This window comes from Leisingera caerulea DSM 24564 (assembly GCF_000473325.1).
In the GTDB taxonomy this organism is placed as follows: domain Bacteria; phylum Pseudomonadota; class Alphaproteobacteria; order Rhodobacterales; family Rhodobacteraceae; genus Leisingera; species Leisingera caerulea.
Window position 1 is genome coordinate 3,444,774 of the sequence record NZ_KI421513.1, and the last position, 53,592, is coordinate 3,498,365.

At 64.3% G+C, this 53,592-nt stretch carries 61 protein-coding genes (1 of these 61 cut by a window edge); 19 read left to right on the forward strand and 42 right to left on the reverse strand.

What is annotated here, in order from left to right:
* Window positions 1-884: the 5' portion of an acyl-CoA dehydrogenase family protein gene (locus tag CAER_RS0123980; protein WP_027237757.1), read on the reverse strand. It extends 751 nt beyond the left edge of the window; 884 of the gene's 1,635 nt are visible here — the first part of the coding sequence; it begins with the start codon at window positions 882-884; its stop codon lies beyond the left edge, outside the window.
* Between the two features lie 232 nt (window positions 885-1,116).
* Between CAER_RS0123980 and CAER_RS0123985 the strand changes: the two genes are divergently transcribed.
* From CAER_RS0123985 to CAER_RS0124005, 5 genes are all read left to right on the forward strand, one after another.
* Window positions 1,117-1,416 carry an FtsB family cell division protein gene (locus tag CAER_RS0123985; protein WP_027237758.1) on the forward strand — a complete coding sequence of 100 codons (300 nt, stop codon included), beginning with the start codon at window positions 1,117-1,119 and terminating at the stop codon, window positions 1,414-1,416.
* A 350-nt stretch (window positions 1,417-1,766) separates the two neighbouring features.
* Window positions 1,767-2,780, forward strand: a complete 1,014-nt coding sequence (gene pdhA, locus CAER_RS0123990) for a pyruvate dehydrogenase (acetyl-transferring) E1 component subunit alpha (RefSeq protein ID WP_027237759.1) — start codon at window positions 1,767-1,769, stop codon at window positions 2,778-2,780.
* Between the two features lie 16 nt (window positions 2,781-2,796).
* Window positions 2,797-4,185, forward strand: coding sequence for a pyruvate dehydrogenase complex E1 component subunit beta (locus CAER_RS0123995; protein WP_027237760.1), 1,389 nt, complete (start codon window positions 2,797-2,799; stop codon window positions 4,183-4,185).
* 8 nt (window positions 4,186-4,193) lie between these two features.
* On the forward strand, window positions 4,194-4,454 hold the full coding sequence (locus tag CAER_RS0124000; protein WP_027237761.1) for a hypothetical protein: 261 nt from the start codon (window positions 4,194-4,196) through the stop codon (window positions 4,452-4,454).
* Between the two features lies 1 nt (window position 4,455).
* Window positions 4,456-5,781: a pyruvate dehydrogenase complex dihydrolipoamide acetyltransferase gene (locus tag CAER_RS0124005; RefSeq protein WP_027237762.1), complete on the forward strand. Its 1,326-nt coding sequence runs from the start codon at window positions 4,456-4,458 to the stop codon at window positions 5,779-5,781.
* A 911-nt stretch (window positions 5,782-6,692) separates the two neighbouring features.
* Here the strand turns inward: CAER_RS0124005 and CAER_RS28415 are convergent.
* The 6 genes from CAER_RS28415 to CAER_RS29895 all read right to left on the reverse strand — a co-directional run bounded on the left by CAER_RS28415 (window position 6,693) and on the right by CAER_RS29895 (window position 11,702).
* A complete protein-coding gene (locus tag CAER_RS28415; protein ID WP_051357846.1) occupies window positions 6,693-7,250 on the reverse strand; it encodes a hypothetical protein in 558 nt (185 codons plus the stop codon).
* A 396-nt stretch (window positions 7,251-7,646) separates the two neighbouring features.
* A complete protein-coding gene (locus CAER_RS0124015) occupies window positions 7,647-8,753 on the reverse strand; it encodes an alanine/ornithine racemase family PLP-dependent enzyme (RefSeq protein ID WP_245597402.1) in 1,107 nt (368 codons plus the stop codon).
* Between the two features lie 11 nt (window positions 8,754-8,764).
* Entirely contained in the window at window positions 8,765-9,964 is a 1,200-nt protein-coding gene (locus CAER_RS0124020) for a DUF1611 domain-containing protein (protein WP_027237764.1), read from the reverse strand.
* Window positions 9,965-10,055: 91 nt separating this feature from the next.
* Entirely contained in the window at window positions 10,056-10,928 is an 873-nt protein-coding gene (locus CAER_RS29400; RefSeq protein WP_245597403.1) for a hypothetical protein, read from the reverse strand.
* On the reverse strand, window positions 10,900-11,253 hold the full coding sequence (locus CAER_RS29405; RefSeq protein WP_084299629.1) for a hypothetical protein: 354 nt from the start codon (window positions 11,251-11,253) through the stop codon (window positions 10,900-10,902). The genes CAER_RS29400 and CAER_RS29405 overlap by 29 nt, the downstream gene beginning before the upstream one ends.
* A 197-nt stretch (window positions 11,254-11,450) precedes the next feature.
* Complete coding sequence (locus tag CAER_RS29895) at window positions 11,451-11,702, reverse strand: hypothetical protein (protein WP_154667828.1); 252 nt, start codon at window positions 11,700-11,702, stop codon at window positions 11,451-11,453.
* Window positions 11,703-12,094: 392 nt separating this feature from the next.
* On the opposite strand from CAER_RS29895, the gene CAER_RS29410 reads away from it, so the two are divergent.
* Complete coding sequence (locus CAER_RS29410; RefSeq protein ID WP_084299630.1) at window positions 12,095-12,283, forward strand: hypothetical protein; 189 nt, start codon at window positions 12,095-12,097, stop codon at window positions 12,281-12,283.
* Window positions 12,284-12,340: 57 nt separating this feature from the next.
* On the opposite strand, the gene CAER_RS0124035 is transcribed toward CAER_RS29410, so the two are convergent.
* Entirely contained in the window at window positions 12,341-13,075 is a 735-nt protein-coding gene (locus CAER_RS0124035) for a Crp/Fnr family transcriptional regulator (protein WP_027237766.1), read from the reverse strand.
* A gap of 153 nt (window positions 13,076-13,228) precedes the next feature.
* On the opposite strand from CAER_RS0124035, the gene CAER_RS29415 reads away from it, so the two are divergent.
* Window positions 13,229-13,465 carry a hypothetical protein gene (locus tag CAER_RS29415; protein WP_084299631.1) on the forward strand — a complete coding sequence of 79 codons (237 nt, stop codon included), beginning with the start codon at window positions 13,229-13,231 and terminating at the stop codon, window positions 13,463-13,465.
* Window positions 13,466-13,930: 465 nt separating this feature from the next.
* On the opposite strand, the gene cysK is transcribed toward CAER_RS29415, so the two are convergent.
* Together cysK and cysE are read right to left on the reverse strand one after the other, a co-directional pair.
* A complete protein-coding gene (gene cysK / locus CAER_RS0124045) occupies window positions 13,931-14,995 on the reverse strand; it encodes a cysteine synthase A (RefSeq protein WP_027237767.1) in 1,065 nt (354 codons plus the stop codon).
* Window positions 14,996-15,284: 289 nt separating this feature from the next.
* Window positions 15,285-16,103, reverse strand: coding sequence for a serine O-acetyltransferase (cysE, locus tag CAER_RS0124050; protein ID WP_027237768.1), 819 nt, complete (start codon window positions 16,101-16,103; stop codon window positions 15,285-15,287).
* Between the two features lie 66 nt (window positions 16,104-16,169).
* Between cysE and CAER_RS0124055 the strand changes: the two genes are divergently transcribed.
* Entirely contained in the window at window positions 16,170-16,526 is a 357-nt protein-coding gene (locus tag CAER_RS0124055) for a TraR/DksA family transcriptional regulator (protein ID WP_167332332.1), read from the forward strand.
* 351 nt (window positions 16,527-16,877) lie between these two features.
* On the opposite strand, the gene CAER_RS0124060 is transcribed toward CAER_RS0124055, so the two are convergent.
* From CAER_RS0124060 to CAER_RS0124170, 23 genes are all read right to left on the reverse strand, one after another.
* Window positions 16,878-17,186, reverse strand: coding sequence for a DUF7742 family protein (locus CAER_RS0124060; RefSeq protein ID WP_027237770.1), 309 nt, complete (start codon window positions 17,184-17,186; stop codon window positions 16,878-16,880).
* The gene (locus CAER_RS0124065; protein WP_027237771.1) at window positions 17,183-21,097 is read right to left on the reverse strand and encodes a baseplate multidomain protein megatron; all 3,915 of its coding nucleotides are present in this window, start codon (window positions 21,095-21,097) and stop codon (window positions 17,183-17,185) included. Before CAER_RS0124065 ends, CAER_RS0124060 begins: the two co-directional genes overlap by 4 nt.
* Window positions 21,097-21,609 carry a C40 family peptidase gene (locus CAER_RS0124070; protein ID WP_027237772.1) on the reverse strand — a complete coding sequence of 171 codons (513 nt, stop codon included), beginning with the start codon at window positions 21,607-21,609 and terminating at the stop codon, window positions 21,097-21,099. The genes CAER_RS0124065 and CAER_RS0124070 overlap by 1 nt, the downstream gene beginning before the upstream one ends.
* Window positions 21,606-22,493, reverse strand: a complete 888-nt coding sequence (locus CAER_RS0124075) for a DUF2163 domain-containing protein (protein ID WP_027237773.1) — start codon at window positions 22,491-22,493, stop codon at window positions 21,606-21,608. The genes CAER_RS0124070 and CAER_RS0124075 overlap by 4 nt, the downstream gene beginning before the upstream one ends.
* A complete protein-coding gene (locus CAER_RS0124080) occupies window positions 22,490-23,122 on the reverse strand; it encodes a DUF2460 domain-containing protein (RefSeq protein ID WP_027237774.1) in 633 nt (210 codons plus the stop codon). The genes CAER_RS0124075 and CAER_RS0124080 overlap by 4 nt, the downstream gene beginning before the upstream one ends.
* 17 nt (window positions 23,123-23,139) lie before the next feature.
* Window positions 23,140-23,799 (reverse strand): phage tail tape measure protein, encoded by a 660-nt coding sequence (locus CAER_RS0124085; protein WP_027237775.1) that lies wholly within the window; start codon window positions 23,797-23,799, stop codon window positions 23,140-23,142.
* Window positions 23,792-24,007 carry a rcc01693 family protein gene (locus CAER_RS0124090; RefSeq protein WP_027237776.1) on the reverse strand — a complete coding sequence of 72 codons (216 nt, stop codon included), beginning with the start codon at window positions 24,005-24,007 and terminating at the stop codon, window positions 23,792-23,794. Before CAER_RS0124090 ends, CAER_RS0124085 begins: the two co-directional genes overlap by 8 nt.
* Window positions 24,004-24,324 carry a gene transfer agent family protein gene (locus tag CAER_RS0124095; protein WP_027237777.1) on the reverse strand — a complete coding sequence of 107 codons (321 nt, stop codon included), beginning with the start codon at window positions 24,322-24,324 and terminating at the stop codon, window positions 24,004-24,006. The genes CAER_RS0124090 and CAER_RS0124095 overlap by 4 nt, the downstream gene beginning before the upstream one ends.
* Before the next feature lie 3 nt (window positions 24,325-24,327).
* Window positions 24,328-24,741: a phage major tail protein, TP901-1 family gene (locus CAER_RS0124100; protein ID WP_027237778.1), complete on the reverse strand. Its 414-nt coding sequence runs from the start codon at window positions 24,739-24,741 to the stop codon at window positions 24,328-24,330.
* A gap of 121 nt (window positions 24,742-24,862) precedes the next feature.
* The gene (locus CAER_RS0124105; protein ID WP_027237779.1) at window positions 24,863-25,270 is read right to left on the reverse strand and encodes a DUF3168 domain-containing protein; all 408 of its coding nucleotides are present in this window, start codon (window positions 25,268-25,270) and stop codon (window positions 24,863-24,865) included.
* Window positions 25,267-25,599: a head-tail adaptor protein gene (locus tag CAER_RS0124110; RefSeq protein WP_027237780.1), complete on the reverse strand. Its 333-nt coding sequence runs from the start codon at window positions 25,597-25,599 to the stop codon at window positions 25,267-25,269. Before CAER_RS0124110 ends, CAER_RS0124105 begins: the two co-directional genes overlap by 4 nt.
* A complete protein-coding gene (locus CAER_RS0124115) occupies window positions 25,596-26,195 on the reverse strand; it encodes a head-tail connector protein (RefSeq protein ID WP_027237781.1) in 600 nt (199 codons plus the stop codon). The genes CAER_RS0124110 and CAER_RS0124115 overlap by 4 nt, the downstream gene beginning before the upstream one ends.
* Window positions 26,196-26,373: 178 nt before the next feature.
* Window positions 26,374-27,555 (reverse strand): phage major capsid protein, encoded by a 1,182-nt coding sequence (locus CAER_RS0124120; protein ID WP_027237782.1) that lies wholly within the window; start codon window positions 27,553-27,555, stop codon window positions 26,374-26,376.
* On the reverse strand, window positions 27,552-28,118 hold the full coding sequence (locus CAER_RS0124125) for an HK97 family phage prohead protease (protein ID WP_027237783.1): 567 nt from the start codon (window positions 28,116-28,118) through the stop codon (window positions 27,552-27,554). Before CAER_RS0124125 ends, CAER_RS0124120 begins: the two co-directional genes overlap by 4 nt.
* 26 nt (window positions 28,119-28,144) lie before the next feature.
* Window positions 28,145-28,369 carry a GTA head formation protein, RCAP_rcc01685 family gene (locus tag CAER_RS0124130; RefSeq protein ID WP_027237784.1) on the reverse strand — a complete coding sequence of 75 codons (225 nt, stop codon included), beginning with the start codon at window positions 28,367-28,369 and terminating at the stop codon, window positions 28,145-28,147.
* Window positions 28,362-29,606, reverse strand: coding sequence for a phage portal protein (locus CAER_RS0124135; protein WP_027237785.1), 1,245 nt, complete (start codon window positions 29,604-29,606; stop codon window positions 28,362-28,364). The genes CAER_RS0124130 and CAER_RS0124135 overlap by 8 nt, the downstream gene beginning before the upstream one ends.
* Before the next feature lie 298 nt (window positions 29,607-29,904).
* The gene (locus CAER_RS0124140) at window positions 29,905-31,191 is read right to left on the reverse strand and encodes a DNA-packaging protein (protein ID WP_027237786.1); all 1,287 of its coding nucleotides are present in this window, start codon (window positions 31,189-31,191) and stop codon (window positions 29,905-29,907) included.
* Window positions 31,184-31,552 (reverse strand): hypothetical protein, encoded by a 369-nt coding sequence (locus CAER_RS0124145; protein ID WP_051357847.1) that lies wholly within the window; start codon window positions 31,550-31,552, stop codon window positions 31,184-31,186. The genes CAER_RS0124140 and CAER_RS0124145 overlap by 8 nt, the downstream gene beginning before the upstream one ends.
* Before the next feature lie 183 nt (window positions 31,553-31,735).
* Window positions 31,736-32,512, reverse strand: a complete 777-nt coding sequence (locus CAER_RS0124150) for a VOC family protein (RefSeq protein WP_027237788.1) — start codon at window positions 32,510-32,512, stop codon at window positions 31,736-31,738.
* 4 nt (window positions 32,513-32,516) lie between these two features.
* The gene (gene rsgA, locus CAER_RS0124155) at window positions 32,517-33,599 is read right to left on the reverse strand and encodes a ribosome small subunit-dependent GTPase A (RefSeq protein ID WP_027237789.1); all 1,083 of its coding nucleotides are present in this window, start codon (window positions 33,597-33,599) and stop codon (window positions 32,517-32,519) included.
* Window positions 33,600-33,926: 327 nt separating this feature from the next.
* A complete protein-coding gene (gene mltG, locus CAER_RS0124160; protein WP_027237790.1) occupies window positions 33,927-35,084 on the reverse strand; it encodes an endolytic transglycosylase MltG in 1,158 nt (385 codons plus the stop codon).
* Window positions 35,084-36,349 (reverse strand): beta-ketoacyl-ACP synthase II, encoded by a 1,266-nt coding sequence (gene fabF / locus CAER_RS0124165; protein WP_027237791.1) that lies wholly within the window; start codon window positions 36,347-36,349, stop codon window positions 35,084-35,086. Before fabF ends, mltG begins: the two co-directional genes overlap by 1 nt.
* 139 nt (window positions 36,350-36,488) lie before the next feature.
* On the reverse strand, window positions 36,489-36,839 hold the full coding sequence (locus CAER_RS0124170) for a hypothetical protein (RefSeq protein ID WP_027237792.1): 351 nt from the start codon (window positions 36,837-36,839) through the stop codon (window positions 36,489-36,491).
* Between CAER_RS0124170 and CAER_RS0124175 the strand changes: the two genes are divergently transcribed.
* A complete protein-coding gene (locus CAER_RS0124175; protein WP_027237793.1) occupies window positions 36,838-37,725 on the forward strand; it encodes a PilZ domain-containing protein in 888 nt (295 codons plus the stop codon). The genes CAER_RS0124170 and CAER_RS0124175 overlap by 2 nt on opposite strands.
* A 239-nt stretch (window positions 37,726-37,964) precedes the next feature.
* Window positions 37,965-38,873, forward strand: a complete 909-nt coding sequence (locus tag CAER_RS0124180) for a PilZ domain-containing protein (RefSeq protein ID WP_027237794.1) — start codon at window positions 37,965-37,967, stop codon at window positions 38,871-38,873.
* 66 nt (window positions 38,874-38,939) lie between these two features.
* On the opposite strand, the gene CAER_RS0124185 is transcribed toward CAER_RS0124180, so the two are convergent.
* From CAER_RS0124185 to fabD, 4 genes are all read right to left on the reverse strand, one after another.
* Window positions 38,940-39,683 carry a 1-(5-phosphoribosyl)-5-[(5-phosphoribosylamino)methylideneamino]imidazole-4-carboxamide isomerase gene (locus tag CAER_RS0124185; protein WP_027237795.1) on the reverse strand — a complete coding sequence of 248 codons (744 nt, stop codon included), beginning with the start codon at window positions 39,681-39,683 and terminating at the stop codon, window positions 38,940-38,942.
* A gap of 255 nt (window positions 39,684-39,938) precedes the next feature.
* Window positions 39,939-40,172 carry an acyl carrier protein gene (locus CAER_RS0124190; RefSeq protein ID WP_005982462.1) on the reverse strand — a complete coding sequence of 78 codons (234 nt, stop codon included), beginning with the start codon at window positions 40,170-40,172 and terminating at the stop codon, window positions 39,939-39,941.
* A 417-nt stretch (window positions 40,173-40,589) separates the two neighbouring features.
* Window positions 40,590-41,327 carry a 3-oxoacyl-ACP reductase FabG gene (gene fabG / locus CAER_RS0124195; protein ID WP_027237796.1) on the reverse strand — a complete coding sequence of 246 codons (738 nt, stop codon included), beginning with the start codon at window positions 41,325-41,327 and terminating at the stop codon, window positions 40,590-40,592.
* Window positions 41,328-41,383: 56 nt separating this feature from the next.
* On the reverse strand, window positions 41,384-42,316 hold the full coding sequence (fabD, locus tag CAER_RS0124200) for an ACP S-malonyltransferase (protein WP_027237797.1): 933 nt from the start codon (window positions 42,314-42,316) through the stop codon (window positions 41,384-41,386).
* A 179-nt stretch (window positions 42,317-42,495) separates the two neighbouring features.
* Here fabD and CAER_RS0124205 point away from each other — a divergent pair, with 179 nt between their 5' ends.
* The gene (locus CAER_RS0124205) at window positions 42,496-43,737 is read left to right on the forward strand and encodes a cytochrome b/b6 domain-containing protein (RefSeq protein WP_027237798.1); all 1,242 of its coding nucleotides are present in this window, start codon (window positions 42,496-42,498) and stop codon (window positions 43,735-43,737) included.
* A gap of 198 nt (window positions 43,738-43,935) precedes the next feature.
* On the opposite strand, the gene CAER_RS0124210 is transcribed toward CAER_RS0124205, so the two are convergent.
* The 3 genes from CAER_RS0124210 to CAER_RS0124220 form a co-directional block, all read right to left on the reverse strand.
* Window positions 43,936-44,256 carry a hypothetical protein gene (locus tag CAER_RS0124210; RefSeq protein WP_027237799.1) on the reverse strand — a complete coding sequence of 107 codons (321 nt, stop codon included), beginning with the start codon at window positions 44,254-44,256 and terminating at the stop codon, window positions 43,936-43,938.
* Between the two features lie 172 nt (window positions 44,257-44,428).
* The gene (locus CAER_RS0124215; protein WP_027237800.1) at window positions 44,429-45,007 is read right to left on the reverse strand and encodes a YceI family protein; all 579 of its coding nucleotides are present in this window, start codon (window positions 45,005-45,007) and stop codon (window positions 44,429-44,431) included.
* A 154-nt stretch (window positions 45,008-45,161) separates the two neighbouring features.
* Window positions 45,162-45,689 carry a hypothetical protein gene (locus CAER_RS0124220; protein WP_245597405.1) on the reverse strand — a complete coding sequence of 176 codons (528 nt, stop codon included), beginning with the start codon at window positions 45,687-45,689 and terminating at the stop codon, window positions 45,162-45,164.
* Window positions 45,690-46,004: 315 nt separating this feature from the next.
* On the opposite strand from CAER_RS0124220, the gene rpsF reads away from it, so the two are divergent.
* From rpsF to CAER_RS28430, 7 genes are all read left to right on the forward strand, one after another.
* The gene (gene rpsF, locus CAER_RS0124225; RefSeq protein ID WP_027237802.1) at window positions 46,005-46,358 is read left to right on the forward strand and encodes a 30S ribosomal protein S6; all 354 of its coding nucleotides are present in this window, start codon (window positions 46,005-46,007) and stop codon (window positions 46,356-46,358) included.
* A gap of 28 nt (window positions 46,359-46,386) precedes the next feature.
* Window positions 46,387-46,614, forward strand: a complete 228-nt coding sequence (rpsR, locus tag CAER_RS0124230) for a 30S ribosomal protein S18 (protein WP_005982441.1) — start codon at window positions 46,387-46,389, stop codon at window positions 46,612-46,614.
* A gap of 12 nt (window positions 46,615-46,626) precedes the next feature.
* Window positions 46,627-47,241 (forward strand): 50S ribosomal protein L9, encoded by a 615-nt coding sequence (rplI, locus tag CAER_RS0124235; protein ID WP_027237803.1) that lies wholly within the window; start codon window positions 46,627-46,629, stop codon window positions 47,239-47,241.
* Window positions 47,242-47,415: 174 nt separating this feature from the next.
* Window positions 47,416-47,607 (forward strand): hypothetical protein, encoded by a 192-nt coding sequence (locus CAER_RS0124240; RefSeq protein ID WP_027237804.1) that lies wholly within the window; start codon window positions 47,416-47,418, stop codon window positions 47,605-47,607.
* Between the two features lie 418 nt (window positions 47,608-48,025).
* On the forward strand, window positions 48,026-48,496 hold the full coding sequence (locus CAER_RS0124245; protein ID WP_027237805.1) for a lytic transglycosylase domain-containing protein: 471 nt from the start codon (window positions 48,026-48,028) through the stop codon (window positions 48,494-48,496).
* A gap of 162 nt (window positions 48,497-48,658) precedes the next feature.
* Complete coding sequence (locus tag CAER_RS28425; RefSeq protein ID WP_051357848.1) at window positions 48,659-49,132, forward strand: hypothetical protein; 474 nt, start codon at window positions 48,659-48,661, stop codon at window positions 49,130-49,132.
* Entirely contained in the window at window positions 49,129-49,812 is a 684-nt protein-coding gene (locus CAER_RS28430; protein ID WP_036797572.1) for an HTTM domain-containing protein, read from the forward strand. The genes CAER_RS28425 and CAER_RS28430 overlap by 4 nt, the downstream gene beginning before the upstream one ends.
* 66 nt (window positions 49,813-49,878) lie before the next feature.
* Here CAER_RS28430 and tig read toward each other — a convergent pair whose 3' ends face one another.
* Window positions 49,879-51,210 (reverse strand): trigger factor, encoded by a 1,332-nt coding sequence (tig, locus tag CAER_RS0124270; RefSeq protein ID WP_027237807.1) that lies wholly within the window; start codon window positions 51,208-51,210, stop codon window positions 49,879-49,881.
* Between the two features lie 197 nt (window positions 51,211-51,407).
* Window positions 51,408-52,526 carry a porin gene (locus CAER_RS0124275; RefSeq protein ID WP_027237808.1) on the reverse strand — a complete coding sequence of 373 codons (1,119 nt, stop codon included), beginning with the start codon at window positions 52,524-52,526 and terminating at the stop codon, window positions 51,408-51,410.
* A gap of 640 nt (window positions 52,527-53,166) precedes the next feature.
* Here CAER_RS0124275 and CAER_RS0124280 point away from each other — a divergent pair.
* A complete protein-coding gene (locus tag CAER_RS0124280) occupies window positions 53,167-53,412 on the forward strand; it encodes a hypothetical protein (protein ID WP_027237809.1) in 246 nt (81 codons plus the stop codon).
* The last annotated feature ends 180 nt before the right edge of the window (window positions 53,413-53,592 follow it).

Consider the following 53,592-nt stretch of genomic DNA (forward strand, 5'->3'; position numbering starts at 1 on the left):
ATGATGGTGCGCACGCCCGCGCCCTCCTCGCCCACCCGGTGCGCCAGCGCATCTGCGTATTCGATCTCGGAACTGGCATTGGCGCGGTTTCCCAGCTTGTCCTTCAGCCGCTGCAGCCGGATGCCGTTGCGCCCCTCCTCCAGCCAGCGCGGCACCAGAAAACAGGTCAGCCCGCCGTCGGCATAGGCCAGCGTCAGAAACCCGTCCGACATCGGCGCCGAGCAGAACCACTTATGCCCGGTCAGCCGGTAGTGCGCGCCGTCCCGCACCGCCCGGGTGGTATTGGCCCGCACATCAGAGCCGCCCTGCTTCTCGGTCATCGCCATGCCCAGCGTCGCGCCGCGCTTGTGCGCCACCGGGCGCACCGCCGGGTCATACTCCGCGCTCAGCAGCTTCGGGTGCCACAGCGCCGCCAGATCCGGCGTATGGCGCAGCGCGGGGATGGCGGCATAGGTCATGGTCATCGGGCAGCACACGCCCGGCTCCACCTGGTTGAGCATATAGACATGCGCCGCATGGGTGACATGGCCGCCCGGCCTGCCGTCCCAGGCGGCATGGGCATAGCCCAGCCGCTGCGCCGCCGCCATCACCTGATGATAGCCCGCGTTGAACCGCACCTCGTCCAGGCGGCGGCCGGAGCGGCTGAACAGCTCCAGCCGCGGCGGGTCGCGCCGCGCCTCCGCAGCAGCCTCCAGCAGCGCGCCGCTGCCGTATTCCGCCCCCGCGCGGGCAAGCGCATCCGCGCGGCCGCCGTGATGCGCCGCATAGGACCGCAGCGCCGCATCCTCCGCCCACAGATCGCGCCCGCCGCGCGGCTGCGGCTGGTTCTGCACCTCATGAGTTCCCAAATCGCCGCGCCCGGCGCAGGCTGCACTGTCTTGCATCGCTGATCCTCCCTGCCCCCCAGCCTGCGCAAGCGGCCTGCCTGAGGCCAGCACAGCGCGGCGTCACCACCGGGCTGCCGTTACGGCAGCGCCGGGGCCGAACCGCAAAAAATTCCCCCTGTGGACAGTTTTGGGATTCACAAGCCGATTCGGTTGTGGCATACATAAGTCAGACGCCGGGAAACGGCGCAAAATCAAAACACTACAGCAGTAACATACAGGCACTCCCAACGTGACCCGAAGCACCCGGCCGTCTTTTGGCGCCATCGCCTTCTTTGCTATCGCCTTCGCGCTCAGCGCGTATTTTACCTTTGCGGCGGTACAAGGCGACTTCGGTCTATTCCGGAGGGTCGAGATCCAAGCCGAAGCAGAAGAACTGCGGCTGGATCTCGGCCGTCTCCAGACCCAGATCGGCGATATGGAAAACCTGACCCGCCGCCTCTCCGACGATTATCTCGATCTCGACCTGCTGGATGAGCAGGCCCGTTCGGTGCTCGGCCTGGTCCGCGCCGACGAGATCGTGATCCGCTGACCCCCGCCTCTACGCTCCCTGTGTAACACCGGCGGCGGCCGGTTCGTCCAGCCCGCCTGCAACAGCCTCCCAAACAGATAGCCGCCCCGGATGCCGGTCGCGGCCCTTGCTGCGCGGCTTGCCGGAACCCCTCCCGCTGTCCCGCTGCAAAAGGGCCTTCCCCTGCCGGGCGCAAGCGGCCATGATGCGGCACCTGCCGCAGCCCCGCCGGCGTGGCATTTTTGCGCGCCCTCGGCGGTTTTTTACGCGGCGGAAACCCCGCGGCAGAATAACACTATTCAGCCGCCGCAAAACCGGTTATGAATTTGTTTAATGCTAAACTATCTAGCCTACAGGGGGAGCCGACCACCATGGCCGCTAGAAAAACCACAAAGAAACCAAACGTTTCTGCCGAAGAACTCACCCACTACTACCGCGAGATGCTGCTGATCCGCCGATTCGAGGAAAAATCGGGCCAGCTGTACGGCATGGGTCTGATCGGGGGCTTCTGCCACCTCTACATCGGCCAGGAAGCCGTTGTCGTGGGCCTCGAGGCCGCCGCCGAGGAAGGCGACAAGCGCGTCACCTCCTACCGCGATCACGGCCACATGCTGGCCTGCGGCATGGACCCCGACGGCGTCATGGCTGAGCTCACGGGCCGCGAGGGCGGCTACTCCAAGGGCAAAGGCGGCTCCATGCACATGTTCTCCAAGGAGAAGCATTTCTATGGCGGCCACGGCATCGTCGGCGCCCAGGTGCCGATCGGCGCAGGCCTTGCATTCGCCGACAAGTACAAGGGCAACGGCCGCGTCACCTTCACCTATTTCGGTGACGGCGCCGCCAACCAGGGCCAGGTCTACGAGACCTTCAACATGGCCGCCCTGTGGAAGCTGCCGGTGATCTTCGTGATCGAGAACAACCAGTACGCCATGGGCACCTCGCAACAGCGCTCCACCTCCAGCGCCGAGATCTGGGAACGCGGCAAGGCGTTCGGCATCCCGGGCGAAGCGGTGGACGGCATGAACGTCCTCTCCGTCAAGGAAGCGGGCGAGCGCGCCGTGGCCCACTGCCGCAACGGCGACGGCCCCTACATCCTTGAGGTCAAAACCTACCGCTACCGCGGCCACTCGATGTCGGATCCGGCCAAGTACCGCACCCGCGAAGAGGTCCAGAAGATGCGCGAAGAGCGCGACCCGATCGAGCAGGTCCGCGACATGCTCCTGACCGGCAAGCACGCCACCGAAGAGGACCTCAAGGCGATCGACAAGGAGATCAAGGAAATCGTTTCCAAGTCCGCCGACTTCGCCAAGGAAAGCCCCGAGCCCGCCCTGGAAGAGCTCTGGACCGACATCTATGCGGACGAAGTGCCGCAGGAAAACGCCTGAGAGGGAAGAACAAGACATGGCAACTGAAATTCTGATGCCCGCCCTGTCGCCGACCATGGAGGAAGGCACCCTGGCCAAATGGCTGGTCAAGGAAGGCGATACCGTGAACTCCGGCGACATCCTGGCCGAGATCGAAACCGACAAGGCGACGATGGAATTCGAAGCCGTCGACGAAGGCACCGTCGGCAAAATCCTGATCGGTGAAGGCACCGAAGGCGTCAAGGTGAACACCCCCATCGCGGTGCTGGTCGAAGACGGCGAAAGCGCCGACGACTACGAGGCCTCCAGCGCCAAGGAAGAGGCCCCGGCCCAGGAAGCGCCCGCCGGGGAAGCACCCTCGGACGAACCCGCCGCCGCCGCACCGCAGAAAGAACCTGCCATGCCGGCCAAGGTTCTGGAGCCCGACTACCCGGAAGGCACCGAGATGGTGCAGACCACCGTGCGCGAAGCCCTGCGCGACGCCATGGCCGAGGAAATGCGCCGCGACGAGGACGTGTTCCTGATGGGCGAGGAAGTCGCCGAGTACCAGGGCGCCTACAAGGTCTCCCAGGGCCTGCTGGATGAGTTCGGCGCCAAGCGGGTGATCGACACCCCGATCACTGAGCACGGCTTTACCGGCATCGCCACCGGCGCGGCCTTTGGCGGGTTGCGCCCGATTGTCGAGTTCATGACTTTCAACTTCGCCATGCAGGCGATTGACCAGATTATCAACTCGGCGGCCAAGACGCTTTACATGTCCGGCGGCCAGATGGGCGCGCCGATGGTGTTCCGCGGCCCCAACGGCGCCGCCGCCCGTGTCGGCGCCCAGCATTCGCAGGACTACGCCGCCTGGTACATGCAGATCCCGGGCCTCAAGGTGGTGATGCCCTACTCCGCCGCCGACGCCAAAGGTTTGATGAAGACCGCGATCCGCGATCCCAACCCGGTGATCTTCTTGGAGAACGAAATCCTCTACGGCCGCGCCTTCGACGTGCCGAAACTGGACGATTTCACCATCCCCTTCGGCAAGGCCCGGATCTGGCGCGAAGGCTCGGACGCCACCATCGTCTCCTTCGGCATCGGCATGCAGTACGCGCTGGAAGCCGCCGACAAGCTGGCCCAGGACGGCATCTCAGCTGAGGTCATCGACCTGCGCACCCTGCGCCCGATGGACCTGCCCACGGTGATTGAATCGGTCAAGAAAACCAACCGCCTGGTCACGGTCGAGGAAGGCTGGCCGCAGGGCTCCGTCGGCAGCTACATCGCGTCCGAAGTGCAGCGCGAGGCGTTCGACTACCTGGATGCGCCGGTTTTGACCTGCACCGGCAAGGACGTGCCGATGCCCTATGCCGCCAACCTGGAACGCCACGCGCTGATCACCACGGAAGAGGTGGTCGAAGCCGTGAAACAAGTGTCCTACCGCTAGAGGCACCGATGGAAATCAGGGGCCGCGATCCCGAAACCGAAAGCTACCGCGTCACGCTGACCGTCGACGGGCGCACAGTCACCGCACTGGTTCCCGAACGGCTGGCAGCAGACACACGGCTGATCGGCTCGCGGCCCTCCCATCAGGAGGCCTACGTCTGGATGGCCGAATACAAAGACAAGATCGAAGCCGCGATCACCCATCTGGCCCGCGGCACCAGGCGCCCCAAGGCGCCGTTTGACCAAATTGTTCTGATTGAGGAGCGCTGACATGCCCACCGAAATCCTGATGCCCGCGCTTTCTCCCACCATGGAGGAAGGCACCCTTGCCAAATGGCTGGTCAAGGAAGGCGACACTGTTTCCTCCGGCGACCTGATCGCCGAGATCGAAACCGACAAGGCCACCATGGAGTTTGAAGCCGTGGACGAAGGCACCGTCGGCAAGATCCTGATCGCCGAAGGCTCCGAAGGCGTGAAGGTGAACACCCCGATCGCGGTGCTGCTGGAAGACGGCGAAAGCGCCGACGACATCGACACCTCCGGCAGCTCCAGCGCGGACGCGGCTCCGGCCAAGGAAGCCAAGGAAGAGGCGCCTGCGGAAGCCAAATCCGAAGCGCCGAAGGAAGAGGCCAAAGCCGCCCCCGCCGCGCCGCAGGGCGCCGACGGCAACCGCATCTTCGCCTCCCCGCTGGCGCGCCGCATCGCCGCCGACAAGGGCCTGGACCTCGCGCAGATCGAGGGCTCCGGCCCCAAGGGCCGCATCGTCAAGGCCGACGTGATCGACGCCAAGCCGCAAGCCGCCAAGGAAGAGGCTCCTAAAGCCGAAGCCGCCAGCGCACCGGCGGCCGCTGCCGCCCCCGTGGCCGGCCCCTCCGCCGACCAGGTCGCCCGCATGTACGAGGGCCGCGAGTACGAAGAGGTCAAGCTCGACGGCATGCGCAAGACCATCGCCGCCCGCCTGACTGAGGCCAAGCAGCAGGTGCCGCATTTCTACCTGCGCCGCGACATCCAGCTGGACGCGCTTCTGAAGTTCCGCGGCGACCTGAACAAGCAGCTCGACGCCCGCGGCGTCAAGCTCTCGGTCAACGACTTCATCATCAAGGCCTGCGCCCTGGCGCTGCAATCGGTGCCGGACGCCAACGCGGTCTGGGCCGGTGACCGGGTGCTCAAGATGAAAGCCTCCGACGTGGCCGTCGCCGTTGCCATCGAGGGCGGGCTGTTCACCCCGGTGCTGCAGGACAGCGACACCAAATCCTTGTCCGCCCTGTCGGCTGAGATGAAAGACCTCGCCGCCCGCGCCCGCGACCGCAAGCTGGCGCCGCATGAATACCAGGGCGGCAGCTTCGCGATCTCCAACCTCGGCATGTTCGGCATCGACAACTTCGACGCGGTGATCAACCCGCCGCACGGCGCGATCCTGGCCGTGGGCGCCGGCGTCAAGAAGCCGGTTGTCGGCAAGGACGGCGAGCTGGCGGTGGCCACCGTGATGTCCGTCACCCTCTCGGTCGACCACCGGGTGATCGACGGCGCGCTGGGGGCAGAGCTCCTGAACGCGATCAAGGAGAACCTGGAAAACCCGATGGTTATGCTGGCCTGACAGGCCGCCTCTGCAAAACACCAAAGCCCCGGCCTCAGCGCCGGGGCTTTTTCTTTTGCGATGCAGCCGCCAATCTCAAATGCCCGCTTCGAGACCAAACTGCGAGTTCGAATTTCTCTCTGCGCGCTCACAGCAGGGAAAATGCGGCATCTGCAAAATTCTTAGTGCCGCCATGCGGCGGAGAACCCGGCCATTCAGGGCAGTGTGCAGCGATTTTAAACCGCAGACCCGTATTGCGCGGGACAAAAAGACCGCTTGATGAAGCTCCGCGGCAAGAGTCGCAAGACAGTGTTAGCTCATGCGCATGGCAACGGCGTCAACACAAAGCAGACCAGCCGTTCCGTAAGGCGCTCCCGGCTTCTGGATAAATGCAGCGGCCAGTGAGATCAGGCCATCCTGGCAACTGAACGATACAAACTGCAGTTCATTTGGACTGGCGCCCAGAGGCAATCACTCTCAGGGTGAGGCGCCTGGCCGGGTGGCCACTGACCACCTTCCGTATCAACGCAGACATAGCGTTCCGTTCGGGTAGGAGAGTTTGCATGTGCACCAGAACTGGCAGGTCATCATAAACCCAGCTCACTTCTTATCTAACCTGTTGCGTCAGATTCAGTTCATTCCTGCCGACCTATGAAGGTCCGCAGGCTGCCAAGGAGTAAAACCCGTTAAGAGCTTGGCGAAGTGCCGATCCGGCATAGTGAAAGTTGTGATGCCCGGAGGGGGTTCAACGGCGGCCAGGCGAGCCGGATCTTACCGAAACAGCGGTACGCCATGCATTTGAAGATTTGCAGCGCCGGCAGATCCGTTCACCGAACCATTCACTCCAGAAAACAGAGTTGCACCGCAAGCAAAGGCGCTCCCGCGGCACGTCTCCGCGGGCAGGTGTCACAAAGGCATCTTGTTCGTTTCTATCAGTCATCACGTGGCTCCTTGCCGCCCGGTATGTCCGGTGCAGGGCTGACAACTTTGTTGGCGCGATTGTCTGCCGGAGGTGCCAAGCCTTCGTTCTCAGCAGATTGGATTGCAAATGCGCCTGAAGGGCCTGCCTGTTCAGCACTTTGGGCAGCCTGCTCACGATCCTGGTCCGGAACGCATTCGCCAAGGTACAAACGGCGGATTTGGGCTTCAGACACGCCGTCAGCCTGCATCACCAAGCGCACCATCGGGTCGGCAAGCATTTCTTCAAGGAAGAACTGCGACAGGTCCTTGCCTGACAACTTGTCCTTGGCTTGGGCGCTCTCGAGGTCCGCCAGTGAAACAGTCAGGCTGCGAGCCAGCCCTGGATGTGACGCGCGCGGGTGCAACTGTATCAAAACAGAAGCTTTCCAGGCCTGGGGTGTCAGGTGGCCGGGAGGTGCGGAAAGTTCGGTTTCAATGCCGTATTCCCCAGCTGGGAGTGTCTCGTCAAATCCAGGCAAGGTGAAAGGGCGGGAGAATATAGCGACGGCCTTGCTTGTCAGCTGATCCATTTTCTGGTTCTCCTTTGCTGCGGTGCTGTTCTTGCCGGTCCGGCAAAGCGGAGTTGCCGCGGATTGACGGCATCAAGGGTCTTTAGAGGGCAGTCAGGGCTGGTCTTGAACATGCAAGCGGATCTGAACCCCTCTCTCTTTCTCGCATTTGCGCCAGCCGAATTGATCGGAAAAGCCGCGTCACCGGTGCCCAGACCAATGCCGGCGCTCAGGCCATTGAAAGAGATGTTTCGGTCGATCGGTTGCGAGCCGCAGTTTTCAGCCTCTCTGTGAGGCGAAGAAAGCACCAGCAGTCACATCAGATATAGGTATTCCCGGCTCAAATTGCTACGGGACGCTGCAGACTTGAGGCCGCTGAACGAGGTTTGGAGCTGCATCGCCAAGAGACCGCCGGCATCACAAGAGTGCCGGGTGCCGACCATTCCGCCTGGCTGAACGAGCGTCTGCAGAAGGTCTGTCGTCGCAAAGAACTTTTTCAACGTCGGGTGCTGCCATGGCGTGCAAAAGGGCGCTGTAGTTCAAACGCAGAGTTATCTCGCTCCCGATACGCAGCGGGCAATTCGTCGTTTCCACGACCAGGTGATCGCTGGTCGCACCGATGTAGGAAACCGCTGCTGGAAAGATCAGCCCGGCCGGATCTGTGTCTTGCAGCCCGATGGCCAGGATCGACCGGGTTTTCCAATGATTGCCTGGCACCAGGCTCAGCGCTGACAATGCAGGATCGGACAGCTTCAACGGTGCCAGCTTAGACTTTGTTTTTGTCTCGATCACCTCTGCCTGCAGGACGAAAGCGTCTGTGTGAAGCCCGTTTATCGGGTTTCCGGAAACCGGATCGGTGCCGAGCAGGATGGCCTCCCCCAGGCGCAGGTTATTCACCCTTCCTGCCGGTCCTGTATCAAGCGCCCACCGCAGATTCGCGGAACTGCCTCCGGAAACCACATCAACGAAGGGGCCGCATTCCGCTTCCGTGGCGTCCGCGAGTGATGAGAGTGCCGCCATATCCTCAGCAGTGGGAGCCGGGCCCGCCAGGCAAGCAAAGTTTGCACCGATGCCTCTGAGCAGCACGCCCGGTGTTCTGGTGACCTGAAGCGCGATGTCGGTCAGATCCTCGCGCATAATGCCTTCACGAAGATCCCCCATCTCCACCATCAGGATGATCCCGTGATTGGTGCCTTGGCGCAGGGCAGCAGCGGCGAGGCTGGCGATGATCCCGGCTTCGGTGTTGCAACTGGCTTCGCAGGACGAGACAACGCGCTCCACTTGGCTCAGCATGGGTGTCCGGATCATCAGGACCGGGCAGGTTATCCCTGCCTTGCGCATACGCTCAACATTTGCCACCCGCGCATCAGCCAGTCCTGTTGCACCGCCAGAAAGCATGGCTTTTGCAATGCCCGGGTGTCCGCATACGGCTTTGGTCACACCTGTCACAGTGATCCCGCGTGGGTCCAAGCGGTCGACAAGAACACGCGTGTTCTGACGGATTTTGCTCAGATCAATTTCCAAGCGCGGGGCACTCATAACGCAGCCTTCCCCGGCACCGGCCGTAATTGAGGATAAGCAGACAGAACAAGTTCAGCCAGATGCGCCGGAGGGCAGCTGAGGGCATCGCTGACCGGCAGGTCCAGTGTCCGCGCATGGTTCCTGATAGCAGCATTGATCTCCGCGTCTGTCAGCCCTTCATGGTTGAGGGTCACGCCGATTACCTTTGTGTCCGAAAACGCTTCGATCAGGGCAATCTCGTCACTGGGATCCGGCATTGCCATCTCCGGAAAGTCGCAGCGGTGCGCCCGCGCTGGCGCATGCTGGAGGATCACCGCGTCGGGCTGGCTGCCGCGCAAAATGAATGCGGAAGTGCAAAACGCCGGATGGCTGAGTGCGCCCTGGCCTTCGATCAGAATGACATCCGGCTGTTCGCTCTCGTATGCCGCAAGCACAGCCCCTTCCAATTCCCCGCAGCAGAATTGCGGCGGCACCGCGTCCATTGCGACGCCATACCTGCCGCCCTGCATCAAACCTGTTTGGCCTGTGCCAACCAGAACCGTCTTGATGCGTTGCGCATTCAGTGCCCTTTCGAGGAGGGTCGCCGTGGTCCGTTTTCCAATTGCGCAGTCGGTTCCCAAAATGGCGATACGGATCGCCTTCACACGCGCAATACTTCCGTCGAACAGGCGCATGTCCTTGCTGAGCCGGGGCTTTCGGATATCCCGGACAGTAACGTTCCAGGATTTTGCAGCAGCAATGATCTCCAGGTCTTCACTTAGGTATTCATGCAGGCCGGCTACGATGTTCATTCCCCGCGAGATCGCCTCCAGAACAACCTTCCGGTCGTTGCAGGAGAGTTTCCCGTTTGACGGCGCCATCCCGTAAATCAGCGTGTCAGGGACTGTGCGGTGATGGGAAATGGCGGCTTCAAGACTGCCGAAAACCGGGATCCGGTTGATTTCCCCATCAAGGACTTGCCCGCTGTCGCACCCGTGGTGCCCGCTGTCGATCACTGAAACTATCCGGTAGGCCTTTGAGTGGCGCACCAGCCCGTTTGCAGTTTTCCCATCATTTCCGGCGAAGTTTCCTTCGCAGTACACGATTGCACTGGGAACAGGGTGGAAGGGCAGCTTGCCATTGCTCCCAGGCTCCTCTGAGTGGACTGGTGAAGACAAACGCGCATTGCTTGCATTTTGCCGTGCTGAGAGGCCGGCTTTGGCTGCGGGGTCCATGATTTGTCCTTTGGATTGAAACAAGCGCTTGGCATTGACTGCCCGCCGCTAGTTATGACGCCGCCAAGCAGGGCAGCATAAGGTGCAAAGCCTAGTTACTCAGAACACAGCGGCCTCTTGCCCGCTGAAAGCTCTTGTTGCACTCCCATCGGTTGCCTGACCTGTCGAGATGAGCGTTATCCGGCAGTTTTATGAGAACACAGCGCTTTCCAGACACTTCGTAACCGCGCGCGCACTTCCAGCCGTTTCTGTAAGGTGCATCGTCAAAGTAGGCATTTTCGGGGATGAACACGGCTGTGCATGTTCCATCCTGTTCAAAGTACCCGCGCTCGCATGTCCAAGGCCGCCCATATTTTGAGCCGTTCAAGAAGGCGTGTTCCGGCACATCGATAGCAACGCATTTCGCACCTTTGGCCTCAAAACCCCGATTGCAGCGCCAAGCTGGCGCACTGGTGTCGTTCGTCAGATAGGAATTTTCCGGCAGGGCAATTTCCTGGCAGATGTCGTCGATCTTCCGGTATCCGCGCAAGCAGTTCCACCGCTTGCCCGAAGGATCGAGATACCCGCCTTCCGGGATAAAGACTTTATCACAAGATGTGCCTTCGACCTCAATATACCCATGCAGACACTCCCATCCGCTACCATAAGGCTTGTTCGTCGGGTACGCGTTTTGCGGCACGGCAACTTCAACACATGTATCACCGGCAAGGCGGTAGGACAGGTTGCATTCCCACCCGCCGCCGTAACTTTTGGCATGGGCGTTTTCTGGTATCGAGGAGGTGCTTGACTGCGAAAAAGCAGGCGCTGCGAATACCAGCAAAAGCCCGAACACGGCGGCAAAACGTCTGATCAAGGATTTCAGGAAAGCCCAGGAGACCATTTCTTTGACCGGCAACGCTGTGCTGGATTCAGAAGACACCGATCGGTCTGAAAAATCAGGAGGCATCAAGATCCAGCCCGGCAAGGCATGCCTGTGCAAGATCACGGTTTGGCTGCTCTGAGCCAGGAACCGTTGCCCAGCCTGCTTCCATAACGGCATCCCGGCGCTTGTAAGACATAGCCTCCTGGATTAATGCCAGCTTGGCAGTCCGGTTGGAATCTGTTTGTGCCTGGTCGACGCAAACCGGCACCAACGCCGCGATCAACGCGTCATGGGATCTGGAACTGGCCATTGCATCTGCTCGGCTTCCCGTCACCCAGCCGCCCCAGGAGAACCCTGCGATGGTAATGGAGACGGCGCCAATCAGGGCTCCGTAAACTCCGGGCCTCAGCCATTCGGGATAAGTCATCTCTGGTCCTCCTGCGGAGAAAGCGCCGCGTCGCTATGATTGCTGTTTTGTGTCAAATCCGCTGGCGCGGCTTTGCGCAGTTTCCAAGTCACTCTGGGTGATCATGCGCAATTCGGTCCGGCCTGCTTGGCCGCCCCTGCCCAGGACCAGCAGATAGGTTGCTGCGGTCCGGTAGGCCACGAAGCTGAGCCCCTGAATCAGCTCCTCTTCCACGATGACTTCGCAGGCTCGGGCAGGAAGTTCTTCTGCATAGCCTGCCAAAAACAAACGGATGGGAAAACGTCACCGTCGATCTGGACGACCGTGTGTTCATCCAGGTTCTCATTGAATTTCTGTTTGGCTTGTTTGGCTGCCTCTGCCGCAAAAAAGCTTCCTGGGATCTTCAGGGCGTGATCCCGGCAAAGCTGAGTATCATCAAAGACCTTAAGGTGAGCGCGAAGTTCACGCACTGATCGATGTTAGCGCCTATCAGCTTTTCAAGTTTTGACGGTACCAAGCTAGACTGCGGCCGCCAGCAGCGGCCGGTGCCACCCCGGTGCCGGTCTGCGTCGGCTTAATGCAGTCTCCGACGCGCACGTGGGCAGGAATAGCCTTCGTCGACAACTTTTGCTCAGGCGAGTGCAACCAGTCTTTGCAGAGCGCCCGAACCGGGAAACCGCTAGCTAACCTGTGTCAGTACGTGCAGACCCAATCCCGGATACAAGGACTGAACCGGCGCCGTATTTTGCCGGTGTGTGATTGTTTCCGAGTGCCAAAGAAGCGCGGGGTATGTGCTGGTCCAATCCGGTCTTGCACATAGTTCGCGCTTTTTATTCTCGGAGACATTTGAAAGGACACCGAAATGACCCCCGAAACAAGAAGACTTTCTGTGAAATTGGATTCCATAAGAGCTGCCTGCGAAAGAGCCCCGGCCGGGCCGAAGAAAGAAGCGGCTTGGAAGCATTACAGGCTTGCGGAGAAGGCGCACAGCGATGAAAATCACACCGAAATGTACAGGGAGCTTGACGCGGCAAAACAAGTTCTCGCCTAGCCTGACCGTTCTGAACCCGCCAGCCGGCAGCCTGGGCTTTACCGAAGGGTGACCGTTTCATTTCAAAAGCGGTCCGGTTTGGTCCAGATATGCCGGATCGAAATCCGCCATTTCCATGAGCCGGTCAATATCTCCGAACTTCACGTGGCCCTCCCGGAAGGTGACCAGTTTTCGTTCCCGAAGTTGACGCAGAACACGATTCACATGGACAGCGGTCAATCCCAGAGCATCAGCAAGATGGTACTGGGTCAAAGGGCAGGCATAGCCCTCCTTGCTTCCCAGTCCGACGAACGCCAGCCTGGCACCAAGTTCCAGCAGAAAATGTGCCATTCGCGCATCTGCATCGCGGCGTCCCAGCCCGACAAGATGCTCAACAACCATCGCTTCATCGCGTGACGCCGCCCAGAGTATGGCGGCCGCCAGCCTTGGGGTGTCGGCAAATGCTCCCAGCAGGTCACCTGCCATAACCTCGGCTGCTTCGATCTCCACAACAGGCTCGATGCTATGGTCCGAAGTGCGCAGCAAAACGCTGCGCAATCCCAGAAAATCACCCGGTATCTGAAAGTCGACGATTTGGCGCGATCCCTCCGGCTGGATCTTGTACGAGCAGGCCCAGCCCGAAGCCAGAATGTACGCGGCCTGTCCAGGCTGTCCCTGATGCACAAGGTCACAACCTGCCGCAAAGGTTTTCCGCCGCTGATGCAGCTGAGTGAGTACGGCCAGCTCATCTTTTGAAAGAGTGGCAAATGCCGACAGCTTCCTTGCGAGCGGGCTGTGTTCGATGGAGTTCATAACCCCTCCTGAGCTGGCGCGGTGGTATTGAACACCGCCGGTCCCCGGAACTGCTTTGGATCAGTTCGGCCTGCTTCGTTTCCTGCGAAGGTGCTGAAGATAACCTCTCTGTCAGCTTATCATGCCACGCAATGCAAGAAAGGAAGGCCCAAAATGTCCGAGCGGACCGACTGTGCAGGAATGGCCGCGCTATCAATCTGCGAGGCATTGCTGCTGGCTATGAAAGATCTCCAGGTGCTGCCTGAGCATGAAGTCATTGGTGTTCTTCGTGATGCCGCGGCCTTTCATGAGAACGCGGATGGTACGGGAACTGATGCCGAAGGGCACCACGCTGCTGCTTCTCTGATCCATCAGATTATTGCCAACGGTAACCCTGTCCGGAAACCTTGATGGAAGCTGACGCGGCCAAGTCCAAACCGGGTTCCTTCACCATCAGTAGGACAGCTCATAAAACGTTTGAGCATCAGAAACCTAGCGGAGCCAAACGTCCTATCCGCGTGAAGAAAGCCTAGCCCCGCTCCCTGCTTCTCGGTTCTCGGTTCTGGTCGCGGCGAAACAGCGGTTCGGGTTCGGCGAATTTTGCACCTGTGTATGACCGCAATCGGGAAATCTTATGCGGTGGCGCAAGTCTCATGCCGCGCCTGCGAGGGATCTCTGCGCCAGCGAAGGCAGTAAATCCAATGTCGGTTTTGTCCGGCATAGCGGTCCGAGCGAATGGCACAGCCAACGCTCGCCCGGAGCCCCGGGAATTCCAGACCGTCAGAAGGCAACGCCCGCCGCCCGCTTTTCATCTTCCCTTAAATACACAGCTGCGCAACACCCGCCGCCAGCCCCCGGCCAGCGGCGGCGCGCCGCTCAGTACTGATACCCGGGGGTCGAGGCCGACAGCGCCTGTTCTGACTCATCCATCTCCGCCGCAATATCCTCAAACAACGGCGTCGACAGATAGCGCTCGCCGGTATCCGGCAGCATCGCCAGCAGCACTGAGCCCTCCGGCGCGGTTTCCGCCACCTTGATGGCCGCCGCCAGGCTGGCGCCGCCGGAAATGCCGGTCAGAATGCCTTCCTCCGCCGCCAGCCGCTTGGACCAGGCGATGCTCTCGTCGCCGCTCACCGGCTCCAGCGCATCGAAATAGCCGTTATCCAGCGCCTCCTGCAGCACCAGCGGGATGAAATCCGGGGTCCAGCCCTGAATGGGGTGCGGGTTGAACGCCGGATGCGTCGCCGCGGGCTCGCCCTCATCATTGCGCTCCTGCGCCTCACCAGACTGCACCAGCGCCGCGTTGGCGGGCTCGCTGAGGGTGATCTTCAGATCCGGCCGCGCCGCTTTCAAGACGCGCCCAAGCCCCGCAACCGTGCCGCCGGTGCCATAGCCCAGCACCACGTGATCCAGCCTTTCGCCCTCGAAATCGCCCAGGATCTCCCGCGCGGTGGTGGCCTCGTGAATGTCGGCGTTGTCCTTGGTCTCGAACTGATGCGCCAGGAACCAGCCGTTCGCCTCCGCCAGTTCCTTGGCCTTGGCGACCATGCCCACCGCCTTGTCCTCTTTGCGGGTCAGCACCACCTTGGCGCCCAGCATCCGCATCAGCCGCCGCCGCTCGACCGAAAACCCGTCGTGCATTGTGATCACCAGCGGATAGCCCTTGGCGGCGCACACCATCGCCAGCCCGATGCCGGTGTTGCCGCTGGTCGCCTCCACCACGGTCTGGCCCGGCTCCAGCCGGCCTTCACGCTCCGCCGCCTCGATAATGTTCAGCGCCAACCGGTCTTTGACCGACCCCGCCGGATTGAACGCCTCGAACTTCACATACATGGTGACATGGTCCGGCGCGATGCGGTTCAGCCGGATGGCGGGCGTGTCGCCCACGGTTTCCAGGATCGAGCCATACAGCCGCCCGCGGCCTTCGGTTGTGTAAATCATGATCTGTCCCCCAAATCGAAACTGCAGAAAACTATCGTGTTCCTCAGGAATATGCGCCCCGGACGGAACAGGATCAAGCCAGCCGCCAAGCTTTAAGACCACTCTCCGCCCTGCCGCCGCAAAAGCGGGACCTGCGGCCTCCTCATCCGGCGTTGCTAGATCAAATGCCGCCTGCAACTCATTATTTGAAAACAATATTCACCGCTGATACGCACATCAAAAAGGGGCGGAACCCGCCCCTTTCATCTTTCCTGAAATACTCAAATTCTCAGGCCCGCAGCCGGGCGGCTCACTCCGTGCCGGAGCCGTTCGGGAACCTCTGGTCCATGCTGACCGAGGGCTGGTCGCAGCCCGCCTCGCCGACGATCTTTGCAGGCACACCGGCAACAGTCATGCAGGGCGGAACCTCCGACAGCACCACCGACCCGGCGGCAATGCGGCTGCAATGGCCCACCTTGATGTTGCCCAGAACCTTGGCGCCGGCCCCGATCAGCACCCCGTCGCCGATCTTGGGATGGCGGTCCTGCTCTTCCTTGCCGGTGCCGCCCAGGGTCACCGAATGCAGCATCGACACATTGTCGCCCACCACCGCGGTCTCACCGATCACGATGGAATGCGCGTGGTCGATCATGATCCCCTTGCCGATGCGGGCGCCGGGGTGGATGTCGATGCCGAAAATCTCGGACGTGCGCATCTGGAAGAAATAGGCCAGATCCTTCTGCCCCTGATCCCACAGGTAATGGCTGACCCGGTAGGCCTGCACCGCCTGGAATCCCTTGAAGTACAGGATCGGCTGCAGCAGCCGGTGGCTGGCCGGATCGCGCTCGTTGATCGCCATCAGGTCGGCGCGCGCCGCTTCCAGAATTTCGGGGCAGTTCTCATAGGCCTCGTCGACGATCTCGCGCAGCACCATCATCGACATCTCATTCGAGCAGAGCTTGGCGGCAATCCGGTAGGACAGCGCCTTTTCCAGCGTCTTGTGGTGCAGGATGCAGGCGTGAATCAGGCCGCCCATCAGCGGCTGGGTGGCAACGGCCTCCTCAGCTTCGCGGGTGATGCGGTCCCATACGGGATCCACCGGAGTTACGGCTTGCTGTGTTTTTGCCATGGGTCAACGTCCTTTCTCCGCTCAGACTACCCATCTAAGGTGGTTTGCAGCAAACGCAAACCCGTGATGAGGCATATTTTCAAAATGAATGAGTCCGGTCAGGCCGCGTTGAAACAGCAGATCACCGCCCGGCTGGCAGAGCTGGCGGCAGAGGATGCCCGCGGTGAGGACGCCCAAGGGGTGGTGGAACTGGACCAGCAGATGGTCGGCCGCCTGTCGCGCATGGACGCCCTGCAGATGCAGGCCATGGCCAAGGCCCAAGCCGCCCGCCGCCAGCTGGAAACCCGGCGCCTGACGGCTGCGCTGACCCGCATGGACGCGGATGAATACGGCTATTGCGAGGACTGCGGCGAGGAGATTGCCCCGAAGCGGCTGCAACTGGACCCGGCAGCGCTCAAATGCATCAGCTGCGCTTCGGGTTAGGCTGGAATTGAGGTTTTTCGCTTCGGGCTGGGCCCGAACCGACCGGCGCCGCGCGCCTGCGGCGCGCGGCGTGGAGGCCCAATTCCTGCGTGCATTGTTCCACCGGCAAGCCGCGGAACGTGCCGCCTCTGTTTCGGAAAGACTTTGCTGAGAAGCGCTTGAGGGCGCTGTCTGCGTCCTCAAGACGCCTGCCCAAGTGTCAGGCCAGCCTGGCAGCCTCAAGGACACGCTGCGCCAGGGCGCGGGGGCCTGCGGCCCTCCTTGACCCCGCCAGCCTGCCGGGCTGCGCACCCGCGCCGCCGCAAGGCGGCGCTGCGCCCAACTGCCGACCGGGCAGGTTCCCTGCACGGATCAGCGGGCGGGAGCTTCCCCGTCCGCCACAACCGCTTCCGCCAGTTCCCGCAGCACCAGCCGGGTGCAGCTGAGGTACTCCGGATCATCCAGAAACGGTTCATCCGCCAGCCCAAACCGCCGGGCCGCGGTGTTCAAAGATCCATCGCCCCAGCGCGGATGCAGGCGGCCGAACAGCCGGCAATGCGCCGCTGCCTCCGCTGCGCCGCCGAAAATGCGGCGGCACAGGGGCAACCGTTCGCTCCCCGGCGCCGCCAGCAAGGCCCGCGCCACCGCGGTCACATCCCCCGGCAGCACCGGACGGATCATCCCAGCTCAACCTTCGCCGCAGGCCCGGCACCAAACCGCGCCGACCGCTGGGCCACCTCCAGAATATCTCCGGCCTGCACCCCGTCCGCCGCCTGCGCCGCCGCCGGGTATGTCCAGTCCGGCGCTGCCGCGGTTTCCTCCCGCAGCACCGTGGCCCCGCGCATCACCCGGATGCGGTAGGATTCCAACTCCTCGCCCAGCGGCACCTCCTCCAGCTCCCAGCTGTCGCCCTCGATCCGGGTGCGGCGTATCCAGCTGGCCGCAATGTCCTCACCCAGCGCACCGCTCAGCCGCAGATGCACCGGCGCATAGGGGCGCAGCCCGATGCCCTCGAAACTCTCCTGCAGATGCACATAAGACGGATCCTCCAGCGCCCGCCGCGCAGGCCCGATCCGGTAATGGCGCACCCGGCGGCGCTGTTCCGGCGCCAGCTCCATCTGCACCGGCGTGCCGTCCAGCAGCACGACAAAAGACCCCGCAGACCAGACCTGCGGCATCACCCCGTCAGTGCCCTGCTGGCCGCGCAACCGCCCGCGCAGCAGATAGGTCTGCGGCGCGATCAGCTCCGCCTCGCGGAACTGGAACAGCTCCCAGTTGCCCGAAGTGCCATCGCCGATGACGGCCGCATTTGCGCCGTTCAGCACCGCCTCAAGGGTGCGGCTTTCCAGGGACCCGGAGATCAGCTTCACCTGCAGATCCGCGCCCAGATCCCAGCGCCCTGCTCCGGCGGCATACAGCGGCGTTTCGGTGACCCCGACCACCTGCCGCGCGGCGATCACCTGCTCCAGCGCGTAATTCTCATCCGCCCCGGAGCCGTAGACCGCCACGCTGCCCGGCCAGGCCTGCGCCGTCAGCGCCAGATGCGGCGCATGGGGCACCTCGTCGCCGCGCATCAGTGGCAAGTCAAGGAACAGAGGCAGCACCGGCCCAGGTGCTGCAAAGGCATTGACGCCCGGCAGCTCCTCCGCCACCGCGGCCAGGTCATAGGTGCCGGGCTCGATCCGCACCGCTTCCGCCAGCTGCGCCTCGCCCTGTTCCAGCCGGTCGATACGGTAGAGCTGATCGCCCCCCTCCAGCGGCAGCGAGACCACGTCCCCCGCCCCCAGATGCAGCATCGAGGGCGGCAGCTGGAACCGCAGCGTATCGCGCGAGATCCGCGCCTCCGCCAGCCAGCGTCCGGCCACCTGGCGCGCCTCGGCACCGGTCAGCGCCATCGGCAGCTCACTCTGGCTGACGGCATGGGTGGCCTCATCTGGCAAGACCGCCTCCACCGATCCGGCGGCATGGTCGCCGCCCCATTCGGTGAACCGCAGCCGGACCCGCCCCGCCAGCTCCGCCTCGCTGGCGCGGGCCAGCTCCAGCGTGCCCTCCAGCTCCTCGCTTTCGGCCAGATGCTCCAGCGCCAGCGCCTCAGCCCCGGTGCCGCTGCGCATCCGGAACTGCAGCAGCCCGTCGCGCTCCACCGCATCGAACCCATGCCGCAGCATCAGGGGCTGCAGCACCGCGCGCGCATCGCTCACATCCGGGTTCACATAGCCATGCACCACGCCGTAAAGCTGCGAGACATCGAACGCCTCCAGCCCCGCCCGGCGGCACACCTCCGCCACCACCGAGGCCAGCGTGCGCTGCCCGGCCCGCCCGTTCAGCCAATGGCCGCGCAGATAGTTCTCGCCGTCGTTCCAGATCTCCAGACGGCTGGGGAAAGCCGGGAACGGCCGCGCGTCCCAGGCCCAGACATAGGCGTTTGCCATGTCCAGCATCGGCCCGCCGTATTCGTCCGAGACCGGGTTGTTGGCTTCCTCGCCCCAATAGCCAAGGATCGCGCGCAGGTAATGGATCTGAATCAGATCGTCACGCAACCCATTGGAATATTTCGGCAGTTTCGATTCTGAGCTTTTCGGGTCCAGGAACTTGTTCGGCTGGTTGGTGCCCTTGTCTATGGCAGCGCAGCCCAGTTCGGTGAACCAAACCGGTTTGCTCTGCGGCACCCAGGCGGTCGGTGCGGCCTGGCGCACCCCGCCGATCCGCTCGTGATGCTCGTGCATCCACCAGCTGCGGATATCCTTGTAGCGCCAGATCCAGGGCTCATCATGGGCGCCGTCAGTGATCGGAGTGCGGATCTGCGCCGCTTCGGCCTCGGGCGAGTGGTAATACCAGTCAAACCCCTCACCGCCCTCCACGTTGCTGCGCAGGTAATCCAGGTCATAGATCGCCGGCACGCCGGAGCGCGCGTCCAGGTGATCCTCCCCCTCTCGCCAGTCGCTCAGCGGCATGTAATTGTCGATACCGATAAAGTCGATCTCAGGGTCCGCCCACAGCGGGTCAAGGTGGAAATACCGGTCGCCCTCCGGCGATTGATAGCCCCAGTATTCGGACCAGTCGGCGGCATAGCCGATCTTGGTCTCTGCCCCCAGCAGCAGGCGCACCTCCGCCGCCAAGGCCCGCAGGGCTTCCACCGCAGGAAAGCCGCTGGCGCCGCGGATCTGCGTCAGCGCCCGCATCTCGGAGCTGATGCAGAACGCCTCCACCCCGCCCGCCGCCGCACAGAGCGCAGCGTTGTGCAGGATAAACCGGCTGAGGCTCCATTCCTGCGGCCCGCTGTAGGCGACGGTGCCGTCGCCCACAGTGAAATCCGCCGCGGTGACGGTGCCGAAAAACGCCACCACCTCCGCATCCGCCGCCGCGGTGCCATCGGGCGAGCCAGGCTGCCCCGGCGCGGCGGACAGTGTGATCCTGCCACGCCAGGGCAGATGCGGCTGGCTGGCGCCACCGGTCCAGGGATCGGGCAATGCGTTGCCCTCGGCCTGATCCATCAGAATGAAGGGATAGAACATCACCCTCAGGCCCCTGCCTCGCATCTCCCGGATCGCCTGGATCACCGAGGCATCGGCGGGCGTGCCGCCATAAAGCGGCGTGCCCTCCTGCGTCAGCACCTGCGCCGCGCTCTCGCGGGTCAGCCCGCTGACGCTCCAGGGCATACTGCCCTCAGCCTCCTTATGCTCCACCTTCGGTGTCAGCGTGCAGGTGCCGCAGCGCAAGTCATCGCCGAACCAGGACACGATCAGCGAGGCCGCGCCGCAGGACGGCAGCTCCGCCTCCAGCGCGTTGAGCGAGGTCTTGAGATCGCTCAGCCCCGAGGGCGTATGCTCATTGGCGGCCTTAGCATCGCCCGGCCCGCCGGAGTACAGCACCGTCCCGGCGGCCAGCGCGTATTCGCCGGTGCCGGGCATCAGCGCCACCCCCTGCACCAGCTGGCCCAGATCCTGCGCAAATGTCCGGCTGTCCGGCTGCTCCGGCCGCAGCACATCAAAGGAAAACTGCGGCACCCGGTTGCCAAAGCGCGACAGCTCCAGGTTCTCAAACACCACATAGGCTGTGCCGCGGTAGGCAGGCACCTCGCCTGCGCCCTCGATCGCCTCCATCACCGGGTCGGGCAGCTGGTCCTGTGTGCCGCGGTAAACGGTCATGTTCAGATCCTTGGGCGCCACTTCCTCGCCGTCGGCCCAGATGCGGGCGACATGGGCGATTTCCCCCTCGCACAGCGCAATCGCCAGCGACACGGAATAGCTGTAGCTGGTGACCTGCGGCTGGCTGGGACGGCCCTTGCCGCCGCCGCCGCTGGTGGTGGAGGTTTCCAGAAACCGCGAGGACCAGATCACCTGCCCGCCCAGCCGCATCCGGCCATAGACCTGCGCGGCGGGGCTGCCCTCGCTGGACTGGGTCAGGCGGAAGCGGTCGACCTTGCCGGTTTCCACCGGGGCGGAGCCTGAGCCCAGCAGGCGGTCGTCGATCATGCGGCCCAGCGTGGCGCCCACCGCCCGGCCGATCACCGCGGATGAGAGGCCCGCCACAGTGCCGCCGATTGCGCCGCCAACCGCCGCGCCTGCGGCCGAGAGAAGAATGGTTGCCATCAGATCAGCTCCTTCGGGAAGTGAAACCGCGCCACGATGCGGCGCTGCCAGGGCGGGCTCAGCGGGCTTTCGACAACCCCGTGGCCGGCGTATGCGTGGATGAAGGCGGGGGCTGAAACACGAACGTACCGCCCGGCGGCACGCCGGGTTGCGCCTGCATGCCCCCCGGCAGGCGCAGCCCTCAGCTCATCTTCACCAACCGCGGACTGCACCCCCAGATGCTTGGCCACCGATCCCTCCCGCATCCGGAACAGGATCACATCACCCGGAGCGGCATCGCGCAGAGTCTTCGCCGCCAGATGCCGCGCCGCCGCCTGCCAAAGCACCTCAGCCCCCTGCGGCTCTGACCAGTCCATCGTATAGGCGGGCGGCAGTTCCGGCTCGGCCCCGCACAGCTCCCGCCACAGCCCCCGGATCAGGCCCAGGCAATCGCAGCCCGCCCCCTTGCAGGAGGCCTGATGCACATAAGGCGTGCCGATCCAGCCGCGGGCGGCCTGCACCACCCGGCTCATCGCCTGCTGCCCCCGGTGTTCATGCCCGACTGGCGCGGCACCGCCATCACCCAGTCCTCGCCCGGAATGTCCGGGAACCCCTGGAAGTTCAGCAGGTTGTTGAATTTCAGCCGGCAGGTTTCCATCCGCTTGTCGCAGCCCGCCTCCAGCCGCAGCATGTCACCCGGCTGAACCGCGGCCCGGACCGGCTCCCACAGCGTGATCCTGCGGCCATCCGCCGAGGTCTGGTCGGCTTTCACCGCCGCCCAAAGCCCCTCGGCCGCGCCGCTGAGGACCGTCAGCCGCCCGCCGGTGAACCAGTCCGGCTCAAACCCCTGCAGGGCGTCCCAGCGGAACACCTCATTGCGCTCCACCTCCGCGGCGGCCAGTTCCGCCGCATAGCCGGGCGTGTCCAGATCAAATCTGCAAGCGGCATCGCCCAGCACCGCGGTGCAGGGCTTCTGATAAATCCGCCCCTGCGGCCTGTTCAGCGCTTCGCTCAGCCCGCGCAGCTCCGCCTCAAAGGCGCCGCCGGCCCGGCGGATCTCACCGATGGAGCCGCGGAACTGCAGCCAGCGCATCGAAACATCCTGCCAGTTGACCAGCCAGCAGCGCACCCCGGCGCCGTCGAACCGGCCGGCCTCGATGTCATCCTCCCGCACGGCGGCGTCGCTCAGCACCCCCAGCGCCTCTGTGTTGTCGACAGACAGGCCGGTGGCCTGTTGCACCGCGCGCGCGGTGAGGCCACTGCCGGGCTGAAAATCCACGCCATCAAAGCGCAGCACACAATCGTGATCGGTGAAGCCCAGCACCGTTCCGTCCCTCCGCTCCAGCGCCCAGGCGCGGCAGACGGTGGTGATGCCGGACTGAAGATGCGCCTGCAACGCCTTGGAAAGACTGCTCATACCCGCACCTCCACCACCGGCACCGCGGGCGCCTCACCGGCCTGGAACGAGGCGACGCTGGTCTGGATGCTGGCGGTGTCGAACCGCACCGGCACGTCGAATTCAAACCCGGCATTGATGCTGAGGCCCGCTTCGGGCGGGTGCGCCAGGGTGATCAGACCGGTGGCGGTGTCCAGTTCATAATCGACGCTCTCGCGCAGCTCATCCTGTTCGATGCCGACCCGCACCGTGCCCGCCACCGGTTTGGCAATCGGGCGATGATACGTGAATGCGCCGGAGCGGTAGGTCTTGGCCAGCTGGAACGTCACGGTGCTGCCATCGCCGGTGGCGATCACCTGGTCGCGGAAATCGGGTTCGGCGCTGGGCCGGGCGGATTTGTAATCGCTCCAGTCCTTCCAGCGGAAGCCATACAGCTGCCCCTGGCGGGCCTCGAAAAAGGCGATGAGCGTCTCGATGTCCTCCAGCGCGCGCAGGCCCAGCCCGGCGTCATAACGGCGGCGGGAGTGCGCCCAGGGGGTGTTCCTCTCCTCGAACCCGTTGGCCAGCGTCACCACATCGGTGCGCCGTTCCGGGCCGCCGACAGAGCCGAAGCTGAGCGAGGCGGGAAAGCGGACTTCGTGAAAATTCATGTGGTTACCTTCCATCCTTAACGGTTGCGCCCGCCGCGGGACAGCGCGCGCGACAGCTGCGCGGCGATCTGGCTGCGGCTGCGTTCAAAGCCTTTGACGTCCGGGGTGGAGACATTCATCACCACGCTCACCCCGCCGCCGCCTTGGCTGCGCACGCCCAGCGAGCCGTCCGCGCCGCGGGTCAGCGGCAGAACGGCCTCCGGCCCGGCCTCGCCCATCAGCCCGGTGGCGCCGCGCATCGGGAAGGTTGTCGGGCTGGTCACGATCCCGCCCTTGGCAAACGGCATCACCTTGCCCTGGCTGAAAGCCGCGCCATCGGCAAAGGGCAGCATGCCGCCGATCAGCGAGGTGAGCCCGTCGGTCATCATCCCGCTGATATGATTGGTCACCGGCTTCATCGCCGCGTTGTAGGTGGTGCGGATCATGCTGCGGGCCAGCGTGTCCATCGCCTCCGACAGGCTGTCGCCGTCAAAGGCCAGCCCCTCAAAAGCGCGCCGTAAGCCCTTGGAAAGACTGCGGTCCAGGATCTGCGCATCGCGGCCGGTTTCAGAGAACCCCTCCTTGACCCGCCCCAGCACTTCTGCAAAGGCTGCGGCCATTCCAGAGGCACCGTCCAGTGCTTCGCCCAAAGCCTCGCCCTGCAATTCCAGTTCCGCCATTGAGGATGAATCAGTCATCTGTTGTCTCCTTGTTCTGCGGCGCAGGCCGGTCCGGGAAGGCCTGCATCAAGGCCGCCAGCCGGTCGCGGCCCAAGGGCTGCGGCGTGGCAGCATCGCCCAGCATCAGCCGCAGCTCCGCCGGGGTCAGCTGCCAGAAGTCACGCGGCAGCAGCCTCAGCCCCGCCATCCCGGCGCGCATCAGGGCGGGCCAGTCGAGCGCAGTCATTTGCTCTCCGGCACGGCAAAGCTGCGCACCAGCAGTTCCGCCGCCACCCGCGCCGCCTGCATCGGCCCGCCGGTGATGGCGGCAGATGCCAGGTCTTCGCGGCTGAGATCATATCCGCCGCCCTGCAGGCCGGCCGCCAGCAGCGCCAGCACGTCGCGGGCGGAAAACCGGCCCTGTTCAAACCGCTGCACCAGATCGACCAGCGTGCCTTCCTCCAGCGCGGCCTCCAGCCCCGCCAGTGCGCCCAGTGTCAGCTTCAGCGCATAAGGCGTTCCATTCACGAGCAATTCCGCCTCGCCTGCGTTCGGGTTCACCATCGGTCACACCGCCGCAAAGCTGAGCTGTCCGGCGCTGGCGAGCGAGAGTTCATAGGTCGCCTCGCCATTGTGGCTGCCGGCATATTCCAGTGCGGTCACCTGAAACGGCCCCTGCACGATGCCGAAGTCGGGGATGATCACCTGGAACTCCGGCGTCAGCCCGTCAAAGAACAGCTGACGGGCGCGTTCGTCGGTTGCCTCGTCCCGGAAGATTCCGGAGCCGGAGATGCTGGCGGAGCGGACGCCGGCGCCTGCCAGCAGTTCGCGCCAGCCGCCCTGGCTTTCAAGGCTCGTCACATCGACGCTTTCGGCGTTGAAGCTGATGCGGGTGGCGCGCAGGCCCGCGATGGTTTCGAACTGGCCTGCGCCGTTCATGTCCACTTTGACCAAAAGGTCCTTGCCGTTTTGAACTGTCATGGGGTTTCTCCAACTGAGATCCAAGGGTCCGCCCGGCGGCACGCCGGGCAGTGCCCGTCCGCCCCCCTGGGCGGGCACTTCGTTTCCGCCCGCGGACGGGCTCTGCCCTTAGCGGGCCAACTCAAACGTCATCCACCCGGGCGCGAAAGCGCAGGGTGATCTGCCTGCCGCCAGTGGTCAGCCGCTCCGCCTTGGCGCGGTCGAACCACAGGCCCGTCAGCCGCCCGCGCGGCAGCGGCACCTGGGCGCCCACCAGCGCATCGCAGACCGCCGCGGCAGCGGCCTTGGCGCCGGCGAAACCGGCGGTGTCCGTGGTAACGGTGACAAAGAACCGGTGCTCCGCCCCGCCTGCGGTCTTGTCGGATCGGTCCAGCACTTCCTCTGATCCCAAGGCCACATAGGTCTGCGGCAAGGGGCCTGCGGGGATGGCGTCGTAGATCGCATTGCCGACCAGCGCGGTGAGGCCCGCATCGCCCGTGAGATGGGTGTAGACGGCGGATTGCAGACCGCCTGCGATGGCATAGGTCATCCGCTCACCTCCTCAACCGCGAAGCATGTCAGGTAGCGGGCGTCGGGGTCGTTTTCCGCAACCGCATCAATGCGATAGAGACGGTTTCTGGCGCGGAACCGCTGATCCGGGCGCGGGCGGGATGCAAAACCATCGGGGCTGGCGCGCAGGGTGATGCGGTATTTCTGCAAAGACACACTATCGCCTGCCATGCGGCCGCTCAGGGATTTCACTTCGGCCCACAGGGTGCCAAGCGCCACCCAGGTTTCCGTGTAACCGCCGGCGCCGTCGGGGATGCGCTGGGGGTCTTCCAGCACCAGTTTTCGGGTCAGGTTCGGGGGGCGTTTCATGCCAGGCCTCCCAAGGTCAGCCGCAGGCTGCGGTAGCGTTCGATCAGGCTGGTGACGCCAAAGGGCATGCAGCCGCCGTGCAGGCCGGTGTCGGCCCGGTATTCGTAGTAATGCGCCGCCAGCAGCATCACCGCCTGGCCCAGATCGGCAGGCAAACCGCCCCAGTCCGCGGCCATGCCAGCCTGCAGGGTGATCCGTGCCAGGCCGCCGACGGGGATGGCGGGCAGCAGGCTGCCGGCAGGGCGCAGGCTGGGCCGCTGGCTGTCCCGTTCGAGGCTGTAGAGGGCTGCGTTCAGAACCGTTTCAGCCCCTGCGGCGTCGCGGATCATCACCTCTGTCACAGCTTGCACCGGAGCGATCGGCAGCACCATCCGGGTGCGGTCGCGCCAGTGGCGGATCTCCAGCTCAAAACCGCGGGTAATCAGTGCCTTGCCGGTCCTTCCTTCGATCGCGGCCAGGGCGGCGCGCAGGAAGCCAAACAGCACCTCGTCCTGCAGGCTGTCCTCGCCAAAGCCGGTGCCCAGACGCAGGTGCGCCTTGAAGGGGGCCAGCGGCAGGGCGGCCTCGGGCACGGGGGTCACTTCGCTCAGCATCATCATCTCACTCCTGCGGGCCTCCCCCTTGGCGGCCCTGATCTGCTGTCCGTTGAAGGTTCGGCCGGCACGCACCGTTCCCTGCCGCTCGGACGGAGGGGGAGCAGCTAGACGGCAAGGAAATACGGGGTGCGTGCCAGCCGGCGGACCGGGCTGCCGGTCCGCCATCAGCGCTGAGCGGTCAGCTCAGGCCGAATTTCATCAGCTTGATTGCGGCAAAGTCGCTGACGTCGCCGCCGACGCGCTTGGTCGCGTAAAACAGCACATGCGGTTTGGCGCTGAAGGGGTCGCGCAGCACGCGCAGGTCCGGGCGTTCGGCAATGGTATAGCCGGCGCGGAAGTCGCCGAAGGCGATGGGGAAGCTGTTGGCAGCCGGGTCCGGCATGTCCTCAGCGATCAGCACCGGGTAGCCCATCAGGCGCGCAGGCTCACCCGCGGCCAGGCCGTCGGACCACAGGAAGCGGCCATCAGCGTCCTTCAATTTCCGCAGCATTCCCGCGGTCTTGGAGTTCATTATGAAAGTCGCGTTGGCGCGGTATTCCGCCCCCAGCGCATAGACCAGGTCGATGATCGCGTCGCCGTTGCCGACCTCGCCATCGACGCCGGTGGCCTTGTAGCCGATGTTGCCCCAGGTCCAGCTGTCGTTTTCCTCGACGTTGTAGTTGAGGAAGCCGGTGGGCTTGTCGATGCCGTCGCCGTTGATGAAGGCGTCAGCCTCGGAGCGCGCGAATTTGTCGGCGATGCGGCCTGCCAGCCAGCCCTCGATATCAAAGGCGCTGTCGTCCAGCAGCCGCTGCGAAGCCTTGGGCAGCGCGCTCAGTTCATGCAGCGGGATAGAGATGCGGTCGATGTTGCCGGTGGAGGTCTCCGCTGCCGGGCCGGTTTCATTGGCCCAGCCGGCGCCCATTTCGCTGTGGTCGATCAGCACGTCATAGCTTGAGGCCTCCACATGCACCACGGAGGCCACGGCGCGGATCGAGGCGGAGGCGTTCAGCACCGCCTTGACGGTATCGGAGGTCTGCGGGTCGACCAGGTAGCCGCCGTCGCTGCCCACGGCGGTGGACATGGATTTGCCGTCCAGTTCCAGGCCGCGCAGGCCGTCGTCGTCGCCGCTGCGCAGGTAGGCGTTGAACGCCTTCTGGTGCGGCGCGCCCGCGTCCTGGCTGGCTGCCAGATGGGGGCGGTTCTGAGAGATTGTCTTACGGTCCAGCATGGTCACTCGCTCTTCTGCCTGTTTCAGCCTTGATTGCACGTCATCCTGAAACCCCTTGAATTCATGAAGAAAGCCGGAGATGGCCTGTTTCACTTCATGCGCCAGGGGCGCTGCATCCCCGGTTTGGGCCGGGAGGTCTTGGTTGCTCATGTTGGTTGTCCTGTTCTGAGGTCACGGGTTATCTGGCGCAGGCCGTCGGCCAGTGCGCGCAGCGCTTGTGCTTCCGCATCGGCGGAGGATTTTGCTGCCACCCGCGCGGCGGGCAGCATCGGGAAGGTGACCAGAGACACCTCCCACAGCTCCACCTGGGTCAGGCGGCGGGTGCCGTCCTGGGCGCGGGTGGCTTTCTGGGTGCGGTAGCCGATGGAGAGGCCGTCAATCGCGCCTGCTTCGATCAGCGCGGCGGCCTCGGCGCCCTTGGGGGTGGCAGTGACAATGCGGCCCTTGACGTACAGGCCGCGGGCATCCTCGCGCACTTCGTCCCAGACGCCGATGGGCTGGGCGGGGTCGTGCTGCCACAGCATCTTGACCGTTCGGCCCTGATCGCGGAGCGCCTTGAGCGAGGCCGCATAGGCGCCGCGCTGCACCACATCGCCGCCCTGGTCGGTCTGGCCGAACAGGCTGGCGTAGCCCTCGATTTCGGTAGCGTCCTTCAGCGAGAGATCCTCGCCGAAGCGTGCGAATTTATGTTCCAGCTGGGGTGTTCCCTGCATCGTCTTTGCCTCGCAAGTCGTTGGAGTTACGGAAATTGCACCGTCAGGAAGGATTGGAAGGCCTGCGCCAGGATCACCGCCGCGACGCCGTAGACGGTGAGCCAGAGGCGTTTTTCCAGCCGCTCCATCATCTGTTCGATCCGGTCAAGGCGGCGGTTCACGGCGTCGTGCTGGATCTGGGCCACCCGCTCATGGGCGGACAGGCGCAATCCCGGGGAACAATCAAATGCGTGCATCGGGTGCTCAGTCATCCTGTCCGCCCTCCATCTGCCCGCCCTCAGTGCGGCATGGGGGCGGGGTTTCTGCGGGCAGCCCCAGCAGCTGCCGCTTTTCCGCGGGTGTGAGGAAATCTGCGGAAATGATGCGCCGCCACTGCGCCTCGCGCTCGGCCGCCAAGGCGGGCAGTTGGTCGAGGTCGGGCTTCAGGCACAGCTCTTCGCCGGTCCAGGCGGCCAGCCAGCCGGACAGCGCGGCGGTGACCTTGGACACCAGGGGCAGCACGGTCAGCCGGTAGAAGGCGCGGTGAGCCTCCTGATAGTTGGCGTAGGTAGCATCGCCGGGGATGCCAAGGAGCATCGGCGGCACCCCGAAGGCCAGCGCGATTTCGCGGGCGGCGGTGTCCTTGGTCTTTTGGAATTCCATGTCAGAAGGCGAGAAGCCCATCGGCTTCCAGTCCAGTCCGCCCTCCAGCACCATCGGGCGGCCGGCATTCTGGGCACCCTGGAAATTTGTTTGAATTTCTTCGCTTAGATGGCGGAATTGATCGTCGGACATTTGGCCCTGACCGTCGGAGCCGGTCCAGACCAGCGCGCCAGAGGGTCGGGCCGCATTATCCAAGAGCGCCTTGGACCAGCGGGAGGCGGCGTTGTGGACGTCAATCGCCATCGCCGCCGATTGCAGGGCTGAGAGGCCATAGTGGTCATCCTGCGGGTGGAAGCTCTTGATATGGCAGACCGGGGATTTGCCCGGCTCGTGTGCGAAGCGGTGTTTGCGCCCGCCCACCACGTAATCAAAGCCTGCGGGCCAGCCGTCCGGGCCGGGCACCACGTTCATCCGGTCGGAGCGCAGCACATGCAGTTCTGCGGGGCTGGCGTCCTCTGTCGCGACCATTTCGATATAGGCGTTGCCAGAGAGCAGAAGGTGGCCGTAGAGCGCCTCCAGCATCTCAGCCTGGGTCTGGGCCGGGTTGGGACGGGCCAGCAGCGCCAGCCAGGGGTGGGTGTCAAAGCGCTGGCGGCTGTCTTGCAGCACCAGCGGCACGGCGGCGGCGGCCTCTGCGATCAGGCGGATCACCCGGTGGGTGACCGGATTGCCGGCAAAGCCGCTGCGGGTCAGAGAGACGGTGTCGCGCGGGCTCCAGGCGATGCGGCCGGCGCCGTGCCAGGAGACCACGCGGGCGGTCTGGCTGGCCTTCTGTTCCAGGCCCGGGTTTTTGGGGTCCGGTTTCCGGGGGTCCGGCGTTTTGCGCCGCAGCAGGTCAAAGACCATGGTCCGCTCCTCAGGTTGTTCCTATCCGGCGCTGCTGGCCCTGTGGGGCTGGTGCGCCTTTGCTGAGGATCATTAGTGGCAGAAAGGGCTGAAGATCTGGGAAGCGGTGCGTACGGCGGGGGCGCAACACCCACCCGCAAGGCACTGTGATTATTCACTTTTGATGAGTTTTACCCGGTGTTGCGAAGTGCTTAGGGCGGCGCCCGTCCCGACGAGGAGGAAGCGAAGCGCCCGCCCCGTGGGGGGCGGGACGGGCGCTGCCCGGCCTGGCGGCCGGGCGGTCAGCTTTGGGATGGGGCTATAAGACCCGCACCTGCGGCCTGCGCAGGTTGGCAGCGGGCTGGATGATCAGCTCATGCAGGGCCCAGACCAGCGCATCGACCCGGTCGGGCGAGCCGCTGCCGCAGTAGCCCTGCGGGGTCATCTGGCACATCTGGTCTTCCAGATCTCCAAGCCCCGGCAGGTGAAACACCCGGCCCTGTTCGTAGAGTGCTGCCACCGGTTCGGCTCGGGCGGATTTGCCCTTCTTCGCGTGCAGGGCGCGGAACGGCACCAGCGGGTCGGCCTGGCGCAGCACGGTCTCCACCAGGGCGCCGCCCTGGTTGACCTCTGCCACCACCCTTTCGGCACCAAACCTGTCGCGGGCGGCGATCACCGCCTGCGCCCAGGCGAGCGGTCCGTAACCCTGGACGGTGCAATCCGCCAGCACATAGGCCTGCCAGTCCTGCGGCGGGCCGTGGGTGATCGCGCCCGCCACCACGATGCCGCAGGCATCCGAGTCCTTGCCGGCACTCACCGCCGGGTCGACGGCCACCACCACCCGGTCCAAGGGTGGCGGTTCTGCCACCTGGGCTTCCACCAGTGCCGCGGTGGTCCAGAGCGCGCCCTGGATGTCCGACAGCATCACCCCGTCCAGCTCCTGCCTGCCCAGCCGGGTGCCGGCGTAACGTGCGCGCACCTCCGTTAGGAATGAGGGCGCGAGGTTGGCGCGGTTGGCCTCAGTCGGGGCGTGGGTGGTGACGGTGCTGGGCGAGGCCAGGAGGCGTTTCAGCACGGGCGCGTTGCGGGGCGTGGTGGTGACGCAGACGCGCGGGTCCTGGCCCAGGCGCAGGGCAAATTGCAGCATGTCCCAGCTCTCCTGTCCCTTTCGCCACTTTGCCAGCTCATCCGCCCAGGCGGCGTCGAACTGGGGGCCGCGCAATGCCTCGGGATCGTGGGCGGAGAACGCCTGCGCCTCGGCGCCATTGGGCCAGATCAGCTTGCGCTCCGACGCTTTCCACTTGGGGCGGCGGTCGGGGGGCGAACAGGCCAGGATGCCACTGTCGCCGTGGATCATCACGTCGCGCACCTGGTCATAGGTTTCCGCCACCAGCGCGATGCGGCGGGCGGTGCCGGGGTCGTGCGGGCGGGCCCCTTCGGCCAGCGAGCGGACCCATTCGGCCCCTGCCCGCGTCTTGCCCGCGCCGCGGCCGCCCAGGATCACCCAGGCGCGCCAGCCGCCATCCGGCGGGCGCTGGTGATCCAGCGCCCAGATGTGGAACAGATGCGGCAGCGCGCAGAGCGATTTGCGGTCCAGCTCATCCAAGAAGAAGCTCAGGAGCGAGGGCGGCACGCAGGCGAGAAAGTCCGCATTCGACAGCTGCGCGCGCCGCGCCGAGATCGAGTTCGTGCTCGGATTTGAGCATACGGGCGAATTCGGTGCTTTGTTCTGCAATGACTTTCTCCACTTTCTGGCAGTCCCGGATCAGCCCTTCAAGCTTGCTGATCTGTCCCTTGGCGCCGGTGGCTTCGTCGCCGCCGGTGGTTTCGAGCTGCTCCCGGAGCTCCTCCGCCTCGTTTCTCAGACGGTGAATGCTCTCCTGCAGCGAGCGCAGGAGATCGGCGGTGAAATGCACCTGCCGCTGCAGCACGGCGGCGCCGTCCTGATCGTGTGTGTTATCTGTCATGGGTTGCTCTGCCTCATGCGTTATTGTCCGCACGAGAGAAAGACAGGACGGCCACCGGTGGAGGGGTCCGGGGCCGTCCATGTTTCTTCCAGCTGCCTTACAACCTATACGTGATTATGCTGGAAAAGTCAAGGGTTATGGGAAGTGGTGCGAACGGTGGGTCCGCAACGCCCCGCCCGCAGGTCACCTGGACGGGCTGGCCGGCATGTCGCTCAGCATGGCCAGCGCACCGCCAGGATCGCGCAGGACGACGCTGTGCACCGCGCCATTCTTAACTGAGCCGCGGTTCAAGATGCACGCCCCATTGGCCTCTGCAGCGCTCTGCGCCTCCTCCAGCGCGGCGATCCGGATGCTTGGCACCCAGATAGCTTGCACGCCTGTCCCCCAGTCCGGCTGTTGCAGGACTGCGGTCAGGCCGCCAGAGGGGCCGGAGATGGCAAGGCCGCCCTGCCCCAGTGTCCGGGGCTCAGCAGCCTGCCACCCCAAAACCTCGCTGTAAAATACACCGGGAAAGGCGCCAGTGTCCGACAGGTAGACTTCAGGTCCGAACTGCCGGCGCGGTACAGGAAAGCTGTGGCGCGACAGCGAGACCCCGATCAGCGCGCCCAGCGGGTCACGGATAACCGCGTTGCGCCCGACGCCTGGAACTTCGAAGGGGTGCCTGACGATACTGCCGCCATGCAACTCCGCCTGGTGCAGCGCGGCGTCCACATCGGGGACTTCGACATAGGCGAGCCAGCCCTCTGCCACTCCGCGCGGCGCCGGTACAATACCGGCCCCGGCCTCATCGCCGGAAAGGGCGAGAACGAAATCCTTCGCGCCACCGCCCCACGCGAAGTCCGTGGAGTGCTCAATCACATAGCTCCACCCCGCGACGCACTTGTAGAACGCCATTGCGCGGTCCGTGTCTGACGTGAACAGGTCGTGCCAGACGACCTGGCCGGTTTTTGACATGCTCATCGGTTCACCTCCGGCTCTCTTTCAGTTTCTTAACGCCGCGCACCATCTTTCCAAAAGCCTTGTCCCTGGACCTGCGTTCGGCAAGGCTGGCTGAATTGAAGGCGTTTTCCGCCTTGAGCTTGCGCCACCGGGCAAGCCGGGAGGCGTCGATTGCGCCCTGTTCAATGGCTTGCGCGACTGCGCAGCCCGGTTCCGTATCGTGCTTGCAATCCTTGAACCGGCATCCAAGCGACAACTGCTGTATATCGGCGAAAACGTCGTCAATTCCGGCTTCGGCATCCGTCAGCTGCAATTCCCGCATGCCTGGGGTATCCAGGATCATGCAGCCGTTTGGCATGGAATGAAGCTCGCGGCGCGTTGTGGTGTGCCGGCCCTTGGAGTCGTCTTCACGGATTTCCTGCGTGTCTATCGTCTGGCTGTTCAAGAGAGCATTGGCGAGGGTGGATTTCCCGACGCCTGACGACCCCAGAAACGCAACTGTTTTCCCTGGCTTGCACCAGGCTGCGAGCACGCTTTGAGGTTCATCGCCGCGCGCGTCCAGCGCCACGGCTTCAACCGTGTCCGAGATCGTGCGGGCAGCATCAAGGTAGGTCTGCGGGTCCGCAACCTGGTCCGCCTTGGTCAAGACGATCACCGGCGTGATCCGCGCCTCGAAGGCCAGGGCGATATACCGTTCGAACCGCGGCACGTTGAAATCCTGGTTGCAGGATGAAACGATAAAGGCCGTGTCGATGTTTGCGGCGATCAGCTGCTCGTCCCGGCCGGTGCCGGGCGCACGCCGCTTGATCAGGCTGCTTCTGTTAAGCACCCGGCTGGAGTGCGGCCGGGTGCGATCCAGCAGCAGCCAGTCGCCGACAGTCACATCCTGCCGGGGCGGAAGGGTGGTGTCGATGCTGTCGCCGAGAACGTGCAGCGCATTGCGATGCACCTGGACGACGCGGACGGGCGGTGTGGCGTCGAAGTCTTCTATGCCGATTTGCTGTGAAAAGAACGGTTGCCAGCCGAGAGCCTGAAGAGGCGTTACACGGCTGCTTGAACCGCCGTCACGGTGACTGAGCGGAAGAAATTGGGAATAGTCCCGTACCATTGGGGTAGGCTTTCATGTCTGGAATGCGGGCATCGCCCGGCAAAAAGTAAGGAAACGCTGCAACCCTCCATTCACCGCCACGCTGCCGTGGTGGTGGTATTCAATGAGAGGTATTGCACTGGGAGGCTTGCTGCCTCCCCTCCTTACCGGGACATAAAATCTCCATTCATCCGGTACGGGATGTAGGGCGGCGGCGCACAGGACGCAACCGCAAACACCTGAAAAACGTGTTTACTGAAAAGTGGAGCAGCTGCCTGCTGTGGTGTCCGGCCATGCAAAAGGGCGCCACCCGGCGCCCTTTTCTGTTTCTGCCCTGCCCTCGCAGCCTCAGTTGCTCTGCTTCTGCTGGGCTTCGATCTCGCGCCATTTGGCGACGTTCCTGTTGTGCTCGTCCAGTGTCTCGGCAAAGGCGTGGCCGCCGGTGCCGTCGGCAACGAAGAACACGTAATCCGTGCTCTCGGGGTTCACTGCGGCCTCCAGGCTGGCCATGCCGGGGTTGGCGATGGGCGTGGGCGGCAGGCCCTCGATCACATAGGTGTTCCAGGGGGTGGCCTTGCGCAGCTCGCTTTGGCGCAGGCCGCGGCCCAGGATGCCCTCACCCTTGGTGACGCCATAGATCACCGTCGGGTCCGTCTGCAGGCGCATGCCGCGGTTCAGGCGGTTGGTGAAGACCGAGGCCACCACACCGCGCTCGGAGGCGACGCCGGTTTCCTTCTCGATGATCGAGGCCAGGATCAGCATCTCCTCAGGCGTCTTGACGGCAGCGTCGTCCGCGCGGCCTTCCCAGGCGGCGTTGATGCGCAGCATCTGGCGCTCCTGCATCTCAGCCAACACGGCGGCGCGTTGGGTGCCGGGGGTGACCTCATAGCTGTCAGGCGCCAGGAGGCCCTCTGCCGGGCGCTCGCCGGGGTCGCCGTCCAACACGTCCATCGCCTTCAGCGCCTCGACCACCTGCCAGCTGGTCACGCCTTCGGCCAGCGCGATGCGGTAGCGGGTGTCGGCGTCCTGGCGGGTTTCCGTGTACTCGGCGGGAACCTCATCCACTCCAAGGACGAATTCCGCCTTCTCCTCGAACTTGTTCGTCGCCGGATCCAGCTCGCGCACTTCGGCCTGGGTGCGGGTCACGCCGATGCGGTAGACGATTTCGGTGCCGCAGGTGGAGGCGCCGGAATGGGTGATCTCGTCGACGATCCGCTCCATCGAGGCGCCCGGCGCCACCAGGAAGCTGCCGGCCTTCAGCTGGCCGGTCTTCTCGCTGTATTTGGCGCCAAGGCGGAAGATGGTGCCGGAGGTGACTGCGCCCTGTTCCTCCAGGTCGCGGCTGACGCGCGCCATGTTGGAGCCGCGCTCCACCCGCAGGCAGATGGCGGTGTCCAGCGGGCCGTCAGCCGTATACTGCGACTGCCCCCACAGGATGAGGCCGCCCAGCAGGAACAGGGCGGCGATCAGGACAGTCAGCATGTTTGAGGCGAGGCTGCGCCACATCAGTCAGGTTTCCCGAAGATCACCGACGCGTTGGTGCCGCCAAAGCCGAAGGAGTTCGACAGCGCCACGCTGATTTCACGCTCGCGTTTGGCGTTGGGGGCCAGGTCGACCGGGGTTTCAACCGCAGGGGTGTCGAGGTTGATGGTCGGCGGCGCCACCTGGTCGCGGATCGCCAGGATCGAGAAGATCGCCTCGATCGCGCCGGCCGCGCCCAAGAGGTGGCCGGTGGCGGATTTGGTCGAGGACATGGTGACATTGGCGGCGTGGTTGCCCAGCAGCCGCTCCACTGCACCCAGTTCGATGGTGTCGGCCATGGTCGAGGTGCCGTGCGCGTTGATATAGTCAACCGCCGACGGCTCCAGGCCCGCGTTCTTCAGGGCTGCGCGCATCGAACGCTCGCCGCCTTCGCCGTCCTCGGAGGGGGCGGTGATGTGATAGGCGTCGCCCGACAGGCCATAGCCCAGCACCTCGGCATAGATCTTGGCGCCGCGGGCCTTGGCGTGCTCGTAGTCTTCCAGCACCACGATGCCGGCGCCCTCGCCCATGACAAAGCCGTCACGGTCGGCGTCATAGGGGCGCGAGGCTTTCTTGGGGTCGTCCGCGTATTTAGTCGACAGCGCCTTGCACGCGTTAAAGCCCGCGATGCCGATCTCGCAGATCGCCGCCTCGGCGCCGCCCGCGATCATCACGTCGGCGTCGCCGGATTTGATCAGGCGGGCCGCGTCGCCGATGGCGTGGGCGCCGGTCGAACAGGCGGTCACGACGGAGTGGTTCGGGCCTTTGAAGCCGAAACGGATCGAGACCTGGCCGGAGATCAGGTTGATCAGTGCGCCGGGGATAAAGAACGGCGACACCCGGCGGGGGCCTTTTTCCTTGATCATCACGGCAGTGTCGGCGATCGACGACAGGCCACCGATGCCGGAGCCGATCATCACGCCGGTGCGCAGGCGGCTTTCCTCATCCTCGGGCGTCCAGCCGGCGTCGCGCACAGCCATGTCCGCGGCAGCGATGCCGTAGAGGATGAAGTCGTCAATTTTCTTCTGGTCTTTCTTGGCAACCCAGTCGTCCGGGTTGAACGTGCCGCCGCTGCCATCGCCGCGCGGAACCTCGCAGGCATAGGTCGTGGTCACGCCGCTTGCTTCGGCGTCAAACTGAGTGATGGGGCCCGCGCCCGACTGGCCGTCCAGCAACCGGGTCCAGCTTTCCTCGACTCCGCTGGCCAGAGGGGTAACCAGGCCCAGTCCGGTGACAACTACTCGACGCATTCCTTGCTCTCCTTTGCCTCGGCAATCCGTCCGTCCAAATAGCTTGGAATGGCCGGCAGGTGCAAGAGCGGGCTGGCAGCAGCCGTGACGCGGCGGAAAACCGGTTGTCACAACAATTTTAGATTGCGGGAACCTTTGGTTAACCACTCAGGTTTAGGTTGAAGCTATCAAAACGCGAAACTCGGCGTCCGTCCTCCAGGATTGCCAAAGCGGGCTGGAGCTCTGGGCCTTTTGTCTCCAGCCCGCGTTTTTTTTGCTGCGCTTGCTGCCGTTCCTGATCCAAAGCGGACCGGCCCTGGCTCAGCGGCTGAAAAGCGGTCTTTCTTCTTTCTCCGCATTTACGCGTTTTGCCGCTGTGCCGCGCGGCGGAGGGCGCCATGGCTGCTGCCGCCGCAAGGTTTTCGCACGCCGCGGCCGCCGCGTTAACCGCCCATTCGCTTCTTTGCGGCATTCTGCTGTTCTCGAAGGATTTGAGGAACGACCCCGCCATGCGCCAATGGCTCTCCATAGCTGCAACCCTGCTGGTGATCGGCCTGTCCCCCGGGCCTGCAAACGCCGGCTGTGCCGTCCACCGCGACCTGTCGGATCTGCACCGGGCAACCAAGGGGTTTCTCTCCTATCTCAGCACCGGCAAGGCGGCGTACAGCGTGCAGCATCTGCGCAGCTGGATCAGCGCGAATCCGCCTGCGCCGCTGCGGCAGCGCATGCGTGCGGTGGGGATTCAATCCGTTGAGCCCGGCACGATGGAGCTGCTGAAAAAGCAAACGATGGTGCTGCAGATTCTCGACAGCCAGGGCCGCGCCGCGGCGCTGGAAAGCGCCCGGCACATGGGCATCCAGGATCTGGCCACGGAATTCGGCATCCGGGTCGAGGCCCTGCCCTGCGACCAGGTCAAGGACGACGGCGACGGCAGCAAGCTGGTTGCGATCAATGCCGCGGACGCGCGCCAGCGCCAGCAGATCATCAATGCCGCCATCGCCTGGGTGTCCTTTCTGGTGCTGGGCGGCAGCGTGCTGTATTTCCTCGACCGGATCGGCATCCGCAAGATCCGCCGCACCAAACGCTATCCCTGCTCGGTGCCATGCGTGCTGCAGGCCGGCGGCCGGACGGTGCCGGCCCACCTGGTCGACCTGAGCCGGGCCGGCGCCAAGGTGCGCCCCGATGCCCCGTGCGAAATTGCGTCCCGGGTGACCCTCAGTTTCGGCGGCTATACCCTGGATGCCAGCGTGCGGTGGCAGACGGCTGACTATTTCGGTGTCAAGTTCTCCAGGGATTTCAACTTCCTGCAGCTGCATCGCCTGCTGGAAGCCTTCCCGCTGGAAGATGAGGACGGCCCGCCGCGGGCAGCGCGGATGCCGCCCGGACTGGGGATCTAGCAGCCGCAGCCCGGCCCCCGCGGCGCAATGCCCGCCGTCTGCCGCCTGTGCAGCATTCCATGACGAAAACGGGCGCCCCTGCAGCAGCAGGACCGCCCGGTTTCCTGACTGGGCGAACCTGCCTGACCGGACGGCCGCGGATAAGATTTAACGGAAGTTTGCTGCGTCCGCTTGCCGTGCATTAAGACGGGCAAGATATACCCGGAGGGGATCGCTACACAGTTTCTCGAGTCGCCCGGATGCCCGCCAAGCCCATCATTTTTTCAGCCGCCGCAGCCCTGATCCTTGCCCTGGGCGGCACAGCGGCGGCCGCTGCGCCCTCCGCCTCCCGCGCGACCTGCATGCTGCTGTCGGATCTTGTGATGATGCAGCATCAGATGCGCCAGTTTCACGAGATGCTGAAAACCGGGAATGATACCGGCGAAGCCCGCAGATTGCGCAACTGGCTGGTTGACCATCCCCAGGTGGACCTGCGCATCCGGCTGCGCCGGGCCGGGATGCAGAGCTATGAGCGGTCCACGCTGGATTTGATCACCCGCTACAAAAGCCTGCTGGAAATCCAACGCAGGCACGGTCGCAGAAAGGCCGCGGCAAATGCACAACGCCGGGGCACTGAAGCGCTGTTGCAGATTTATGCTGCGCGCATTGTGCCCCTGCCCTGCAACTATGTCCCGCCGCAGGGCACCGCCGGCGCCGCGCTGAGCGGCCTGGGCAAGCTGAAGCGGCTGCCGCAGGAGACGGTCATCGCCGGCTCTTTGCTGACCCTTATTCTTGGTGCTGCGGCTGCGTTTGTGCTGCAACGCCTGGCCCGGCGGCGCCTGCGGCTGTCCCGCCGCCATCCCTGCGCGCTGCCCTGCATCCTGAAATGCGGCGATTACCGGTTCGAGGCGCGGATTGTGGACATCAGCCGGCTGGGCGCCAAGGTCCGGGTGGGTCTGGAGGACGGCCAGACCGTGCCAGCCATCGCGGGAGATGTGACGGCCGGCGTGACCGGCCTGCCGCCGGTAGAGGCTCAGGCCCTTCGGCAAGACCACGACTATGTCGGGATAAAGTTCGCCAGGCGGCTGTCCCGGGGGCAGCTGAAAACGCTTCTCAAGCGGAATGCAGCGCAGACTGTTGAGCCGGACGCTGCGGTCAGCACTGCCTGATCCACGCACGCCCGGCCGGGCGCTGCCTGCGGGCGCTCCGCAGACAGCAGGCCGGGGCCTTTGGGGTTACTGGAATTCCGCCACCGGTTCCGGTTCCGGCTGGGCAACCGCCAGCGCATCCTCAACCGACAGCGTTTTGCGGAACAGCGCCCGGCCCACCATCGCGCCGGAGATGTTCTGAATGTACTTCAGCCGTGAAATATCATCGGCATTGCGCACCACGCCGTTGGCAATCACCGGCAGCTTCACCGTGGACGCCAGATGCGACATCAGCCCCATCTGCGCCTCGGTATCGGCGACGTCGGAGTCGATGTCGGTGATGATGATGCCGGCAAACGGCGCGCCCTCAAAGGCCTCCAGATAGGCTTCGGGGGTGAAGGCGCCGGACTTGCGCCAGCCGTCGGTCATCACCTGGCCCTGCCAGATATCAACTGCCAGCACGATCTGGTCCGGATGGTGTTCGGCCAGTTCGCGCACCAGATGCGGGTCGCGGGCAGCCAGGGTGCCGATCACGATGCGCCCTGCCCCCTTGTCGATCCAGTGCTCAACCTGCTCGCGCGAGCGGATGCCGCCGCCCAGCTGCACCGGAATGCCGGCGCCGCGGATGATGTCGGTCACCAGCTCTTCGTTGCTGTAATCGCCTTCAATGGCGCTGAAGTCGGTCAGGTGCATCCATTCCGCCCCTGCGGCAGCAAAGCCTTTGGCGGTTTCCACCGGGTCCACGTGCCAGATCTGCGGCTCGTCGAGGCGGCCTTTTTCGAGGGTCACGCAGCGGCCGTTCTGAATCTCCATCGTGGGGTAAATCATCATAGTGCCAGTCTCCTCTGTGTTCTGCCTGTCACGGAAATATTAGCACGGATAATACCCTCCGATACGCCGTATCCTGACCATTTGTGGAACAATTGCGGCACGCGCGCCCGGCCGCCTGGTAGCGCAAACAAGCAAGGGGCCAGATTGCCGCAGGAGCAGATTCGGACCCCCCCGGCCGGCACCGGATACGCAAAAAGAAAACGGCGCCCTCCGCACGGGAGAGCGCCGTTTATTCCGGTCATCCGGAAGCGTGGCTTAGGACGCTTCGGAGATGAACTTGACCGCGTCGCCGAAGGTCTGGATGGTTTCGGCTGCGTCGTCCGGGATCTCGATGCCGAACTCTTCTTCAAACGCCATCACCAGTTCCACGGTGTCCAGGCTGTCTGCGCCCAGATCGTCGATGAAGGAGGCGTTTTCAGTGACTTTGTCCTCTTCAACACCCAGGTGCTCAACAACGATCTTCTTAACGCGATCTGCGACGTCGCTCATGTCTCTTCCTCGTATTTCAGGGCACTCTGCCCGGTTCTGCCCTTGCCCGTGCGGGCGGCGTGGTTATTGCCCGGAGCGGGCGGTGTTATCCCCGCGGGACGGGGACAGTGCGGCGTTTCCCTTAGGAAATACCTGCGGATATGGGCCGCCTATAGCATAGACCGCGGCCAAGGCAAACGGTTTCGCTTGGTAACGAATCCCGCGGCAGCCGGTATCGTGCGGGTATGAAGCCGTGCAGATGGCCCCGCAATCAAGTGGTTGCAAGAGTGTTAACGGACTTTTTTGGCAATTCCGCCGTTTTTCAACCGCTTGACGGCAACGGCAGGACTGGCTGCGCGGCGCGCTTGGCGAGATATGGCGTAAAAAAGCCCCGCAAACAGGCTGCGGGGCTCGGCAATTCAGAGGCTGGCACGGGGCTCAGATCATCGCCATGCCGCCATTCACATGCAGGGTTGTGCCGGTGACATAGCCCGCTTCCTGGCTGGCCAGATAGAGAACGGCAGAGGCGATTTCGTTCGAATCCCCCATGCGGCCCGCCGGGATCTGGCTCAGAATCGCGTCTTTCTGGCTGTCGTTCAGCTTGTCGGTCATCGCGGTGGCGATGAAGCCCGGCGCGACTGCGTTGACGGTGATGCCGCGGTTGGCGACTTCATAGGCCAGCGACTTGGACATGCCGATCATGCCGGCCTTGGAAGCGGCATAGTTGCCCTGGCCCGGGTTGCCGGTGGCGCCCACGACGGAAGAGATATTGATGATGCGGCCCCAGCGCGCCTTCATCATGCCGCGCAGCACGCCGCGGCAAAGCCGCATGGTGGAGGTGAGGTTCACGTTCAGCACGCTGTCCCATTCCTCGTCCTTCATGCGCATGAACAGGTTGTCGCGGGTGATGCCTGCATTGTTGACCAGGATGTCGACGGAGCCCATCGCCTCTGCCGCCTGTTTCGGCAGCGCCTCGACCGCTTCGGCGTCGGAGAGGTTGCAGGGCAGCACATGGGCGCGCTCGCCCAGCTCTTCGGCCAGCGCCTTGAGCGGCTCTTCGCGGGTGCCGGACAGGGCGACGGTAGCGCCTGCCGCGTGCAGCGCGCGGGCGATGTCGCCGCCGATGCCGCCGGAGGCGCCGGTGACGAGGGCATTCTTGCCAGTCAGATCAAACATGTCGTTTCCTTCAGTTGCGGTTCCGGGCCGCGCGGGGCTGACGCCGGAAAATCTCTTTATGCTTCGGCGGCGGCCTTGGCGTCCTCGGGGGTGCCGACCTGGCGGCAGGCCAGCGCGCGGTCGATCTTGCGGATCATGCCCGACAGCGCCTTGCCCGCGCCGATCTCCCAGAATTCGGTGACGCCCTTGGCCGCCATCGCCTGCACGCTTTCGCGCCAGCGCACGGAGCCGGTCACTTGCTCGACCAGCAATTGGCGGATTTCGTCCGGGCTGGTCACCGCATCGGCGCGCACGTTGGCGATCAGCGGCACCGCGGGGGATTTAATCTCAACACCGGCCAGCGCCTCGGCCATGGCGTCGGCGGCGGGCTGCATCAGGGCGCAGTGGAAGGGGGCGGACACCGGCAGCATCACGGCGCGCTTGGCGCCCTTTTCCTTGGCGATCACAGCGGCGCGTTCCACCGCTGCCTTGGCGCCGGAGACCACCACCTGGGTGGGATCGTTGTCGTTGGCGGCCTGGCAGACCTCGCCTTGCGCGGCTTCCTCAGCCACTGCGCGCACCGCGTCGAGGTCCAGGCCCAAGATCGCGGCCATGGCGCCCTCGCCCACCGGCACGGCGCTTTGCATCGCAAGGCCGCGGGTGCGCAGCAGGCGGGCGGTGTCGGTCACCGAGATCGCCCCGGCCGCCGCCAGTGCCGAGTATTCGCCCAGCGAGTGGCCGGCCACAAAGGCGGCCTTTTCAATCGTAACGCCTTCGGCCTCCAGCGCCCGCATGGCGGCCATCGAGGTGGCCATCAGCGCGGGCTGCGCGTTCTGGGTCAGGGTCAGGGTTTCGATATCGCCCTCCCAGATCAGCTGGCTCAGGCTTTCCCCCAGCGCTTCATCAACCTCGTCAAAGACGGCCTTGGCCGCCGGATAGGCATCAGCCAGCGCCTTGCCCATCCCGATGGTTTGGGCGCCCTGGCCGGGGAACACGAATGCGATCGTCATTGAAGACCTCGTCTGTTTTAGCGTTTGGCCTGATGTAACGGCCCTTGACGCAACGCACAAGCAAAGCTGCAGCCTGCGCACCGCAGCTGTGCGCGGATGAAGGGCGTGCGAATATTGCGCAGGGCGGCGGTGTTGCTACCTTGAGTGCAGCACACGACTTGAAAAGGACCCGTAGTCCCATGCCCGGCCAAAACACCTTTCAAAGCTATGGCAGCGTTGCCAAGACCTTCCACTGGCTGACCGCGCTGCTGATCTTCTCTGCCTTTCCGCTGGGCTATTTCGCCAATGAGCTGGCGCATGAGATCCAGAGCCCGGCGTTTGACGGCAGCCAGGCGGTGATCGAGCGGGCCACGCTGCTGTTCTCGCTGCACAAGACCATCGGGGTCACCGTGTTCTTTACCGCGCTGCTGCGCATCCTGTGGGCGCTGAGCCAGCCCAAGCCGGGGCTGCTGCACCCGGACCGCAAGGCAGAGGCGCTGGCGGCGGAGATGGTGCATTGGCTGCTGTACGGCTCGCTGGTGGCGGTGCCGCTGAGCGGCTGGGTCCACCATGCCGCCACCACCGGTTTTGCGCCGATCTGGTGGCCGTTCGGGCAGACCCTGCCGTTTGTGCCGCAGTCCGAGGCCGTGGCAGAGCTGTCGGCGGGGCTGCACTGGGTGCTGGTCTGGACCCTGGCGGGGGCGCTGGGGCTGCATATTGCCGGCGCGCTCAAGCATCACGTGATCGACCGCGACGCCACCCTGCGGCGGATGCTGCCGGGCGGTTCCGGCGCACCGCAGCCCCCGGCGCAGAGCCACAGCCTGCTGCCGCTGCTGGCGGCGCTGCTGGTCTGGGCCGGCGCGCTGGGCGGCGGGGCTGCAATCGGCGTCTTCGGCGGCAAGCAAACTGCCGGCACCGCAACGCCGGTCGTGGCCGCAAAGCCGGGCGGCGGCGGGGCCGGCAGCTGGGCGGTGCAATCGGGCACAGTGGGGATTTCCGTCACCCAGATGGGCAGCGCGGTCTCCGGCAGCTTCGGCGAATGGGATGCAGTGATCAATTTCGAGGAGCCGGCAGCACCGGGCCCGGCCGGGGATGTGGAGGTGACGATCGCCATTCCCTCGCTGAAACTGGGAACGGTGACACAGCAGGCAATGGGGGCGGATTATTTCGACAGCGCCAGTTTCCCCACCGCCCTGTTCAAGGCGGAGATCGAAAAACTGGCAGACGGTTATGAGGCCGACGGCACGCTGACCATCAAGGGCCAGACGGTGCCGGTGACGCTGCCCTTTGACCTGGCGCTGGACGGGAGCACTGCGAAAATGACCGGCGGGCTGACCCTGAACCGGCTGGATTTCGGGATCGGCAAGAGCCTGCCGGACGAAAGCTCGCTAGGATTTTCGGTGGAGGTTGCGGTGGAGCTGGAGGCCGAACGGGAGGAGTGATCCGGGGCGTTCACGCCCTCCCGCGCCTGCGGAAGTCCCGGCTGCGCCGGCTCCCCCTGGCAGCCTTGGGCCCGGCGCCGCGCTCACGCGCGGCGCTGTGTGCTTGTGGCGCACATGTTCCGGGCTTAGGCCAGCCGCCCGGCCGGGAAAGGCCCGCGGGCGGGTTTCTGCTCAACAGGTCCGTGCAATGGCCGGGCGTCAGTGGCTGTGCCTGTAATAGCCGCCGTGACGTGACCGGTGACGGTGAATGCCCCGGTAGTGGTGGCGGTACCGTTTGACGTGGTGGCGGCCGCCGTAGGGCTTGTAGTAGGTCCGCGGATAATAGCTGTGATTATAGCCGTGATGGCGGTGTTTGCGGTCATCCAGGCTTTTGGCGATGATGCCCAGGGCAAGCAGCCCGGCTACGGCGCGGGCCGCATCATGGCCTGAATCATGGGCGGCGGCTGGCGCTGCAAATGCCAGATTGGCTGCGAGGGCCAAGGCCGCGCCGGCCGAAGCGAAGAAGCCTAAGCGGGACATGGGTGCCTCCTTTCCGAGTTGGCCGGAGAGGCCATCTTCAGCCTGCTCCTGAAGCGCCGGAAAGGCCAATGAACTTGTGTCACGCTTTGGGGAGGCCGGCAGCGGCAGGCAAACGAAAACCGCCGGCCCGTTGGGGGCCGGCGGCTGGAAATTCGCTGAGGCGGCAGCTGGATCAGCTGTCGGCCTTCATCGCCTCGACCGAGATCTTGATGTTGACCTCGTCGCTGACGAAGGGCGCGAACTGGCCCAGGTTGTAGTCGGAGCGCAGGACCTGGGTGGTGGCGTCGAAACCGGCCCAGGGCTTCTTGGCCATCGGATGCTCGCCTTTCTGGTTCAGCTTGGCATCCAGCACCACCGATTTGGTCACACCGTTCAGGGTCAGATCGCCGGTGATCTTGGCGGTCTCCTCGCCGGTCACTTCGATGCCGGTGGAGGTGAAGCTGATGGTTTCATCCTCAGTGGCGTCGAAGAAATCCTTGGTCATAAAGTGGTCGAAGCGCGCCTGCCAGCCGGTGAACATGCTGCTGAGCGGCATGGACACGGAGACGGAGGAATTTGCCGGGTCTTCCTGGTCAAACATGATCTCGCCCTCAAAACCGGCGAACAGCCCGTAGGTGGTCGAATAGCCCAGGTGGTTGTAATCGAACAGGATCTGGCTGTGGCCGGGATCCAGGACGTATTTTTCGGGGGCGGCAGCAGCGCCGGTTGCGGCGGCAGCGGCCAGGGCGGCGGCAAGCAGTGTCTTTTTCATGGAAAGGCTCCGTCTGAAGAAATCTTGTGGCAACAGATGTGGCGAACGGCTCCCGAAAAGGAAGCCGGCAAAAACCAACAGTACCTGTGAGCGGGCGAACACAAAACCCGGCGGCTGTGCAGCCGGGCCTCACTCGCGGGAAAGTGATGATCCGTCAGGTCAGGATCCGCACCGCGCCGCTGAACTGGTCGCGCAGCTGGCTGCGCATCGCGGCAGTCTGGAGCGGCAGCTCGATCAGCAGGCTGCCGTCGGTCTCGTAGAGCTGCACCGACGCGGCGGTCAGCCGGACCGCGCCCAGGCTTTCGTAGCTGCGGCGCAGCACCGTGCGCGGGCGCCCTTTGCCGTCACGCTGCAGCAGCCTCAGCTCGCGGCGCACCGGGTCAAAGCAGGCTTCAGGCCCGCTGCCGGGCTCATGCACTGTCATCAGCACCAGCCCGGCCAGCAGGAAGGCCACCGAAACCCCCATCCGGAGCAGGTTCATCTCCGGATCGGCCCCGGCGCCGGGCACCAGCCACAGGCCGGTGGAGCCGAGGATCATCGCCGCCCCCAGAAGCCGGAGCAGGATCAAGCGCAGTTTCCAGTTCGCCTCCAGCTGCAGGCTGAGCGGCGCCGCCCTGGCCGCTGCGCCAAACGCCGCGGCGCCGGAAACGCCCGGTCCCTGCGGCGGGATTTGATCTGTCATTGCCATCCGACTGCCCTTTCTAAAGCTGCCCATGCCGGCGCGGGGGCCGGCGCCGCGGCTTCTTACCGCGTTAAGACTCCGTTAAACAATCAAGGCCGGCAATTGGGCAGCAATGCGGCGCGCCTGCGGTTTTGCGGCGGCGGCCCGGCGCCGGGCGCGGCCGGGCGCCGCTTTTGCCTTGCCCTTTGCGCCTCAGCCTGTATAGGAGGCCCTGCTTCCGCGACACTTTCGATCCGCGCAGCCTCTCGTGACCGGGCAGCGGAAGCATCAGATGCCCCGTCTATGAAATGCGCCTAGACACAAACAGGAGTTCGCATGCCACTCTATGAGCATGTCATGATTGCGCGTCAGGACCTGTCCAACTCGCAAGCAGAAGGCCTCATCGAACACTTCGGTGCTGTTCTGTCCGACAACGGCGGCAAGCTGGTCGACCAGGAGTACTGGGGCGTCAAAACCATGGCCTACAAGATCAACAAGAACCGCAAGGGCCACTATGCCTTCCTGCGCACCGACGCACCCGCGTCTGCCGTGCAGGAAATGGAGCGCCTGATGCGTCTGCATGATGACGTGATGCGCGTCCTGACCATCAAGGTCGACGAGCACGCCGAGGGCCCTTCGGTCCAGATGCAGAAGCGCGACGAACGCGACGGCCGTCGCGAGCGCCGCTGATCAACGCTTGAGAAAAGGACGCTAAATCATGGCAGCCAAACCGTTTTTCCGCCGCCGCAAGGTTTGCCCGTTCTCGGGCGACAACGCGCCGAAGATCGACTACAAGGACACCCGTCTGCTGCAGCGCTACATCTCTGAGCGCGGCAAGATCGTGCCTTCGCGCATCACCGCCGTTTCGGCCAAGAAGCAGCGTGAGCTGGCCCGTGCAATCAAGCGCGCCCGCTTCCTCGCCCTGCTGCCCTACGCCGTGAAGTAAGGAGAAAAGCAGATGCAAGTTATCCTTCTTGAGCGCGTTGCAAAGCTGGGCCAGATGGGCGACGTCGTTGACGTGAAGCCCGGGTACGCCCGCAACTTCCTGCTGCCGCAGGGCAAGGCAAAAACCGCCTCCGAGGCCAACATCGCCTCTTTCGAAGCCCAGAAAGCGCAGCTGGAAGCGCGCAACCTGGAGACCAAGAAAGAAGCCGAGGCACTGGCAGAGAAGCTGGACGGCCAGCAGTTCATCGTGATTCGCTCCGCATCGGACGCGGGCGCGCTGTACGGCTCGGTCACTCCGCGCGACGCTGCTGATGCCGCAACCGCGGACGGTTTCTCGGTCGACAAGAAACAGGTCGCCCTGATCCACCCGATCAAGGAACTGGGCCTGCATTCGGTCGCCGTGAAGCTGCACCCGGAAGTGGAAGTCGAAATCAAGCTGAACGTGGCCCGCTCCGAAGAGGAAGCCGAGCTGCAGGCATCGGGCAAATCGATCCAGGAGCTGGCCGCCGAAGAGGAAGCCGCTGCTGAATTCGAGATCTCCGAACTGTTCGACGATATCGGCTCCGCAGCCTCCGACGAGGACGAAGGTCCGGAAGCCGAAGCCGCTGGCGATGAAGAAACCAACTGATCCCTTCGGGTCAGGTGAGACATGGGAAAGGCCGCCTGACGGGCGGCCTTTTCTGATTCCGGCGGACACCGATAAAAGCCGGCCTAAGTTTTAGAAACATGCGCGTCTGCCATAAACCTTCCGTTTGCCGTTCCTTGCCAGCATGGCAGCGGGAGCAGAAGGGAGGGGTTTGCCTTGGATGACGACCTGGAGCGTGAGGAGCTGGCACTGCGCCGGCGGCTGCTGTTCAGGCTGCTGCGGGGGCACCGGTTCGACCGGCCGGACTTCAGAACGGAAGCGATTGCGGAGATTGTGCCCGAGGGTGTGATTGCGCCGGGCCGCAGCCTGTTCGGGACGCCGGACAAACCGGGCCGCACGGCTGGCTGACACCGCGCTTGGCCGCGCTGCGCCGCAGGCCCGGGCGGCGGTCAAACCCGGCATGATCCAGATGGCGGCAGCTGCGCCTGCCGGGAGTTGTTGGGACCGCGGAAAATTGGGAAACAGCCGCGGCCCCTTCTGCCCGATCTGGTCAGATGCCCCACAGGCGTGAGGGGCAATCTGCCTGAGGGTCGTGTTGCCTCAATGCGCATACCCAATATGTAGTGGGAGGACATATTTAACAAATGTCTAATACTTAAACTTTGAGGGACCACCCCGAAGGCCTGCAAGGCGGCCCTTTTGCAGGCGGAATCCCCCTTCGGGTCTGGCGGTTCCCTGCCGGTTGCCGCAGAGAGCGGCGCAGACCATATTGCAGCCCGCCGCCATGCGGCTAGGCTGTCCGCGAGCAACTATAGGCGGAGGCCGCATGACGCGCCGGACCACACTGATCTTATTTTTTGCAGCCGCAGTTCTGGCTGCCTGCGGAAGCACCGCTGCGCCCCCGGAGGTGACACGGTACAATCCGCCGCTCTTCCCCAATGAGACGCCCGAGCTGCGGCAGCAGATCAATTATTGGGCAGACCATTACGAGGTGCCGCGCAGCCTGGTGCACCGGCTGGCGGTGCGCGAAAGCACCCACCGCCCGCACGCGGTGAACCGGCCCTATTACGGGCTGCTGCAAATCCTGCCGGCCACCGCCCGCTCGATGGGCTTTCAGGGGCAGCCCAAGGATCTGCTGGATGCGGACACCAACCTGCAGTTTTCCGTCAAATACCTGCGCGGCGCCTGGCTGCTCGCCGATGGCAGCCAGGACATGGCGGTCAAGCATTACTCCCGCGGCTATTATTTTGAGGCCAAACGCCGCGGCATGCTCCGGGAGACCGGCTTGCGCCCCTAGGCCCGCAGAGCCGCCGCCCGCAGCGCCCCGCAGGGGCGCTGCCCGGCCCAACGGGACGCCGGCGGCTTCCGCAGGAAGCTGCCAAGGACGGGCGGGAGCATTTCGCTTTCGTTCTGGCGGAATTTTAGCAGAATTCTAACCGGCGCCCGCTTTACTGGCGCCATGCTGACCCTGTTCAAACTGCTGCTGCCCGCGCTGATGCCGTCCTGGCGCTTTTTCAAGTCGGTGGACCCCTCGCCCCGGGTTGAGTTCCGCATGCTGGCGGGCACCTCCGGTCCGCCGACGGACTGGCAGGAATTCCGGCCGCGCCCGCAGCGGCTGAGCCCGCTTGCCGTGGCCGGGCGGATGCTGTGGAATGCGCGCTGGAACGAAAGCCTGTTCCTGGTCAGCTGCGCCGAACGGCTGACACTGGCGCCCACGGAACACAGCCGCCAGGAAATCCTGCGCCGGATTGCGGCCGACCTCCAGCGCGCACTGCCGCCCGGTGCCCTCCTGCCCTGCCTGCAGTTCCGTTTGGTGTTTCTGGACCGCGGCGAAGACGGCCGGCTGGTGAAGGCAGTCACCTATCAGTCCGAGCCGCAGTTTATGGCCGGCGCCGCCGCCAAAGCGGCACAGGCCGCACGGGCCGCCGCATGAGCCTGGAGCTGGCCCTGCGCGCGACCGAGGTGCTGCTGGCGCTCGCCTTTCTGCAGCAAAGCGCCGAGCATATGGCGGGCTTCCGGGACGAGCAGATCCTGCACGCGCCGCGCCTGCTGCTGGCCGGTTTGCTGCTGTTCGGGACCGCCACGCCCTGGGTGCTGCTGGGACTGCTGGTCCTGGGGCTTTTGCTGCTGCAACGGTTTCAGGGGCCGTATAACGGCGGCAGCGACAAGATGAGCCTGCTGATCCTTTGCTGCCTGACCGCGGCCCGCTGGCTGCCGTCCGAGCAATGGCAGGAATACGCCTTTGCTTATCTCGCCGGGCAGCTGGTGATCTGCTACTTCATCTCCGGCCAAGTAAAAATCGTGAATGCTGAGTGGCGCTCCGGCCGGGCGTTGCAGGATGTGTTCCGCTTCTCCGCCTACCCGGTCAGCGAAAACCTGCGCCGCCTGGCGGACCGCCCGCGGCTGCTGTGGATGATGGGCTGGGCGGTGATGCTGTTCGAGGTGCTGTTCCCGCTGGCGCTGTTCAGCCAAGAGGCGCTGGTTCTGGCGCTGTTCACCGCAGCGCTGTTCCACCTCGCCAATGCCTGCCTGTTCGGGCTGAACCGTTTTTTCTGGATCTGGCTGGCGGCCTACCCTTCGCTGCTGTGGCTGCAGGAACGCGTCGTTCTGTGACCGGGCCGCGCACGAAAAAGGCCGCCCCAGGGGCGGCCTTTCCGTAATCTAACAGGGAGAGGAGTATTACTCCTCTTCCAGCTCCTCAACCGCCTTCTGCAGCTCGTCTTTGGAGACTTCTTTCTCCTCGACTTTGGCCTGCTCGACGATGTGGTCGACAACCTTGTCTTCGAAGATCGGCGCGCGCAGCTGCTGCTGCATCTGGGCGTTCTGCTGGATGAATTCGAAGAACTGACGTTCCTGGCCCGGGTACTGGCGGGCTTGCTGCATGATCGCCTGGGTCATTTCGGCGTCGGTCACTTCGACCTCGGCTTTCTGGCCCAGCTCGGCCAGCAGCAGGCCCAGGCGCACGCGGCGCTCTGCCAGCTTGACGTGCTCTTCGGTCGGCTCGATCTCACCGTGGTTGTGATCGTGCACTTCCGGGTTGTCCTCGTGCCACAGCTGATGCGCGATCTGCTTGGCTTCGGCGTCGACCAGCGACGGCGGCAGGTCGAAGGAGACCAGCGCATCCAGCTTGTCCAGCAGCGCGCGCTTCAGCACCGCGCGGGCGGCACCGGCGTATTCGGCCTCCAGGCGCTCAGCGATCTGGCCCTTGAGCGCGTCCAGATCGTCAGAGCCGAATTTCTTGGCCAGCTCGTCGTCGATCTCAGCCGCTTTCGGAGCCTTCACCTCTTTCACGGTGCAGGTGAACACGGCCTCTTTGCCAGCCAGGTGCTCTGCGCCGTATTCCTCGGGGAAGGACACGGTCACGTCTTTTTCTTCACCGGCTTTGGTGCCGACCAGCTGCTCTTCGAAGCCGGGAATGAAGGAGTTGGAGCCCAGCACCAGCGGGTAGTCGTCGCCTGCGCCGCCGTCGAAGGCTTCGCCGTCGATCTTGCCGACGAAATCGATCACGACCTGGTCGCCGTCTTCGGCTGCTGCGCCGTCTTCGCGGGCTTCGAATTCCTTGGCGGTTTCGGCCAGGTTGGCCAGCGCTTCGCTGACGGCTTCGTCTTCAGCCTTCACAACCAGCTTTTCCAGCTCAACGCCGGAGAAGTCGACCTCGGGGATTTCCGGCAGTGCCTCGTAGGACATCTCGACGTTGACGTCGTCGCCTTCTTTCCAGTCTTCGTTGGTCATCTTGATTTCGGGCTGCAGCGCCGGACGGTCGCCGCTGTCCTCGAAATGCTTGTTCATGGCGCCATCGATGGATTCCTGCATCGCTTCGCCCATCAGGCGCTGGCCGAACTGCTTTTTCAGCAGCGCCATCGGCACCTTGCCCTTGCGGAAACCCTTCATTTCGATTTCCGGCTGAGCTTCGACCAGCTTTTCGTTGACCTTCTCGTCCAGCTCTGCAGCGGTGACGGTAATGGCGTAGCCGCGTTTCAGACCTTCGTTCAGCGTCTCGGTGACCTGCATCCTATTCCCCATAGAGATTCGGGGCGCGTGCGCGCAGGCGCCCCCAGACAATTTGCGGTCTTCTATTTCCCATGGCGCGGCGGCGCAAGAGGGATTGCCTCTTTCCTGCGCAATCCCGCGGATTTCCGGGGTGCCGCAACGAAAACACGCCCCGCTGCGGGGGCGTGTTCGCTGTTCTTAAACCGAAAAGGGGAGGATCAGAACTTCCAGCGGGCGCCGGCCAGGATCACATTGGCGTCCTGGTAGCTGGTGGCGCTGGTGTCGGCATAGGAATAATCGCGGTAGGCCAGGTATGTCTCGACGTTGTAGGCGTCGATCTTCTGAACCGCGGCCACGCCCCAGGACTCGGCGCTGTCGCCGGCGGTGACCATGTCAGAGCCGTCATAATAGTCGACCGAGAAGGAGGTCGACCCGGCCGCAATCAGGTCCGCCGAATAGCCCAGCTTGGCATAGGCATAGGTGCCCGCGATGTCGCGCTCGCCCGCGGCGAGGTTCAGCGACACGCCGGTGGCCTTGTGCAGAACCGCAAAGGAGCCGGAGATGTCGCGGGTGTCGGCCTTGCCGGTTTCCTCGGTCCAGGAGGCGCCGATGCCGGTGTCGATGGCAAAGCCTGCGGCGTCGTCATTGGCCCACCGCACCGCCACATCATAGCTTTCGCGGTCGTTGGCGTCCTTCAGGACATCGGTGCCCCAGGAGGTCGAGAAGGTGAACCCCGCCAGCTCCGGCGAGTCGTAGCGGACGCGGCCCAGGCGGCTGCCGTCGAAGTCACTGAAGACATCGCCGATTTCCACGGAGCTGAGTGCGCCGGCGCCGGTGCGGAAGGCATAGCCGCCTGCGGAGTCAGCCACCGCGTTCGAGGCGCCGAGGCCGGTGCCGGAGAAATCCGCGCCGGTGATGCCGTCGGTTGCCATCGAGCCCTGACCGGCCGAGAACCGGCCATAGCGCGCGGTGTCGAACTGGAAGTCGACGTGGCGGATATTGGTGCGGTCCCAGCTGATGTTGTCGCCGGTCGAAAGCTGGCTGACCCCGTCCGAGCCGCGGAGGCCAAAGGCGGTTTCAAAACGGAACCGCAGGGTGTTCACGCCATAGGCCTGTTCCAGCTCAAGGCCGATGCGCGAGTTTGACGCCTCGTTATCAACCAGCCGGTTAAAGTCCTCCTGCCCGTCGTCAAAGGACTGGTAGGCGGGGTTGAACTGCCCGTACCAGCGGAAGCTGCCGCCGGTGTCATTGGTATAAGTCGGGCCCGCAAAGGCCGGGGCTGCCAGGGCCGCTGCCAGCGACGCCGCGCCGGCACGTGCTGCAAATTTTGTGCTCATTGTTCTGAGTCTCCTGTTGCGCCGGCAGCGTGCTTCTCCATCCCTGAGGCCGCTGCCGCCGAGCTGGATATCATGCAGTTTTCGGGAGCTTCAGGGTTGAAAATCCAGACTGCCGCCAGGCAACCGAGGTAGGCGGAAATCCGCTCAGCAAGATCCCGCCCAGGCGATAAACCGCCTTCTTTCAAGGCGTTGAGTGAAGGGCATCACATTAAACCGGGCGCTTGCGTCAGAGGTGCCATGCAACCCGCGCAACCCTGCGCCGGCGCGCAGAACCCTTTTCATTCGTGCACAATCAGAAAACCCGGCGGGTGCAAAAACCAACCCAGAGCCCAGGTCGTCACAGCAGGCTGATTTCAGCGCCGCCTAAACGTCCGGCGCGCGCCCAGACCCCGACTGCAACCAAAATTGCGGCCTTGAAACGGACAAGGCGCCTTGCCGGCATAGGTTTCTTTGTTCTCAAAGGGATTGAATGGTGCGGGTGAAGGGACTTGAACCCCCACGCCTTGCGGCGCCAGAACCTAAATCTAGCGAACAATCAATGATTTCAACACACTTAGCCTAAAAGTTTATTAGGACATTGCCAGAACGAAACGAGAAAGCGTAAAATGGAACAGACCAAGTACAAACCTCACCCATTCGTATGCGTGCCAAAGACTATCCGCTGCCCCTAGTCGAAATAGCCTGCGATTACTGCGGGCGGCATGGCAAATACAGAAAGAGCAGGTTCACCGATCTGGTTGGCGAAAACACAGAACTGCCGCAAGCGCTCTCAATTGTCGCCACCGACTGCTCAGAGGATCAAGTTACCCCTGACAACATGCGCGGGCGCTGCCGCCCCTATTATGCACAGAACTGGTGGGGCGCCGCCAGAAAAGAACCAAGCTGACCGCGCCTTCCTATTTAGACTCAACCAACTTCGGGCCCTGGAGAAGTCCCGCCGCGGCCACATCAGCGCGCGCGGCGACAACCAGTGGCCGGAACGAAAGTTCGAATACTCCAGCCCCAGTGTGACCCCGAATTACTACAGCCAGGCTTTCGCACACAGCACTGAATTGCCGTCTGTCCT

What these genes read in the sequence shown, in the direction of transcription:
- CAER_RS0124245 (WP_027237805.1), top strand. Translation starts at nt 48,026, where the DNA reads ATGACGCGCCGGACCACACTGATCTTATTTTTTGCAGCCGCAGTTCTG.
- CAER_RS0124275 (WP_027237808.1), bottom strand. Translation starts at nt 52,526, where the DNA reads ATGAGCACAAAATTTGCAGCACGTGCCGGCGCGGCGTCGCTGGCAGCG.
- CAER_RS0124075 (WP_027237773.1), bottom strand. Translation starts at nt 22,493, where the DNA reads ATGAGCAGTCTTTCCAAGGCGTTGCAGGCGCATCTTCAGTCCGGCATC.
- CAER_RS0123995 (WP_027237760.1), top strand. Translation starts at nt 2,797, where the DNA reads ATGGCAACTGAAATTCTGATGCCCGCCCTGTCGCCGACCATGGAGGAA.
- CAER_RS0124125 (WP_027237783.1), bottom strand. Translation starts at nt 28,118, where the DNA reads ATGCAGGGAACACCCCAGCTGGAACATAAATTCGCACGCTTCGGCGAG.
- pdhA (WP_027237759.1), top strand. Translation starts at nt 1,767, where the DNA reads ATGGCCGCTAGAAAAACCACAAAGAAACCAAACGTTTCTGCCGAAGAA.
- fabF (WP_027237791.1), bottom strand. Translation starts at nt 36,349, where the DNA reads ATGCGTCGAGTAGTTGTCACCGGACTGGGCCTGGTTACCCCTCTGGCC.
- tig (WP_027237807.1), bottom strand. Translation starts at nt 51,210, where the DNA reads ATGCAGGTCACCGAGACGCTGAACGAAGGTCTGAAACGCGGCTACGCC.
- CAER_RS0124145 (WP_051357847.1), bottom strand. Translation starts at nt 31,552, where the DNA reads ATGACAGATAACACACACGATCAGGACGGCGCCGCCGTGCTGCAGCGG.
- CAER_RS0124080 (WP_027237774.1), bottom strand. Translation starts at nt 23,122, where the DNA reads ATGAATTTTCACGAAGTCCGCTTTCCCGCCTCGCTCAGCTTCGGCTCT.
- CAER_RS0124110 (WP_027237780.1), bottom strand. Translation starts at nt 25,599, where the DNA reads ATGAAACGCCCCCCGAACCTGACCCGAAAACTGGTGCTGGAAGACCCC.
- CAER_RS0124055 (WP_167332332.1), top strand. Translation starts at nt 16,170, where the DNA reads ATGAGGCATATTTTCAAAATGAATGAGTCCGGTCAGGCCGCGTTGAAA.
- CAER_RS0124220 (WP_245597405.1), bottom strand. Translation starts at nt 45,689, where the DNA reads ATGACAGATCAAATCCCGCCGCAGGGACCGGGCGTTTCCGGCGCCGCG.
- CAER_RS0124185 (WP_027237795.1), bottom strand. Translation starts at nt 39,683, where the DNA reads ATGATGATTTACCCCACGATGGAGATTCAGAACGGCCGCTGCGTGACC.
- CAER_RS0124280 (WP_027237809.1), top strand. Translation starts at nt 53,167, where the DNA reads ATGCGTGCCAAAGACTATCCGCTGCCCCTAGTCGAAATAGCCTGCGAT.
- CAER_RS29405 (WP_084299629.1), bottom strand. Translation starts at nt 11,253, where the DNA reads ATGACTTATCCCGAATGGCTGAGGCCCGGAGTTTACGGAGCCCTGATT.
- fabG (WP_027237796.1), bottom strand. Translation starts at nt 41,327, where the DNA reads ATGTTTGATCTGACTGGCAAGAATGCCCTCGTCACCGGCGCCTCCGGC.
- fabD (WP_027237797.1), bottom strand. Translation starts at nt 42,316, where the DNA reads ATGACGATCGCATTCGTGTTCCCCGGCCAGGGCGCCCAAACCATCGGG.
- CAER_RS0124135 (WP_027237785.1), bottom strand. Translation starts at nt 29,606, where the DNA reads ATGGTCTTTGACCTGCTGCGGCGCAAAACGCCGGACCCCCGGAAACCG.
- CAER_RS0124150 (WP_027237788.1), bottom strand. Translation starts at nt 32,512, where the DNA reads ATGAGCATGTCAAAAACCGGCCAGGTCGTCTGGCACGACCTGTTCACG.
- CAER_RS28415 (WP_051357846.1), bottom strand. Translation starts at nt 7,250, where the DNA reads ATGGATCAGCTGACAAGCAAGGCCGTCGCTATATTCTCCCGCCCTTTC.
- CAER_RS0124190 (WP_005982462.1), bottom strand. Translation starts at nt 40,172, where the DNA reads ATGAGCGACGTCGCAGATCGCGTTAAGAAGATCGTTGTTGAGCACCTG.
- CAER_RS29410 (WP_084299630.1), top strand. Translation starts at nt 12,095, where the DNA reads ATGACCCCCGAAACAAGAAGACTTTCTGTGAAATTGGATTCCATAAGA.
- rplI (WP_027237803.1), top strand. Translation starts at nt 46,627, where the DNA reads ATGCAAGTTATCCTTCTTGAGCGCGTTGCAAAGCTGGGCCAGATGGGC.
- CAER_RS0124060 (WP_027237770.1), bottom strand. Translation starts at nt 17,186, where the DNA reads ATGATCCGTCCGGTGCTGCCGGGGGATGTGACCGCGGTGGCGCGGGCC.
- CAER_RS0124100 (WP_027237778.1), bottom strand. Translation starts at nt 24,741, where the DNA reads ATGACAGTTCAAAACGGCAAGGACCTTTTGGTCAAAGTGGACATGAAC.
- CAER_RS28425 (WP_051357848.1), top strand. Translation starts at nt 48,659, where the DNA reads ATGCTGACCCTGTTCAAACTGCTGCTGCCCGCGCTGATGCCGTCCTGG.
- CAER_RS0124115 (WP_027237781.1), bottom strand. Translation starts at nt 26,195, where the DNA reads ATGATGCTGAGCGAAGTGACCCCCGTGCCCGAGGCCGCCCTGCCGCTG.
- CAER_RS0124210 (WP_027237799.1), bottom strand. Translation starts at nt 44,256, where the DNA reads ATGTCCCGCTTAGGCTTCTTCGCTTCGGCCGGCGCGGCCTTGGCCCTC.
- CAER_RS0124085 (WP_027237775.1), bottom strand. Translation starts at nt 23,799, where the DNA reads ATGACTGATTCATCCTCAATGGCGGAACTGGAATTGCAGGGCGAGGCT.
- CAER_RS0124090 (WP_027237776.1), bottom strand. Translation starts at nt 24,007, where the DNA reads ATGACTGCGCTCGACTGGCCCGCCCTGATGCGCGCCGGGATGGCGGGG.
- CAER_RS0124215 (WP_027237800.1), bottom strand. Translation starts at nt 45,007, where the DNA reads ATGAAAAAGACACTGCTTGCCGCCGCCCTGGCCGCTGCCGCCGCAACC.
- CAER_RS0124120 (WP_027237782.1), bottom strand. Translation starts at nt 27,555, where the DNA reads ATGAGCAACCAAGACCTCCCGGCCCAAACCGGGGATGCAGCGCCCCTG.
- CAER_RS29415 (WP_084299631.1), top strand. Translation starts at nt 13,229, where the DNA reads ATGTCCGAGCGGACCGACTGTGCAGGAATGGCCGCGCTATCAATCTGC.
- CAER_RS0124005 (WP_027237762.1), top strand. Translation starts at nt 4,456, where the DNA reads ATGCCCACCGAAATCCTGATGCCCGCGCTTTCTCCCACCATGGAGGAA.
- cysE (WP_027237768.1), bottom strand. Translation starts at nt 16,103, where the DNA reads ATGGCAAAAACACAGCAAGCCGTAACTCCGGTGGATCCCGTATGGGAC.
- CAER_RS0124180 (WP_027237794.1), top strand. Translation starts at nt 37,965, where the DNA reads ATGCCCGCCAAGCCCATCATTTTTTCAGCCGCCGCAGCCCTGATCCTT.
- rpsF (WP_027237802.1), top strand. Translation starts at nt 46,005, where the DNA reads ATGCCACTCTATGAGCATGTCATGATTGCGCGTCAGGACCTGTCCAAC.
- CAER_RS0124175 (WP_027237793.1), top strand. Translation starts at nt 36,838, where the DNA reads ATGCGCCAATGGCTCTCCATAGCTGCAACCCTGCTGGTGATCGGCCTG.
- CAER_RS0124130 (WP_027237784.1), bottom strand. Translation starts at nt 28,369, where the DNA reads ATGACTGAGCACCCGATGCACGCATTTGATTGTTCCCCGGGATTGCGC.
- CAER_RS0124070 (WP_027237772.1), bottom strand. Translation starts at nt 21,609, where the DNA reads ATGAGCCGGGTGGTGCAGGCCGCCCGCGGCTGGATCGGCACGCCTTAT.
- cysK (WP_027237767.1), bottom strand. Translation starts at nt 14,995, where the DNA reads ATGATTTACACAACCGAAGGCCGCGGGCGGCTGTATGGCTCGATCCTG.
- CAER_RS0124065 (WP_027237771.1), bottom strand. Translation starts at nt 21,097, where the DNA reads ATGGCAACCATTCTTCTCTCGGCCGCAGGCGCGGCGGTTGGCGGCGCA.
- CAER_RS0124170 (WP_027237792.1), bottom strand. Translation starts at nt 36,839, where the DNA reads ATGGCGGGGTCGTTCCTCAAATCCTTCGAGAACAGCAGAATGCCGCAA.
- CAER_RS28430 (WP_036797572.1), top strand. Translation starts at nt 49,129, where the DNA reads ATGAGCCTGGAGCTGGCCCTGCGCGCGACCGAGGTGCTGCTGGCGCTC.
- CAER_RS0124000 (WP_027237761.1), top strand. Translation starts at nt 4,194, where the DNA reads ATGGAAATCAGGGGCCGCGATCCCGAAACCGAAAGCTACCGCGTCACG.
- CAER_RS0124020 (WP_027237764.1), bottom strand. Translation starts at nt 9,964, where the DNA reads ATGGACCCCGCAGCCAAAGCCGGCCTCTCAGCACGGCAAAATGCAAGC.
- rpsR (WP_005982441.1), top strand. Translation starts at nt 46,387, where the DNA reads ATGGCAGCCAAACCGTTTTTCCGCCGCCGCAAGGTTTGCCCGTTCTCG.
- mltG (WP_027237790.1), bottom strand. Translation starts at nt 35,084, where the DNA reads ATGTGGCGCAGCCTCGCCTCAAACATGCTGACTGTCCTGATCGCCGCC.
- CAER_RS0124105 (WP_027237779.1), bottom strand. Translation starts at nt 25,270, where the DNA reads ATGACCTATGCCATCGCAGGCGGTCTGCAATCCGCCGTCTACACCCAT.
- CAER_RS0124095 (WP_027237777.1), bottom strand. Translation starts at nt 24,324, where the DNA reads ATGGTGAACCCGAACGCAGGCGAGGCGGAATTGCTCGTGAATGGAACG.
- CAER_RS0124035 (WP_027237766.1), bottom strand. Translation starts at nt 13,075, where the DNA reads ATGAACTCCATCGAACACAGCCCGCTCGCAAGGAAGCTGTCGGCATTT.
- rsgA (WP_027237789.1), bottom strand. Translation starts at nt 33,599, where the DNA reads ATGGTACGGGACTATTCCCAATTTCTTCCGCTCAGTCACCGTGACGGC.
- CAER_RS0124205 (WP_027237798.1), top strand. Translation starts at nt 42,496, where the DNA reads ATGCCCGGCCAAAACACCTTTCAAAGCTATGGCAGCGTTGCCAAGACC.